The organism is Enterocloster sp. HCN-30185 (assembly GCF_037890305.1).
Classification (GTDB): Bacteria; Bacillota; Clostridia; order Lachnospirales; family Lachnospiraceae; genus Enterocloster.
In genome coordinates, this window is sequence record NZ_JBBKBT010000005.1 from 57,672 (window position 1) to 115,342 (window position 57,671).

58 protein-coding genes and 1 pseudogene (2 of these 59 cut by a window edge) are annotated in these 57,671 nt (G+C 48.4%); 12 read left to right on the plus strand and 47 right to left on the minus strand.

Features of this window, described 5'->3' with window-relative positions; genetic code table 11:
• The 7 genes from WKT10_RS07650 to WKT10_RS07680 all read right to left on the minus strand — a co-directional run.
• Positions 1–94, minus strand: partial view of a D-sedoheptulose-7-phosphate isomerase gene (locus WKT10_RS07650; protein ID WP_337433545.1) — the start only. It extends 557 nt beyond the left edge of the window; the window shows 94 of its 651 coding nt (coding positions 1–94); the start codon lies at positions 92–94; its stop codon lies off the left edge, out of view.
• A 43-nt stretch (positions 95–137) separates the two neighbouring features.
• Complete coding sequence (gene gmhB, locus WKT10_RS07655) at positions 138–713, minus strand: D-glycero-beta-D-manno-heptose 1,7-bisphosphate 7-phosphatase (protein ID WP_337433544.1); 576 nt, start codon at positions 711–713, stop codon at positions 138–140.
• 13 nt (positions 714–726) lie between these two features.
• A complete protein-coding gene (locus WKT10_RS07660; protein ID WP_066545950.1) occupies positions 727–1,797 on the minus strand; it encodes a GHMP family kinase ATP-binding protein in 1,071 nt (356 codons plus the stop codon).
• Between the two features lie 23 nt (positions 1,798–1,820).
• The gene (locus WKT10_RS07665) at positions 1,821–2,528 is read right to left on the minus strand and encodes a nucleotidyltransferase family protein (protein ID WP_066545948.1); all 708 of its coding nucleotides are present in this window, start codon (positions 2,526–2,528) and stop codon (positions 1,821–1,823) included.
• A gap of 123 nt (positions 2,529–2,651) precedes the next feature.
• Positions 2,652–6,674: a glycosyltransferase gene (locus tag WKT10_RS07670; protein WP_340276492.1), complete on the minus strand. Its 4,023-nt coding sequence runs from the start codon at positions 6,672–6,674 to the stop codon at positions 2,652–2,654.
• A complete protein-coding gene (locus WKT10_RS07675; protein ID WP_340276494.1) occupies positions 6,667–8,091 on the minus strand; it encodes an ABC transporter ATP-binding protein in 1,425 nt (474 codons plus the stop codon). Before WKT10_RS07675 ends, WKT10_RS07670 begins: the two co-directional genes overlap by 8 nt.
• Before the next feature lie 100 nt (positions 8,092–8,191).
• Entirely contained in the window at positions 8,192–9,073 is an 882-nt protein-coding gene (locus tag WKT10_RS07680; protein ID WP_066545936.1) for a LysR family transcriptional regulator, read from the minus strand.
• Positions 9,074–9,242: 169 nt separating this feature from the next.
• Between WKT10_RS07680 and WKT10_RS07685 the strand changes: the two genes are divergently transcribed.
• The 3 genes from WKT10_RS07685 to trxA are packed head-to-tail and all read left to right on the plus strand — an operon-like array spanning position 9,243 to position 10,837.
• A complete protein-coding gene (locus tag WKT10_RS07685; RefSeq protein ID WP_066545933.1) occupies positions 9,243–9,836 on the plus strand; it encodes a chromate transporter in 594 nt (197 codons plus the stop codon).
• Complete coding sequence (locus WKT10_RS07690) at positions 9,833–10,417, plus strand: chromate transporter (RefSeq protein ID WP_066545930.1); 585 nt, start codon at positions 9,833–9,835, stop codon at positions 10,415–10,417. Before WKT10_RS07685 ends, WKT10_RS07690 begins: the two co-directional genes overlap by 4 nt.
• Before the next feature lie 60 nt (positions 10,418–10,477).
• A complete protein-coding gene (gene trxA / locus WKT10_RS07695; protein WP_407408207.1) occupies positions 10,478–10,837 on the plus strand; it encodes a thioredoxin in 360 nt (119 codons plus the stop codon).
• Positions 10,838–10,935: 98 nt separating this feature from the next.
• On the opposite strand, the gene WKT10_RS07700 is transcribed toward trxA, so the two are convergent.
• The 10 genes from WKT10_RS07700 to WKT10_RS07745 all read right to left on the minus strand — a co-directional run bounded on the left by WKT10_RS07700 (position 10,936) and on the right by WKT10_RS07745 (position 20,146).
• Positions 10,936–11,535 carry a M48 family metallopeptidase gene (locus WKT10_RS07700; protein WP_066545917.1) on the minus strand — a complete coding sequence of 200 codons (600 nt, stop codon included), beginning with the start codon at positions 11,533–11,535 and terminating at the stop codon, positions 10,936–10,938.
• 6 nt (positions 11,536–11,541) lie between these two features.
• Positions 11,542–12,354 (minus strand): ABC transporter permease, encoded by an 813-nt coding sequence (locus WKT10_RS07705; protein ID WP_066545914.1) that lies wholly within the window; start codon positions 12,352–12,354, stop codon positions 11,542–11,544.
• 18 nt (positions 12,355–12,372) lie between these two features.
• Entirely contained in the window at positions 12,373–12,927 is a 555-nt protein-coding gene (gene rfbC / locus WKT10_RS07710; RefSeq protein ID WP_066545911.1) for a dTDP-4-dehydrorhamnose 3,5-epimerase, read from the minus strand.
• Between the two features lie 122 nt (positions 12,928–13,049).
• Positions 13,050–14,708 (minus strand): DUF2142 domain-containing protein, encoded by a 1,659-nt coding sequence (locus WKT10_RS07715; RefSeq protein ID WP_340276500.1) that lies wholly within the window; start codon positions 14,706–14,708, stop codon positions 13,050–13,052.
• A gap of 1 nt (position 14,709) precedes the next feature.
• Positions 14,710–15,114 carry a DUF2304 domain-containing protein gene (locus tag WKT10_RS07720; protein ID WP_066545905.1) on the minus strand — a complete coding sequence of 135 codons (405 nt, stop codon included), beginning with the start codon at positions 15,112–15,114 and terminating at the stop codon, positions 14,710–14,712.
• 37 nt (positions 15,115–15,151) lie between these two features.
• Positions 15,152–16,108, minus strand: coding sequence for a glycosyltransferase family A protein (locus tag WKT10_RS07725; protein ID WP_066545902.1), 957 nt, complete (start codon positions 16,106–16,108; stop codon positions 15,152–15,154).
• Positions 16,109–16,128: 20 nt separating this feature from the next.
• A complete protein-coding gene (locus WKT10_RS07730; protein WP_066545899.1) occupies positions 16,129–17,424 on the minus strand; it encodes a lipopolysaccharide biosynthesis protein in 1,296 nt (431 codons plus the stop codon).
• Positions 17,425–17,430: 6 nt separating this feature from the next.
• Positions 17,431–18,141 (minus strand): glycosyltransferase family 2 protein, encoded by a 711-nt coding sequence (locus tag WKT10_RS07735; RefSeq protein WP_066545896.1) that lies wholly within the window; start codon positions 18,139–18,141, stop codon positions 17,431–17,433.
• Positions 18,142–18,168: 27 nt separating this feature from the next.
• Positions 18,169–19,128: a glycosyltransferase gene (locus WKT10_RS07740; protein ID WP_066545893.1), complete on the minus strand. Its 960-nt coding sequence runs from the start codon at positions 19,126–19,128 to the stop codon at positions 18,169–18,171.
• Between the two features lie 7 nt (positions 19,129–19,135).
• Entirely contained in the window at positions 19,136–20,146 is a 1,011-nt protein-coding gene (locus WKT10_RS07745; protein WP_340276506.1) for a glycosyltransferase family 8 protein, read from the minus strand.
• A gap of 145 nt (positions 20,147–20,291) precedes the next feature.
• Between WKT10_RS07745 and WKT10_RS07750 the strand changes: the two genes are divergently transcribed.
• Complete coding sequence (locus WKT10_RS07750; RefSeq protein ID WP_340276508.1) at positions 20,292–21,803, plus strand: L,D-transpeptidase; 1,512 nt, start codon at positions 20,292–20,294, stop codon at positions 21,801–21,803.
• A gap of 81 nt (positions 21,804–21,884) precedes the next feature.
• Here the strand turns inward: WKT10_RS07750 and WKT10_RS07755 are convergent, their stop codons facing one another.
• Both WKT10_RS07755 and WKT10_RS07760 read right to left on the minus strand, forming a co-directional pair.
• Positions 21,885–22,781 (minus strand): LicD family protein, encoded by an 897-nt coding sequence (locus tag WKT10_RS07755; RefSeq protein ID WP_296035648.1) that lies wholly within the window; start codon positions 22,779–22,781, stop codon positions 21,885–21,887.
• Position 22,782: 1 nt separating this feature from the next.
• Complete coding sequence (locus WKT10_RS07760; protein ID WP_340276511.1) at positions 22,783–24,267, minus strand: oligosaccharide flippase family protein; 1,485 nt, start codon at positions 24,265–24,267, stop codon at positions 22,783–22,785.
• Between the two features lie 211 nt (positions 24,268–24,478).
• On the opposite strand from WKT10_RS07760, the gene WKT10_RS07765 reads away from it, so the two are divergent.
• The gene (locus tag WKT10_RS07765; RefSeq protein WP_337932238.1) at positions 24,479–25,435 is read left to right on the plus strand and encodes a glycosyltransferase; all 957 of its coding nucleotides are present in this window, start codon (positions 24,479–24,481) and stop codon (positions 25,433–25,435) included.
• An 18-nt stretch (positions 25,436–25,453) separates the two neighbouring features.
• Positions 25,454–27,268 carry an aminotransferase class I/II-fold pyridoxal phosphate-dependent enzyme gene (locus WKT10_RS07770; RefSeq protein WP_340276516.1) on the plus strand — a complete coding sequence of 605 codons (1,815 nt, stop codon included), beginning with the start codon at positions 25,454–25,456 and terminating at the stop codon, positions 27,266–27,268.
• Positions 27,269–27,280: 12 nt separating this feature from the next.
• On the opposite strand, the pseudogene WKT10_RS16020 reads toward WKT10_RS07770, so the two are convergent.
• The 15 genes and pseudogenes from WKT10_RS16020 to WKT10_RS07840 form a co-directional block, all read right to left on the minus strand.
• Positions 27,281–27,377, minus strand: a pseudogene (locus WKT10_RS16020) (transposase); the annotation flags it as partial.
• A 200-nt stretch (positions 27,378–27,577) separates the two neighbouring features.
• On the minus strand, positions 27,578–27,796 hold the full coding sequence (locus tag WKT10_RS07775; RefSeq protein ID WP_340276518.1) for a DUF3791 domain-containing protein: 219 nt from the start codon (positions 27,794–27,796) through the stop codon (positions 27,578–27,580).
• The gene (locus WKT10_RS07780; protein ID WP_066545867.1) at positions 27,797–28,360 is read right to left on the minus strand and encodes an NUDIX hydrolase; all 564 of its coding nucleotides are present in this window, start codon (positions 28,358–28,360) and stop codon (positions 27,797–27,799) included.
• Between the two features lie 17 nt (positions 28,361–28,377).
• Positions 28,378–29,475 (minus strand): UDP-galactopyranose mutase, encoded by a 1,098-nt coding sequence (gene glf / locus WKT10_RS07785; protein WP_337433394.1) that lies wholly within the window; start codon positions 29,473–29,475, stop codon positions 28,378–28,380.
• An 86-nt stretch (positions 29,476–29,561) separates the two neighbouring features.
• The gene (locus WKT10_RS07790) at positions 29,562–30,374 is read right to left on the minus strand and encodes a TraX family protein (RefSeq protein WP_340276522.1); all 813 of its coding nucleotides are present in this window, start codon (positions 30,372–30,374) and stop codon (positions 29,562–29,564) included.
• 13 nt (positions 30,375–30,387) lie between these two features.
• On the minus strand, positions 30,388–30,978 hold the full coding sequence (locus WKT10_RS07795; protein WP_337433392.1) for a biotin transporter BioY: 591 nt from the start codon (positions 30,976–30,978) through the stop codon (positions 30,388–30,390).
• Between the two features lie 178 nt (positions 30,979–31,156).
• Positions 31,157–32,824 carry a 2-isopropylmalate synthase gene (gene leuA, locus WKT10_RS07800; protein ID WP_340276524.1) on the minus strand — a complete coding sequence of 556 codons (1,668 nt, stop codon included), beginning with the start codon at positions 32,822–32,824 and terminating at the stop codon, positions 31,157–31,159.
• 160 nt (positions 32,825–32,984) lie between these two features.
• Complete coding sequence (gene glmM, locus WKT10_RS07805) at positions 32,985–34,337, minus strand: phosphoglucosamine mutase (protein ID WP_066545846.1); 1,353 nt, start codon at positions 34,335–34,337, stop codon at positions 32,985–32,987.
• 61 nt (positions 34,338–34,398) lie between these two features.
• Positions 34,399–35,259, minus strand: a complete 861-nt coding sequence (rfbD, locus tag WKT10_RS07810) for a dTDP-4-dehydrorhamnose reductase (RefSeq protein WP_066545836.1) — start codon at positions 35,257–35,259, stop codon at positions 34,399–34,401.
• 114 nt (positions 35,260–35,373) lie between these two features.
• On the minus strand, positions 35,374–36,396 hold the full coding sequence (gene rfbB, locus WKT10_RS07815) for a dTDP-glucose 4,6-dehydratase (protein WP_066545829.1): 1,023 nt from the start codon (positions 36,394–36,396) through the stop codon (positions 35,374–35,376).
• A gap of 5 nt (positions 36,397–36,401) precedes the next feature.
• On the minus strand, positions 36,402–37,310 hold the full coding sequence (gene rfbA, locus WKT10_RS07820) for a glucose-1-phosphate thymidylyltransferase RfbA (RefSeq protein WP_066545827.1): 909 nt from the start codon (positions 37,308–37,310) through the stop codon (positions 36,402–36,404).
• Positions 37,311–37,431: 121 nt separating this feature from the next.
• Positions 37,432–38,295: a YitT family protein gene (locus WKT10_RS07825; protein WP_418493850.1), complete on the minus strand. Its 864-nt coding sequence runs from the start codon at positions 38,293–38,295 to the stop codon at positions 37,432–37,434.
• Complete coding sequence (locus tag WKT10_RS07830) at positions 38,295–39,026, minus strand: copper homeostasis protein CutC (protein ID WP_296035620.1); 732 nt, start codon at positions 39,024–39,026, stop codon at positions 38,295–38,297. Before WKT10_RS07830 ends, WKT10_RS07825 begins: the two co-directional genes overlap by 1 nt.
• Positions 39,027–39,028: 2 nt before the next feature.
• Positions 39,029–39,490 carry a threonine/serine exporter family protein gene (locus WKT10_RS07835; protein ID WP_340276529.1) on the minus strand — a complete coding sequence of 154 codons (462 nt, stop codon included), beginning with the start codon at positions 39,488–39,490 and terminating at the stop codon, positions 39,029–39,031.
• The gene (locus tag WKT10_RS07840; protein WP_337433387.1) at positions 39,487–40,311 is read right to left on the minus strand and encodes a threonine/serine exporter family protein; all 825 of its coding nucleotides are present in this window, start codon (positions 40,309–40,311) and stop codon (positions 39,487–39,489) included. Before WKT10_RS07840 ends, WKT10_RS07835 begins: the two co-directional genes overlap by 4 nt.
• 157 nt (positions 40,312–40,468) lie before the next feature.
• Between WKT10_RS07840 and WKT10_RS07845 the strand changes: the two genes are divergently transcribed.
• From WKT10_RS07845 to WKT10_RS07855, 3 genes are read left to right on the plus strand one after another with little or no spacing between them, the layout of a single operon-like run.
• On the plus strand, positions 40,469–41,500 hold the full coding sequence (locus WKT10_RS07845; protein WP_337433386.1) for a TRAP transporter substrate-binding protein: 1,032 nt from the start codon (positions 40,469–40,471) through the stop codon (positions 41,498–41,500).
• Between the two features lie 15 nt (positions 41,501–41,515).
• The gene (locus WKT10_RS07850; RefSeq protein ID WP_337433385.1) at positions 41,516–42,013 is read left to right on the plus strand and encodes a TRAP transporter small permease; all 498 of its coding nucleotides are present in this window, start codon (positions 41,516–41,518) and stop codon (positions 42,011–42,013) included.
• A gap of 4 nt (positions 42,014–42,017) precedes the next feature.
• Positions 42,018–43,319, plus strand: a complete 1,302-nt coding sequence (locus WKT10_RS07855) for a TRAP transporter large permease (protein ID WP_337433384.1) — start codon at positions 42,018–42,020, stop codon at positions 43,317–43,319.
• A gap of 204 nt (positions 43,320–43,523) precedes the next feature.
• Here the strand turns inward: WKT10_RS07855 and prfA are convergent, their stop codons facing one another.
• The 5 genes from prfA to WKT10_RS07880 form a co-directional block, all read right to left on the minus strand.
• The gene (prfA, locus tag WKT10_RS07860; protein ID WP_066545785.1) at positions 43,524–44,597 is read right to left on the minus strand and encodes a peptide chain release factor 1; all 1,074 of its coding nucleotides are present in this window, start codon (positions 44,595–44,597) and stop codon (positions 43,524–43,526) included.
• 19 nt (positions 44,598–44,616) lie between these two features.
• Positions 44,617–45,534 (minus strand): peptide chain release factor N(5)-glutamine methyltransferase, encoded by a 918-nt coding sequence (gene prmC, locus WKT10_RS07865; RefSeq protein ID WP_340276533.1) that lies wholly within the window; start codon positions 45,532–45,534, stop codon positions 44,617–44,619.
• On the minus strand, positions 45,531–46,478 hold the full coding sequence (locus tag WKT10_RS07870; RefSeq protein WP_296035594.1) for a DUF1385 domain-containing protein: 948 nt from the start codon (positions 46,476–46,478) through the stop codon (positions 45,531–45,533). Before WKT10_RS07870 ends, prmC begins: the two co-directional genes overlap by 4 nt.
• Before the next feature lie 111 nt (positions 46,479–46,589).
• Positions 46,590–46,796, minus strand: coding sequence for a 50S ribosomal protein L31 (gene rpmE / locus WKT10_RS07875; protein WP_176254104.1), 207 nt, complete (start codon positions 46,794–46,796; stop codon positions 46,590–46,592).
• Between the two features lie 287 nt (positions 46,797–47,083).
• Positions 47,084–48,142: a spore coat protein CotS gene (locus tag WKT10_RS07880; protein ID WP_066545774.1), complete on the minus strand. Its 1,059-nt coding sequence runs from the start codon at positions 48,140–48,142 to the stop codon at positions 47,084–47,086.
• Positions 48,143–48,340: 198 nt separating this feature from the next.
• Here WKT10_RS07880 and WKT10_RS07885 point away from each other — a divergent pair, with 198 nt between their 5' ends.
• From WKT10_RS07885 to WKT10_RS07895, 3 genes are read left to right on the plus strand one after another with little or no spacing between them, the layout of a single operon-like run.
• Complete coding sequence (locus WKT10_RS07885; RefSeq protein WP_340276537.1) at positions 48,341–49,669, plus strand: 6-phospho-alpha-glucosidase; 1,329 nt, start codon at positions 48,341–48,343, stop codon at positions 49,667–49,669.
• Positions 49,670–49,683: 14 nt separating this feature from the next.
• Positions 49,684–50,004, plus strand: coding sequence for a PTS lactose/cellobiose transporter subunit IIA (locus WKT10_RS07890; protein WP_340276539.1), 321 nt, complete (start codon positions 49,684–49,686; stop codon positions 50,002–50,004).
• Positions 50,005–50,006: 2 nt separating this feature from the next.
• On the plus strand, positions 50,007–50,624 hold the full coding sequence (locus tag WKT10_RS07895; RefSeq protein ID WP_337433380.1) for a hypothetical protein: 618 nt from the start codon (positions 50,007–50,009) through the stop codon (positions 50,622–50,624).
• A 90-nt stretch (positions 50,625–50,714) separates the two neighbouring features.
• On the opposite strand, the gene deoD is transcribed toward WKT10_RS07895, so the two are convergent.
• The 8 genes from deoD to WKT10_RS07935 form a co-directional block, all read right to left on the minus strand.
• Entirely contained in the window at positions 50,715–51,452 is a 738-nt protein-coding gene (gene deoD, locus WKT10_RS07900) for a purine-nucleoside phosphorylase (RefSeq protein WP_340276541.1), read from the minus strand.
• Positions 51,453–51,467: 15 nt separating this feature from the next.
• Entirely contained in the window at positions 51,468–51,764 is a 297-nt protein-coding gene (locus WKT10_RS07905) for a PTS sugar transporter subunit IIB (RefSeq protein ID WP_340276542.1), read from the minus strand.
• Positions 51,765–51,804: 40 nt separating this feature from the next.
• Positions 51,805–53,724, minus strand: coding sequence for an HTH domain-containing protein (locus WKT10_RS07910; protein WP_340276544.1), 1,920 nt, complete (start codon positions 53,722–53,724; stop codon positions 51,805–51,807).
• 85 nt (positions 53,725–53,809) lie between these two features.
• Complete coding sequence (locus tag WKT10_RS07915) at positions 53,810–55,069, minus strand: PTS sugar transporter subunit IIC (RefSeq protein WP_340276546.1); 1,260 nt, start codon at positions 55,067–55,069, stop codon at positions 53,810–53,812.
• 108 nt (positions 55,070–55,177) lie between these two features.
• Positions 55,178–55,687, minus strand: a complete 510-nt coding sequence (locus WKT10_RS07920; protein WP_337433375.1) for a tRNA (cytidine(34)-2'-O)-methyltransferase — start codon at positions 55,685–55,687, stop codon at positions 55,178–55,180.
• 5 nt (positions 55,688–55,692) lie between these two features.
• Complete coding sequence (locus WKT10_RS07925; RefSeq protein ID WP_066545768.1) at positions 55,693–56,862, minus strand: aminotransferase class I/II-fold pyridoxal phosphate-dependent enzyme; 1,170 nt, start codon at positions 56,860–56,862, stop codon at positions 55,693–55,695.
• Positions 56,859–57,341: an Lrp/AsnC family transcriptional regulator gene (locus WKT10_RS07930; protein ID WP_066545765.1), complete on the minus strand. Its 483-nt coding sequence runs from the start codon at positions 57,339–57,341 to the stop codon at positions 56,859–56,861. The genes WKT10_RS07925 and WKT10_RS07930 overlap by 4 nt, the downstream gene beginning before the upstream one ends.
• Positions 57,342–57,384: 43 nt before the next feature.
• On the minus strand, positions 57,385–57,671 hold the 3' end of the coding sequence (locus WKT10_RS07935) for an AIR synthase-related protein (protein WP_066545762.1). Its footprint extends 307 nt past the window's final position; the window shows 287 of its 594 coding nt (coding positions 308–594); the start codon falls outside the window, past its right edge; its stop codon occupies positions 57,385–57,387.

Sequence of the window (57,671 nt, forward strand, 5' to 3'; positions counted from 1 at the left end):
CATATGTCTTAAAAATGTCCTCTTTTACAGGCATCAGTACCGGATAGCGCTCCATCAACTCCTTAAGAATCAAATCTACCTTACTGCCGTTCATCCTGTTACCTCTCTTTTTTCCTGAAATATATCACGTCTCTGCTTTACTGCCGCCTTAAAATCCAGTCCGCAGCCTGGGGCAGATTCTCTGCATAATAATCATATGAGGGCGCTTCATCCTTCTTCGCCCGACTGGCTTCATAAAGCTCCTTCCCATATCCCGTTCCTACCAGAATGGAGGTCACACCGTAGTTCTTCCCCGCCTGCGTGTCTAAAAGCTTATCTCCAATCATATAGGAATGGGACTTATCTGCTGTAAACCGCTCTTCTGCCTGCAAAAACATACCGATTCCCGGTTTCCGGCAGCTGCACTCCTTTTTATAGCTCCCGATTCCGTGAACCGGATGGTGGGGACAGTAATAAAAGCCGTCTATTTCGGCCCCCTCTGCCGCCAGCAGCTCATTCATATACCGATGAAGGACTTTTACATCCTCTTCCGTATAATATCCTCTGGCTACTCCGGCCTGATTGGTGACCACCACCAGCTTAAATCCGGCCTCCTTAAGCCTTCTCAAAGCTTCCGGCACCCCGGCTAGCAGATGCATATCCTCCGGACGGTGCAGATAATTTACCTCTTCATTCAGCGTGCCGTCCCGATCCAAAAATACAATTTTTTCCATATCTCATTCCTGCTTACAGATCAAAGGTATAGATCTTATTTGGCATATGGACCTTTACCTGATCGTACTTCCAGCGCTCCTCGTCTGCCACCCAGCTCTGGGCTCCGCGCAGTTCAAAATTCCAGTCTGCCAGCTGGCCTCCTGCCTGCTCCATACGGGCCGCTACCTTGTGGCGCACATTGTATGGGCAGTACATGAGAAGATAACCGCCGCCGCCGGCTCCAAGGAGCTTTCCTCCCAGGGCTCCGGCCTTGATCGCCTCGTCATAAAGCATATCAATCTGAGGATTGGTGATCTTGCTGCTCATGCGCTTTTTGCTTTTCCATCCATAGTCAAGGAGTTTTCCGAAGCTGTGGAGGTTTCCCTTTAACAGCTCGTCCTTCATGGCATAAGCCAGGGCCTTTACCTCACACATGGCCTCAAAGGCATCCTTTTTCTCGTAATTCTGTACCTGATCCCTGATAATGTTGGCAGATACATGGATATTTCCCGTATAGCACAGTAAAAGGTTGTACTGCAGCTCATGGATAATGTCCTTTTTGATTCTCAAGGGATTTACAACTACGTTGTTTCTGCCGTGGAACTCAATAAAATTAAAGCCGCCGAAGGCCGCCGCATACTGATCCTGATAGCCGCCGTCAATCTTTAAATCCAGCCGCTCCACCTGATAGGCCAGATCCGCCATGGCATAGGCGTCCATCATGATCCCCTTCCATCTTGCCATAGCCGTAAGCATGGCTACCATCACAGTAGAGGAGGTTCCAAGGCCGGAGCCTGGAGGCGCGTCGCACTGTAAATATACCTCGCAGCCCTGGCTGATCTCCATCGCCTTAAGAGCCGCTGTTACCAGATCCAGACGGCCGTCATAGACGTAGTTTTCCTTTGTATTGTACTTTACTGTCATATCGAAATCCAGAGAATGGACAATGATCTGATCGTCCTCTCTGGGTACGATAGAGCAGTAGGCATATTTATTGATGGTGCTCCCAATAATTGCGCCGCCCTGCTCCTCGCAGAAAGGGGCTACATCCGTGCCGCCTCCGCCGAAGCTGACCCGCAGGGGCGCTCTGCCTCTGATTACCATATTTTTCTCCTTCCGTTTCTTACCTACCGGACAACGCCTGTTTCTACATCCCTCTGGAACTGGAAATAAGCCTCCGGAATACCGATATCAATGAAATAACCGTCATTTACAAAGCCGCCCAGCCGCTTTCCCTCTGACAGCCAGCAGGGAATCCTGTCATTTTCCAGAGATACCTTTCCCTCCGGAATCTCGTCTAAAAGGCTTTTTTTCATAAGGTAAATACCGCCGTTTATGGTGCCGGATTCTGCCTCCTGTGTCTTTTCATTAAAGCCTGTAAGGATGCCCTTTTCATCTAAAACAGCCTGACCATAGCGGGATACGTCCGGCACTCTGCGCAGCACCAGCGCCATGTCCAGCTGCTGCTCATCCTGCTGCCTTACCAGTCTTGTATAGTCAATCTGGTAAAAGGTATCTGCATTGAGAACGAAAAAACGATCCTCTGTAATGAATTTTCCGGCATTTTTAATGGCCCCTGCGGTGCCTAGGAGAGTTTCCTCATAGGCGTAAGCTGCATGAAAGCCAAAATCGCTGCCGTCTTTAAAATATTCTTCCACCATGGAGCCCTTATAGCCTACGGCAAAAATAATATCCCTGACGCCGTTTCGCACCAGTTCTCTGGTAACGTACTCCATAAATGGTTTTTCCTGTATGAGAGCCATTGGCTTGGGACGGTCGCTTACTACGCTGCGTAAACGGGTGCCCAGACCTCCGGCGAGAAGTATTGCCTGCATTTTGTTCTCCTTAAATGTATACTTAAATTCCTCAGTGCTGACCTCGAAAACGCTGCGCGTTTCCTCGGTCGCGAGCGTTCGCCCTATAGCCATGCAGCTTTCCCCGTCGAAAAGTAAGCGAGCTTACTTTTCAACGTGAAATTCTGCATGGCTGCACTGCTCACTGCTGTCGCGAAAGTCCTCCTCTATCACCTTCCATGCGCCTTCGAGACTGAAGTGTCTGCGGATATAGTCCTGAGTGGCGTGACACATACTCCGGCAGCGGGCAGGATCGTTGTAGAGAGATACACATTTTTCTGCAAATGCAGCCGGATCGTCCTCGATTTCCAGTATGGTTTCTACCTCCGGGATTCCTTCGGCTCCGGTGCCGGTTGTGACAATAGGCGCTCCGTTGTAGATGGCTTCTACCACCTTGCCCTTTACGCCGGCCCCGTACCGCAGGGGAACGACTACGATGCGGCAGGAGGCATACAGCTCAGCCAGCTCTTCTTCACTTACAAAGCCCTTTATGATAATTCCGTTTCCAGGCTGCTCAAGGGCCTTTATCTCATCCGTAACCTTGGAGCCTACCACATAGAAGTTTATCTCCGGAAGTTTTTCCCGGATCAGCGGGAAGATCTCCTGTGCGAACCACAGCACTGCATCCGCATTGGGCGGATGAGCAAATCCGCCTACAAAGAGCAGTCCTTCTCTCTTTGCGAAGTCCTCCTGGATATTGGAAAGAAATTCATCGTATACATAGGCTGTAATGGCCTTTACCGGGATTTCCGGGTCAATCTTGTGGATGGCATCTACCTCCACATAGGACGGATAATAGGAAATGGCCGCCTTCCGCATCATGGACAGCTCAATGGCTTTCCAGTAATCAGCCTCACGCTTGATTGAAATATCGCCTGTAAGAGCATACTCCCGTCCCAGACGCAGGAAATGAAGGTCATGGCCGTAATAAATCACTTTGATATTCGTATTTTCCTTAATAAAGTCCACATATTTTGTGGCAATATGGGGCCGGTTTAAATAGGCAAAATCAATTTCATCCTTATTCCGTTTCAGCCAGTCCCAGATACCGGAAGCCCAGTCATCCCCGTAGAGGATCTCAATTCCCATCTGCTGGAGAGCCGTGGAATAGGGTTCCTCATGGAGGAAGTTGTCTCCCAGGAATTTTACCACATAGCCCTTTTTCAGGAACATTTTCAGATACTGATAGGTGGTCTTGGAGCCTGCGTCCTTATCAAAGGTAGGCACATAGTGATCCACTACCAGGATCACCTTTTTACCCTGGCTTCTCTCCCTTGCCCTGAATGGATTGGGATTTCCGTCATTGACAGACTGACGCTTAAACTCATCCGCCCATTTTTCCCGAAGCTTTTTGCTGTTTTCCACCTGATACCGCTTCAGGCCCGTACCGTTTACATCCGTACCGTTGGACACCCCTTCAAAATGAATGACTTTGGATAGAGGCTGATATACCACCCGGTATCCGGCTTTTCTCACCTCAAAGGCCAGATCAGAATCTTCACAGTAGGCAGGAGCAAACCGCTCGTCAAAGCCGCCGATCTGCTTCCAGAGCTGAACGGATAAAAGGATGGCGGCGCCGGAAATGTAGTCCACGTCCTTTACATAGTTGTACTCTGCCTTATCCGGGTCATCCAGCCGCCCATAGTTCCAGCCGGAGCCGTCGCTCCACAGAATGCCTCCGGCCTCCTGAAGACGTCCGTCCGGATACACCAGCTTGGAGCCTACCATACCTATAGACGGGTCGGATTCGATCAGCTTCACCAGAGAAGATAGCCACCCTTCCGTCACCTTGGTATCATTATTTAAAAACATGATATATTTGCCCCTGGCTGCCTTTGCCGCCTGGTTGCAGTTTCTTAAAAAGCCCTGATTGGTCTGATTGCGGCAGATCACCAGCCCGTCCACAAAACGGCTGATTTCCGCCGTTGCATCTGTTGACACATCATCTGCAATGATGACCTCATAGGTCACGTCCTTCGTATATTCCAGAATGGACTGAAGACAGGCATAGGTGTAGTGGATCTGATTATAACAGGGGATCACAATGGAGACTAAGGGCCCTTCCCAGCCATTTTTCCCTTCTTTTCCCTCGCCCGGATACTGCGGGAAGGAGAGATGGCCTCCGGTGAGATAGCCCTCGCCAATCTTAAAATCGCCCTCAATCAGGTTGCGGCCCTCTTTGGTGGCATACATCTTCATGTATTTTGCAGGGTGGCGCACCGTATGGAAGCAGTAGTTCAATACCTTGCGCTTTCTGGTTCCCTTTGGGAATGCCTTATTGACCTGAACACCCAGCTTTCTGCGAAGCTTGTATACGGCCGCTTCATGACCATTCAAATAGGTGGCAAGCTTACCCAGCTCGTCAATCTCATGGCGCAGATCCTTAATCATGATTTCCAGGTTCTTTACATGATTATTGGTAAGGCGCAGAATCTCCTGATCCTTTTTCACCTGAATATTGCGCTCCTCCACCTCTTCCTGAAGCTGGTTGATCCGCTCTCTGGCCTGATCCAGTTCCTTTTCCTGGGCCTTTAATTCCTCTAAGGTCACCAGACGCTGTTTATAATTACCCATATACCCCTGAGTGCCGTCTCCGTGTACCCAGGACTGGAAGGATTCCTCCATGGCAGCATACAGCCCGGACAGTTCTTCCCCGATTCCGAATTCCTTCAGGAAATCAGCTGCATTTTCATAGTCCATCAGGCCTTCATATTTATAATAGAAATAAACCAGATTCCTATAGCGGACAAAACCTGCCGGAACAGGGAAATCAAAGACCCATTCATAATCCAGGCAGTACAGCTTGCCGCCGCTTACCATCAGATTTTCAAACAGGCCGTCAATATTGCTGACTGCGTAGGAAGCATCCGACAGGGCAGACAGCTGCTGTTCCAGTTCTCCCGGAGCGCTGTCCTGTGAATCTTCTGCCGGATTCCTTCCAAACACCTCCAGAAATTCCGGTGTCACATAAAAGGACTCCGGGCGCAGGGCTGCCTTTGAGAAGACCTGTTCCATCGCTGCCTGAATTGCCTCAACCGGAGCCTTCTTTCCCCGGATCTGCCCGCCAAGCTCCTCTGCCAGCGTCTTTCCTGTAAGAAACTCAAACCGTACCGCCTGTTTATCCTCAGAAAAATGCGGTTCCAGCACATGAACTTCAGGATTTACCTTGGAGAGCTTCTCATGCTTTTCCTCCATAGAACCAATATGTGCTCCGGATGCCTCTGTAAGAGCAGCCTTTTCCACATATCGCTTTCCATTTTCTTCTAAAATGCGGGTGCGGATCTGAAACTGAGGTTTTCTGGTCCGGTTATATTTTGCAAAAATCGTATCAAAGGGCTCCTGCTCCTTAGAGGCCACTGCCAGATAGGCATTGGCGAAAAGTCCAAAGGCCTTTTCCTGAACCAGCTTATCGGAAATCTCATCCTCATGGATGCAGGCCCAGCGCTGGCGGTCATAGACTGCGGTCACATGGGGAATATCGCCCTTTCCGGGAAGATACCGGTCGGAATACACCGTCTGAGCCCGCTTATACTCCGGCATGGGATAATAAAATTCTACGGTTTCAAGGCCTGCCTCACGAAAAGCCGCCTCCAGTTCTCCCTTGGTAAATGCACTCTCATCCTCATCATGGACAGCACCAGATAAAAAGCACAGTCCCAGGGCATTTTCACAGGAAAACACCAGACGGCCTCCCTGTTTTACATACTGAGAAGCCTCCTTTACAACGGCCTTTAAGTCCATGTCCGGGCGGGAAGATTCTAAAACCACAAGATCGTAAGCTTCTCTGTGGTCTTCCTTCTTCCAATCGTTTTCTTTTATATAGGAAATATTGTCCGCACTGCTGTTTCTCTGCTCATTCACCACCAGATTTTCATCCCTGCGGTCCGTTACAGTCACATGGGCGCAGCGCTCTGCAAACAATCCGGTGAGAACCCCATAGCCGGAATCCAGCTGCAGTACATTTTCACATTTTTCCAGCTCCATCCAGTCGAAAAGATTTTTCCGGACATCGGAAAGAGCATACAACACCTCCGGACGGCTGTCATTTTCAAGGATTTTCTGAATCCCCTCCGGATCGGAGCCGTATTTTTTAAAGAGATCCAGAATCTCATAGCTTATATCATTCATCTGCTTTCCTCTTTTCCGCTTTCACCTGGGATTCCATATCGTAAACGCCCACGGTGTTTTTATTGGAAATAACAGTAATATTTGTCACATCATACAAACGGTGATATACCGTATGCTCTCCGGCCTCGAAGCCGGTACAGCTCATGCTTAACAGGTACTCACCGCCCTGAAGGGTCATCTTCTGGGTAAATTCCACCACATATTCCTCGCCCTTTTTCACCGGTTGAATATCCGCTCCCTCAAACATGGTGTTGGTGCCTGTAAGCTCGGTTCCCTTTTTATCTTTAATGGTATAGGTAAAAATAGGCGACTGAATATCCGCATGGAAACGGATGCATTCACGGATAGTAAACATCTCTCCTTTTAACAGGAGATTTGTAATATTACCTCTGGCGTCTAAAAGACCCAGGTCATAGATTTCTGCTCGTCCGTCGCCATATTCCGTACGGTCTGAATTGATCGTCATCTGGTCGCGCATCAGCCCCTTGGGATGCTGATTTGTAGTTCCGGCGCTCTCATGGCTGTCAAGAAATGTTCTTTTTGCCAGCTGTGCATCAACAAGGCCGTCTACGTCCATACCGCCTGAGAAATCTGAAAGGTCATCCTCTGTGCCGGACTGCTGATCCGTTTTATGGACTCCTGCCGCCAGCTCCGCCTTCAGCTCCTCCAGCTTTCCGGCCAGAATCTTCTTATACATATCCACCACTTTGCCCGCAGGCCCTTCAGCGATAAATTCGCCCTTATGAAGCAGAACCACCCGGTCACAGTATTTGATAATGCTTCCCATATCGTGTGTAACCATCAGGATGGTCGTGCCCTTTTTGCGGATCTCCTCCATCCGGCGGTAGCATTTGGACTGGAAGAATACATCTCCTACCGACAGAGCCTCATCTACGATCAGGATTTCAGGATCTACGTTGATCGCAAGAGCAAAGGCCAGACGGACAAACATACCGCTGGAATAGGTCTTTACCGGCTGATAGACAAAATCTCCGATTTCAGCAAAATCCAGAATATCCTGAAGCTTTGCATCCATCTCCTTTTTCGTATAGCCCATCATGGTGCCGTTCATGTAGATATTTTCAATTCCCGTATAATCCATATTAAAACCGGCTCCCAGCTCCAAAAGGGCGGAAATCTTGCCGTTTACATCCACCTGCCCGGTGGTTGGCGTCAGCACTCCGGTGATAATCTTTAAAATGGTAGACTTTCCGGAACCATTTGTACCGATGATCCCTACGGTTTCCCCCTTCTTTACCTGAAAGGAAAGTCCGCTTAAAGCATAAAAGTCCCTGTGATAATTTTTATGGGAAATGCTCATCGATTCCTTTAAACGGTCAATGGGCTTGTCATACAGCCGGTAGACCTTGGTCACGTCCCGGACGCTGATGGCATTTTCCTGTTCTCTTACTTCCATATCGTTCTCCATATCTAGTTGCATAACTGCATAATTCTCCACTTTAGGGATAAGTATATCATACAATGGCAAATTTTTATACTGGTAAAAAGAATAAAAACTACCCTTCTTCCTCCCCCGCCGCCAGCCCGATCAACGTTCTGGCCTCTTTTGTCAAAAATTTGTTCTTATGGTAAATAACGGAAAACTTCCGTGACAATGCAAGTCCTCTTATAAAGAACTCCTTAACCTGCCCCTTCTCAAGGCTGTCCCGAACCAGATAATAAGGAAGAAGCGACAAGCCCAGACCGGCTTTTACCCCTTCCAGCACCGCCTCATTGCTGACGCTCTCCCATAAGGGCTTCACAGAAATTTCCCCTGCTGCCAGAATCCCGTCCAGAACCTCTCGCCCCGCGCTGCCCCGCTCCCGCAGGATCAGATCCTGTCCTGCCAGCTCTTCAGCCGATTTTAAGGTATGCCCTGCAAACGGATGGGCCGGAGGGCAGATAAATACCAGCCGATCGCCGGGAAAGGTCCTACAGTGGATATAGGGACTGTGAACCATTCCCTCAATGATACCGATATCGATCTGATTTTCAAGCAGCTTCTGCTCAATGGCCTCTGAATTTCCCACCGCCGCCTGTACGGTCAGCGACGGAAAACGTTCCTTCAGCTCCCTGATATATCCGGGAAGCAGGCAGGAGCCGATGGTAATGCTGGTACCGATCCGCAATTCTTTCGCCGCCTGGCCGTCTCCCACCCCCTGCTCCATCTCGTCAAAAAGCGCGATAATATGTCTGGCATATTCCAGAGCCTGCCGCCCGCTGTCTGTGAGATACAAACGGCGTGAAATACGGTCAAAGAGCCGAACTTTGTAATGCTCCTCCATCTCTGAAACAGCCAGACTGATAGCGGGCTGGGCAATATAGAGTATCTGGGCTGCCGCAGTCATGCTTCCCGTCTCGCAGACCGTGACAAAAATCCTTAAATGACGCAGCGTCATGATCCTTCTCCTTTCTTTCACTGATTCGTATATTCATAATATTTTCATTATATATATTATAATATTATAGTATTTTACATATGTATCTGCAAGGCGTATAGTAGGAATGCCGGATGGATTTTCCGGCAAAATAACCGGGAATACTTCCCGTTTTAAAAGGAGTTCACCCATGGAAGCTGTATCCCATCATGAAAAGCGGTCTGTCATCTTAAAAAAGCTTTTTATTTCTACCTTTTATCTCAGCGCCTTTACCTTTGGCGGCGGCTATGTAATTGTAACACTGATGAAAAAAACCTTTGTGGACCAGTACCACTGGATCGATGAGGAAGAGATGCTGGATCTGGTAGCCATTGCCCAGTCCTGCCCCGGCGCCATCGCAGTCAACGGGGCTATCGTGGTAGGCTACAAGCTGGCAGGCCTTCCCGGAGTCATGACCTCCGTTCTTGCAACGGTCATCCCTCCCTTTGCCATCCTTTCTCTGATTTCACTCTGCTATGCCGCCTTCCGCTCCAATCAGTATGTGGGCTGGATGTTAAACGGAATGCAGGCCGGAGTAGGAGCCGTAATCATGGAGGTAGTCTGGGAAATGTCCTCTGGCATTATAAAAGAAAAGCAGACAGTTCCCCTTCTTGTCATGGCCGCAGCCTTTATTGCCAACTACTTCTTCGGCGTCAGCGCCATTATCATTATCCTGCTGTGCATCGGCCTTGGTATCGTCACAACCTTAAGCCGTGAAAAACAGAAGAAAGGCGGTTCCTTATGATCTATTTACAGCTCTTTTTAAGCTTTCTGCAGATTGGCGCCTTCAGCTTCGGCGGCGGCTATGCGGCAATGCCTCTGATCCAGAATCAGGTAGTACAGCTTCATCCCTGGCTTTCCCAGTCCGAATTTACGGATCTGATCACCATTTCCCAGATGACCCCCGGCCCGATCGCAGTCAATTCCGCAACCTTTGTAGGCACCCGCATTGCCGGAGTTCCCGGAGCGCTGGCAGCTACCATCGGCTGTGTGCTCCCTTCCTGCATTCTTGTAACGATTCTGGCAAAAATTTACTTAAAATACCGAAGTTTAAGCCTTCTTCAAGGCATTTTAAAATCCCTCCGTCCTGCCGTAATCGCCATGATCGCAGCTGCCGGAGTCAGCATTCTGGTTACCGCATTCTGGGGAAATGACATTTCCTCCCTCCATCTGGATGCCATTCTCTCCAGTACAAATATAAGAGCTGTGGGAATCTTTCTGCTTTCCCTGATTCTTCTTGCAAGATTCAAAATGGATCCCATCCATGTGATGCTTCTTTCCGGAGGGGCGGAAGTTGTCATGCAGCTCATTATGAAGCTTCTGTAAATATTTTTTCTGTTTCGTGACTTTTATCACATAAAAAGAGGGGCGGCTGTGGTATCCTATATACAACAGAAAACGAATTCACATTTACAGGAGGTAATATATATGGCACTTTCACATCTCACATCCGCTGATTTCGACCAGGCAGTAAATGCCGGTGACGACGTAGTAGTCGTTGATTTCTTTGCAACCTGGTGCGGTCCCTGCAAAATGCTGGCTCCCGCAGTAGAACGCATGGCAGAGGTTCATCCGGAGGTACATTTCTACAAGGTAGACATTGATGAAGAAATGGATCTGGCATCCCGTTTCGGAGTCATGAGCGTTCCCACCCTTCTCTACTTCAAGAGAGGAGAGATCGTAAATAAAACCGTAGGACTCATTTCTCCTGCTGATCTGGAAAATGCCATTGCCAAATCCAAATAAACCATAAACACATAAGAGGATTGAACCCTTCGCTGCGATATCTGTCAAACGAAGCATTCAATCCTCTTTTATTGTCCCGCAGCCGGAAATCAGGGTACCTACACGTATCCTCCAAATTCTTTCAGCCACTTTCTTCTCTTCTCATAATCGGGAAGCACATTCTTTACTTCTGCCCAAAACTTCCGGGAATGGTTCATCTCCTTTCGGTGAGCCAGCTCATGGACCACCACATAATCCAGAACCTCCGGCGGCATCAGCACCAGCTTCCAGTGGAAATTTAAATTTCCCTCACTGCTGCAGCTTCCCCAGCGTGTTTTGGCGCTGCGGATGGAAATCCGCCCATAGGTTACTCCCATCAAAGCCGCAAAATACGCAATCCTCTGCCCAATCCGCTCCCGTGCCTTCCTGCGGTAAGCCGCCTCAAGCTTTGGATCTTCCTCATAGTCATGTGGAAATACCTGAGCCAGATTTCGTCTCTTTGTTTCCGAATCGAACCATTTCTTCAGAATCCATTCCTGCCGGGTTCGTACAAACTCCATCAGCACTCCTTCCGAAATGCCCTCCGGCGCACGGATGATCACCTGACCATCCGTCTTTATCTCCAGTGCCAGACTGTGGCGTCGGGAATAGACCACCTGTGCCTCGATCGTTCCTTCCCGCTCTCCCTGTCTCCAGCCAATCCCTATCTTTCCTATCATATCCGCTTACAGAACATCGGAAAAATGAGGCCTGAGTTTTTTAAACATCTTAAGTCCGCAAAGAAGTACGATCAGGGTGAAGGCCCAGTAATACAGCGTCAGCTTCGGCCGCTCCCAGAACCAGTTGCCTGTAATCATGCTGTCCTTGTATCCGGTGACGATATAGTAAAAAGGATTCAGTTTAAAAATCGGTTCCATCCAGGGCATACGGTCTGTAAACATAGATTCATGATACATAATGGGGCTGAGCCAGATGCCAAACTGCAGGCAGATTCCCACGATCTGAGCCATATCCTTAAAAAATACATTGACAGAAGCTGTAAAATATCCCAGTCCCAGCACCAGCACAGAGGCTGCAAAGGTATAATAGAGAACCTGGATCCAGGTAACGCGCACCGGCATCCCGGCGATCAGGTACATTCCCGCCATGATCAGCACGAAAAAGGCATGGACCAGCAGACAGGAAATCAGCTTGATGATCGGCAGGATCTCTACTTTGAAAACCACCTTTTTGACCAGATAGCTGTATTCCTGAAGACAGCCCGTTCCTGTGTTTAACGCCTCGCTGAAAAAGAACCAGGGTACAATGCCCGGAACCAGCCATGCCACATAGCTGACTCCAGGAACAGGCGGCGGAGACTTAAAACCGATTCCGAAAATCACCGCATAAATGACTACGGTCACAATGGGCTGAATAAACATCCATACAATACCGAAGTAAGAACCCACGAACCGTTTTCTGAAATCAGCCTTTCCAAGATCCCATATGAGCTTTCGCTTTGTAATAATCTCCTTTAACAGAGAAACTGCATAATTCATAATCCGTATCCTTCACTGTCAGAATTTAAAGGTATCCTTAAGACCGCTCCATTTCTTATCCTTCTCGGAAATGATCAGCTCCATTCCCGGCTCGATAGGCCACTCTACGCCGATCTCAGGGTCGCTCCAGAGAAGGCCGCCCTCATCGCCCGGATGATAGAAGTCTGTGCACTTGTAGGCAAACTCCGCCTCATCAGAGAGAACCAGAAAACCGTGTGCAAAGCCCTCCGGAATGTAAAACTGCTTCTTGTTTTCAGCAGATAAGGTCACGCCGAACCACTTTCCATAGGTTTTGGAATCGGAACGCAGGTCTACGGCAACGTCAAAGACCGTTCCCCTTACCGCACGTACCAGCTTGCCCTGAGGATACTGCTTCTGGAAATGAAGGCCCCTTAAAACGCCTTTTACGGACATGGACTGATTGTCCTGTACAAAGGTCATATTAAGGCCTGCTTCCTTAAAGTCATTCTGGTTATAGGTTTCCATAAAATAGCCTCTCTCATCCTTAAAAACCGTAGGCTCAATTACATAAAGTCCTTCAATTTCACATGTTGTCACTTTGATCTTTCCCATGATTCTTTCTCCTTCTTTCATCCATCCTGAGTCATTCAGCAGCCCGAAAGCCGCTTTTCCACATCTATCAGGAAATTTTACCACGTTATCCACAAGGGTGCAACTGTTTATGCTGCTTCTCTCTACAGCCGCAGGCACACCACCGCAAAAATCCGCACTGCCACATACAGATCCATCATCATCACCGCATAAAGCAGCCCTCTGTCGTCGCTTCCCGTCCGTACCACCCGGCTGCTGCGGAATGTAAGCAGAACCGCCGGAAGGAAGGGCAGCAGATATCTTCCCTGAACGCCTTCAATCATGGACGCGCTTCTGGGAGTCCAGGCTAACAGCATGGAAAACATCAGCGCCCCTAAAAGCAGCAGCGCCAGAAACCAGATCCACAGCCTGTTTCCTGTGGAAAACATCACTTCTTCTCCCGGCTTTTTTAACGCCAGCACCACTAAAATGGTACACAGAGCCAATATGATCACGGTCGGTGTATTTAAAACAGGATCCTGATTTCCCAGAGAGCCGCCGATCATTCCTTCAAACAGCTGCGTTCCCTTCCACGCCAGCGTGTCATAACACATTTTCAGCACATGAAGAGGACGGTGGAGCAGCTCCGTAAAGGTATATCCCGTCTCTCCGGCCCAGGCAATATAGCTGTCCTCTGCCTGAGTATACATGGAAACGGTTCCCAGATTAACTGCAGCCATGGCTGCCGCAAAGGCTCCCAGCACCCCTGCCGCAGAAGCCGTCCACCGGCCCCAGCCCCCAAACTTTTTCACCGGGATCAGAAGGCACAGCCCCGCGATCACTCCGTATACCATCTTGCAGGGTCCCATGACTGCCAGTAAAAATGCCAGAAGAACCACATCTTTCCATTTTACCCTATCCGCCTTATAGGCTAAATCCATGCAGACTGCCGTAAAATACCCGCAGAAGGCCGTAATCAGCACATCATACGATAAAGAAGACACCAGATGGAGGTTCATGGGCAGCAGATATACGGCAAATACGGCTGTCTTTCCAAAGGGAAGCCGCCTTAAGGTCAAAAAGCCGGCGGCTACAAAAAAGAGCAGATTAAACAGACGTCCCAGATACAAAAGGCCCAGGCTTCCAAGTCCCAGAAGCCTTGCAAGGACAAAACCAAAAGCCTGAGGCCCATAGGCCAGCGGAGTGGTCCGCACAGAAAACTGATAAGAGCTTGCCATCTGACCCGCGCCCTGAGAAGAAGAACTTTGAACGTTCTCCCGATGAACAGCTTCGTTTTCACCGGAACGTTCTTCATGGATCCGCCTGTAGGTTTCTTCTGTCAGGCTCTGTCCTAAAATCACGGGCTTTTCATCCCCGCCCTCAGCACTTCCGTCATCTGCCAGCACATCCGCCACATCTTCAAGCCAGGCGTCCTCCGGCCGGATCTGGATCAGCCCCTTTTCATTGACCGAAGGAAGCCCCATCAGACGATTGGAACACTCATAGGCGCTGATATAGTGGCTTACCTCATCGGGCGCAGAAAGAGGCGGGAGCACTAGGGAATAAATCCCGCCCAGACACAGCACCGAAACCGCAAACAAGGCTTCCAGCGTCATTTTCCTGCGGATAAACAGCTCATACCCCAGAAAAACCGCCGCTGCAAGCACCAAAGCCCCAAGCCCTGCATACCAGCCAAACAGCCAGGTATTTCCTGTTTCTGTCACAGAGGCTTTCAGATCCAGGCTGTGCCACAGCAGGAAAAACAGCAGCGCCAAAGGCCCGGCCGCCCACTTATGCCCCAAAATATTTCCTTTTTTTTCCATATTACTGCACCTGCTCCGAAACAGTCCCGGCCGTCCGCCTTTCATCTCCGTCCTTCATTTCCTCTTCCTCCTCTTTGAACCGCTTTTCAAGAGCCATCTTCTGTATCAGCTCCCTCTGGCGGCTTTCCAGCTGGGAAATATGGACCGTCATACTGAAAAGCTTTACGATCAGCAGAAAGATCATAAACAGAAACAGAAAATTCGTTGTGGCATAGATTCCCAAAAGTCTGGCGCAGAAATCTGCCACAGAGGGAAAAACGGCGAAAACCACCAGCATAAGAGCCATGATCACCCAGAAAAGGGCAGCTTCAATCTCCATTTTTGCCTGCCGTATCTTCCTCATCATAAATGTCATGGTAAATACTGATACAAAAATCAATGCAACACGAAGCATAACTGTCATCATCAAAAACCCCGCTTTCCAGGCCTGTCCTCACGCCCTTTTACGCTCTGTCACAGGCCTTTTTCCAGTATTCCCGGTTCATGGTAAGCTTTAAGATCAGCCACTTTGGCAGCAGCCGGTAACATTTTCCTGCCCGGTAACCCAGAAATTTAAAACCGCTCTTTACCACCAGTCCCGGCACCAGCCAGGGCTTTCCCCGGTGGATCAGAAAATGGGCTGTGGATTTCACCAGACGGATTCCCTCGCTTTCCGACCGCACGCAGCCAAAGAGCTCCGGATGGTCTGCCTGAGACACCGCCAGATCGAAATTGCGTTTAAACTGCTGCCTGCAGTTATAGTTGTGGGAATGGATCACACGGGCGCTGGCAGCATAAGCCACTGCGTAGTCATCCTGCAAAAGGGCCTTTCCCGCAAAAATCATATCCTCATTAAAAATCGTCCTGCGGATAAAACCGCCCTGAAACCAGAATTTCTCCCGGTCATAAGCGCAGCACACATTAGAGGCAAAAAAGGTCTTGATTCCCATTTGCTCCAGATCTGCCCTTGTCTTTACACAGCTTTCCTCCGGGTAATTAAAGCTCCTTGTATACCGCTCTGCCAAAGGGCAGTCCTTATCCGGGAGCTGTCTCGCATAAGCCATGATCACAGCCTCTCCCTCAGGTCCTCTCTGTTCAAAGGCCTTCACCAGCGCCTCGATCAGGTGTTCATCTGCAGGGACCGCATCATCTGTCATAAATACCACAATGTCTGCCCGGCTGAAGCGCATTCCTCTGTTTCTGGTCTCTCCGTGGTCAAATTCCTCTTTTGTCAGATGGTGAACCTCCAGGTTTTTAATTCCCTCAAACCCGTGTTCATTCCAAAATGATTTCTCCGTATTCATCACGATGATCTTCCCCACAGGCCAAGTCTGGCGCTGCAGCATTTTCAAAAGCCTTGAAAATTTCTTTCCCGGTTTATAAGTGGGGATCACCACATCCACCTTTTTTCTATCTTCCATAGGCCCTCCTTATTAAACACTCACTTTTTCAGCCCGATTGCCGTACAGATGCCAAAGCCTGCGCAAAGGCCCGCCATAAGAAGCAGATAGCACAGCGCGCCTCCGCCGATCCCAAAGGCTCCTACCAGAGCGCCTGATAAGACCGCTGCTGCCAGAGCGCCTGCGCCGTATACGAAAAATACGGTTTTCTGCCTGCGCATAATCACCAGAGCATAGTACATCAGATTGGCAAAGGCATAAAAACCGCCTCCCAGCACGATTCCTGTAAATGCCCAGAAATGTGCCGTCAGCACGCCCGGATCCCCTCCCATGATCTGCTCCATCACAGAAAGAACCCATTTTCCCAGACATAAGGTTCCTCCCACTGCCAGCACCGTAAGACCGGCAATCACCGCGCTGATCCTTTTAAGGGTATTAAAAAAAGCCCTCCTGTCATCCTTCCCCCAAAATTCTGTCAGGACGGTCAGATAGGGGCGGATCACAAAATTCGCTACCATATAGATAACAGAGGTAGGCATAAAAATCAAGTTAAAATACCCGGAAGCCGCATTGTTCATCCTGGCGTCAATGGCATATTTGGCAGAGGAAAAGATATAAAAATCAAGAAATACAGACACAAAGAGAAAGCCTGTGCTTAAAAACAGCTTTCTGCACTGTCCCTTTTTTGCCTCCCATTTCACAGCGGAAAGAGCATGGATCACATCCAGATTAAAAAGGATGACTCCTCCGATCTGAGCCGCTACTGCTGCCAGACAGGCCAAAAGCAGGTTTTCAAAGGCAGCCAGTATGACCGTAAAGACAGATACGGAAAGAATGGTTCGGAAAAAATTGGATTTTCCCGTCAGATACAGGCTTCCCTGGCGCTGAAACTCCGATTCATACACGTCCGCGTATCCGTCAATCACCTTATAGACCACCAAAAGGAGTAGAATGGTGCATTTTTCTCCATTATAATCACCGACTCCCCGAAGATACGCCCCGTGACGGATCATCATAAACACAGCTCCGGCAGCCAGAGCGATCAGGCAGGTTATATTTCTGTGCTCTCTGTAATCTCCAAAGGTATATTCGCCAGCTCCGTCTGTAATGTGGAAGGGGCGGATGCCAAAATAAGCCACTAAAAACAGCTGCTGGCCCAGAGTCGAAAAGCCGAAGGAAAAAATTCCTCCCTGTTCTTCTCCTGCCAGCCGGATTACAAGAAAGGATAAAACCATGCTTGCAAATGCATAGACAAAGCTTCCTGCAATATTCCATACCACATTTGCCCGGTTTATATGATCCCCCTTATATAACAGAGTCTGCGTCATCCGTTTCATTCTCATTTATCCTTTCGTTTTTGCATCCTGCTGCCGTTTCCTGAAATTCTGGATCACCAGAATGGATAAGAGCATACGAACCATATATTTTACAGCCGTAACCGGCTTAAGATAGCTTTCCCCGGCAGTCCGGTCATCAATCGTCACCTGAACCTCAGCCACTCTGGCCCCCTGGTGGATCAGGAAGGAGATGGTATCCGGCTCAGGCCCGTAGTTCAGATTGAGGGCAAATTCCCCGATCATTTTCCGGTTAAACAAACGCATGCCGGAGGTCGGATCCTTTATGTGTGCCCCCGTAGTCAGCCGGATTGCCGCGCCGATGATACGGCTGCCCAGCATGCGAAAAGACCAGTCTTTTTTCTCTGTCACAAACCGGGAACCGATCACAATATCGTAGCCCTCGTCCATCTTCTCCCTCATGGTTTTAATAAATTCCGGACGGTGCTGCCCGTCTCCGTCAAACTGGATCGCATAGCGGTAGCCCTTTTCCCAGGCGTATTTCATCCCGGCCTGAAAACAGCCGGCCAGTCCCAGATTGACCGGAAGATCCAAAAGACGGTAGCCCCGTTTTCTGCAGATCTCTGCAGTCCGATCCTTAGAGCCGTCATTGACTACGATATAGTCAAGCTCCGGAAAACTTTCTGTAAGCTGATCTACCACCCGCTCTATATTCTTTTCCTCATTATATGCCGGTATTACAAGCAGCACCTTATCCATCTGTGTCATCCTCTTTTTCTCAAATCCCTATCTTCCGGCCTTAATCCTTAGAAGGCCGGTCAAAACACTTACCTCTGCCAGTACAAGTCCCAGAAACATCCCGGCGGCTGTCAGGGAAGTCGGGCCTTTATGAAGATAATGTTTATAATAATACAGCTTGCTCTCATGGAGCAGCCTTTGACGGTCAGCCGCCTTTTTATAGCATTTATCAATGGTTACTGAATGGGCATGGACATATCTGGCATCCACTGCCAGAAGTGCCTTTAAACCCAGGTTTTTCAGCTTCTGCCCTAAAATCTTTTCCTCATAGTAAAGGAACACATTTCTGTCAAACAGCTCCTCTAAATCACCCGGTGTAAAGCAGCCTGTCTTTATCATAAAAAAAGACCCGGGCAGTGCGCCCACGATCCGCGTATTGCCGTCCCCGCCTTCAGGCAGTTCCAAAAGAGGCGTTTTTAATACAGGCGCAAACATCCGTCTGGCTAACGGAGCCGTATCCAGAAGATCCTTCCACATAGGCTGCAGGTCCCAGTAGGAAAACAATTCCCGGCCCTCAGGATCTGTCACCATGGCTGATGCTATGGCTCCATCCTCTCTGGCCTCAAGAACCTCTTTCAGCCGTTTTACACAGTCATCGGAAAAATGAACGTCCGGATTGGCAATTATAATATAATCCGGTTCCAGATACTCCATGGCATAATCAATCCCTGCCTGGTTTCCGCTGCCATAGCCGCCGTTTTCATCCGTCCGTATCAGCCACAGGCTGGGAAGAATATCCTCTTTATCTTCCTTTTCCTCTTTTTTCCATCCAAGCTCCAGCTTCTTAAACTTCTCCCATGAATCATCGGTGGAGCAGTTATCCACCAGAAGGATATCGTCAATCAGACGGCTCTCCTTTAACTCCTCTGCCAGTCCTGCTGCAGTTTCTGCATCATTATAGTTTAAAATAATACAGCAGATCTTATCCCTGTCCGTGTCACTATCCATTGTAAACTTACTTTCTTTCCTTTCCTGTCTTTCTTGCATCGATCACCCGCATTCCAAGCCGTCTGCTTATGGCAAGACGAAGGGCGGGGCACAGCCGCGTCATCTGGTTAAAGCACCACCACAGCTGCATATAGAGGAATTTTCCCTCTGTGAGAGGCATATCCTTCCAGGGCGTCCTGATAAGATACTTTTTATAATATTTTTTATAATGATTATGGTTTCCCCTGATCCAGGGCCTCTCATCCCCCAGATAATGGATCACCACCGGAGCACGCTTCGCCTCATAAAACGCCTGCTCTCCCACCTCTTCATAAGCGGCGCAGAGCTTTTTAAGAGTCTGATAGCGAAAATAGCGGTAATTGGTGAAAAAATTGTATTTGGGCGGCAGGGAACAGATTCTCCCCCTTAACGCGCCGTTTATGGTATCCTGATCGCAGGCAAAGAGGCTCCCTGCATGGGCGCCGTAAAAATCAAGGAGCTTTTTTAAAACATCCTCAGCTCTCCATCTGGCCAGATCCATCAGGATCACCCCGGAATTAAAGTATGCATCCTCCGGCTTCATCCCTATGGTCTCTTTCATTTCCTGATATACCGTCGGCTCCATCACCATTCCTGTCAGGCATTCCCCCAGCTCTGTCTCATAGAGAGGCTCAATCGAACCGCACACAATGGTATCACAGTCCAGATACAACGCCCGCTCAACGCTTTCAGGCAGAACCTTGGGTGCAAACAGACGGCCCATGGCGCTGATATCAAAGCCTCTTGTATCTATTTTATAAGGAAAACGCTCCTTTAAATTTCCCAGCTCCACTACGCTCAGGCTCCGCCCAAAGGAAGCTGCCAGGCTTTTAAGGCGGTTCTGATACTCTGTGCACATCCCTACAGACAAAACATAAATGTCGATGTGCTCTGCCCTGCGGTTATGGTCTAACAGAGAGCAGAGAGAAGCCGCCAGATGGCCTGCGTATCCGTCATTGGAAGCATATATGATATTGATGCGTGAGTCTGTTTCTGCCATACGATCACCTGTTTCTTACATTCTCCGGTCATTTTATTTACGATTTTACAATAAGAGCTTAAAAAAGTAAATCATCTATGGCATTTTTCCTTTAAATATGTTAAATTAGGTTACAGTACATCATCCATTCAGGAGGTTTTTTATCATGCGAAGATCCCTTCGATATATGGCTTTGGGAGTTCTTACCGCTTCCCTGCTGTCAGGAAATGCCCTTACAGCTCTGGCGGATCAGGACGTCAACCATGGCCCCGGCGTTTCACAGGCTCCCGAGGTTTCACAGGAGGCTCCCGGCGTTTCCGGCGACACCACCCAGAACGGCCCCGGCATCATCGTAGAGCCGGGAAGCGGAACCGGCGGGCAGGAATCATCCCAGTCTGAAACTGCCTCTCCGGAAACGGAAACCCCAGCTCCAGAAGCAGGAACAGAGGGACAGGCCTCAGGCGAAACAGCCGGACAGGCTCAGGAAGTCCCCCCGGAGGAAAGCACCCAGGTTCCTTCCAATCAGGCCTTTTTACAGGTGCAGCTTCTCCGTCCGGATATGACCTGGACCGATCCCATCCGTGACGATACCACCATTTATCCCGGTGAAGGCGGCTTTATTAGTATGTCCATTTACGCCAATAATCTTCCCGGCGACGTACTTTACCGCACCTACAGCGCTCCCCGCGGCTGGAGTAACTGGGCCATGAACGGCGGCCACACATCCTGGGCTGCAGACTGCCCCATTGAAGCGATCCAGATCCGTTTAAACGGCGTATTCGGAAACAGCTTTGACGTATACTACTGCGCAACCCTGTCGGATGGAACGGTCTGCGACTGGTCAAAAAACGGCGGAACGAACGGAGCCATGGCCTGCGGACGCTACATTACCGGCCTGCGTTTTTCCCTCTGGGGCAAAGGCACGGAAGGCGCTGTCTATAAAATGGACGCTCCCCTTGTATCTGCCGCACCGGACGGCATCCAGTTTGTAAACGGCACCCCCGTATTCAGCAACGGTACCGGAGATCTGTTCACCGGCTGGGTATGGAATGACAGAGACCGCTACTATGTGGTAGACAACGCGATCGTTACCGGCTGGCAGTACATTGACGGATACAAGTATTATTTTGAAGCAGACGGAAAGCTGGTACAGGACCTGGAGCCTTATCTGAACGCTCAGGGGCCTTTTATGCTTAAGATCAACAAGCAGATGAACTGTACCACGGTTTACATACAGGACGGTACAAACGGCTTTATCATCCCCTACAAGACATTCCTTTGTTCAACCGGCGACGACACGCCTCTGGGCGATCACAAGACGCCTGAGAAATACCGCTGGAGACTGATGAACACGGATGAATACTGCCAGTACTGCACCCGTCTGGATCAGGGAATTCCGATCCTGCTCCACTCTGTTATCTATGAGAGACCGGATCCCTATACCTTAAAGCCTGTAACCTACAACTACCTGGGCGCGACTCCCTCTCATGGCTGTATCCGCTATACCACAGAGGATGCCAAGTGGATTTATGACCACTGCGCTCTGGGGACAACTGTAAATGTATACAATTCAGATATACCGGGGCCCTTTGACCGTCCGGCCATCCAGAAGATGATCCCTGAAACACAGACCTATGATCCTACCGATGTAAATGTTCCGGAAAATGGGCTAAGATAACACAAAATACCGGAGGCTGTCCGCGCCGATGCAGGACAGATCTCCGGTATTTTTATGCCCATTTTCAATGAGACGACAGCTTCACTCTTCTGCACCTCTCCAGTTGTTTTTTTGATACTCCTCATAGGAAACATCCGGGTTCAGAAACAGGCTTCCATGCATGGTTGGGGCTTTCGCAGGCTTCATATAATCCCCATATTCCTGTTTCAGCCGTCCATCATAGCCTGCCGGGGCAGGAATCCGGCGGTTTTCAAAGGGAAGATACACCATTTCATCAAACCACTGGCGCTTCCAGGTATTTTTTTCCAGATGGCGGATAAATACCGTATCGCAGACCCTTGTGGCATTCGTACCATTAAACCTCCTGCAGACTGCTTCATAAAAGGAAACAGCCCGTTCCATAGGAATCGAAAGGAAGGCTCCAAGCCTGTTTAAAATCCTCCCAAATACCGTGGCATTTTCATAATAGTCAAACCGATACCAGGTGTAAAGCACCGTCCACAATGTCTGGATGGAAAAAGCCCAGATCCTGGAGAGAACACGGCCTTCAGGCATGGCATCCAGGGGGAAAATATCAATGAAAATCCCACAGTTATATCCTGCTTTCCTGTCCTCCCTGCTGCAGCCTGTGGTACGGCTGTTTCGCAGCTGGGCATGGGCCCGCAGATAATTTTTCTCCCTGTAAGGCGTCTGTAGCACCAGATGCTCCTTTAATTCTCCCGGAGCCACCTTAAGAAATGTTTCATAGTCCTCCCGGAGCATTGCCAGATCAATATCATCATCCCAGGGAATATATCCCTGATGGCGCACCGCGCCGATAAGCGTACCGCTGTCTGCAAAATATTTCAAACCGTATTTTTTGCAGATCCGCTCCACCTCGTCCAGCATTTCCAGCTGGACAGCCCAGATCCTCTTTGTCTTTTCATCCACTCTCCAGCCGCAGCGGATTTCTTCTTTATAAAATTCTGCTGTTTCCATTTTAAACATACTCCTGTTTTTTTATAATGCGCTCCACCTGCTTCCATATAAAGGGATCTCTAAGCACCAGGAGAATCATGCCATACACCACGGCGCCGGCTCCAATCTGCAAGAAGGTCACTGCCGGACTATAGCCCCAAAGCTTTACAAGTGTACGGCCCAGCACAGCTACGCTTATAAACATGCAAACGCCCGCAATCAGCCGCCTCCAGATGCATTTCCATAAGAGCGGCAGTGTTACAAAGCCTTTGCCAAGCCGGAGATATAAAAGCGTGATAAAGCACTCCGCTGCCACTGAAGCCGCAGCGGCTCCATAGGACTGAAATTTAGGAATAAGGATTAAATTCAGGATAAAATTCACCACAGCCCCTCCTACGATCGCACGGCCGCTCTGAGCCCTTAACCCTGCCGGTGTCAAAATCTGGCTTCCCAGACAGTCGCTTAGACCCACCACTAAAACCAGAGGCGCACAGACATACATCAGAGGGATCACCGGAAGGTAAGCATCACCTAAAAACCAGGGTACAAAGCCTGCGGCAATCCCTGAAAGTCCCAGTGTGATCGGAATGGCTAAAAGAAGCACAAAATCCAGAGAACCGCGAAGACGCTCTCTCACCTCATCCAGTTTCCCTGCGCCAAACAGATAGGACATCCGTGCAGACATAACCGCATTAAAGGACATGATCAAAATCTTTGACATATTCACAAACCCTGTGGCGTATTCGTAGTAGCCATTCTGGGACTTGTCCCCATCTGTGAACCATCCCAGCATGGTTTTATCCAGGATCGTATAGACAGAGGTGGCTATGGTGGGGATAAAATACACCAGCGTTTCCTTTAGATGGCGCAGAGGCTTAAGCTGGCGGATATCCGGTTTTCCCACAAAGGGTTTTAAATAGCCCCACATGGAAATATTTCCCAAAAGTCCGGTTGCTGCCGTTAAAGCCACATATAAGAGAAGATCATTTTTAGTGCGGATAAAAAGGAACAGAAGGACAATGCCCACACATTTTACAGCCATATTCCGAAGAACGATCAGCCCGTATTCCTCCAGACCTCCGAAAAACCATGAAATATCAAAGGCCACTGCGATCAGCGTCATGGACAATGCAGCGTAATAGGGCGCATACTCCTTTGAACATCCGATCACGCCCAGCCAGAACACCAGACAGACTGCCGTCATCCCTGCGCAGAGAAGCTCAATCTCCCAGAACAGACGGTTCAGCGCTTCCCTATCATCCCGGTGCATGGCAATCTCCCTCTGCCCGTAGGAGGCTGTTCCAAGAGCCGCCGCAATGGCAAAATACTGCACCACGGAATTGGTATAGCTCTGGATTCCCGTTCCGTCCGGCCCTAAAACCCTTGAAAGGTATGGAGTGGTAATAAAGGGGGTCAAAAGCGTCATAACCTGATAAATCAGATTATAGGTATAATTTTTACGGATACTGGGCATCCTGTGTGTCCTGCCGGACTTGTTTTTATTCATATGGATCCTGCTCCAATCTCTCCATTTATTTGCCTTCTGAAATTGTAGCATATTCGCAGGCAGGGTGCAATCCGATTTGGAGCTCATCCGCTTTTGCAATGTGCTGTACCCCTTGCGGAAGCTGCCGCCTGCAATCCCGTTTGACATACCCCCTTAAATGACTTATAATCAGAACCATAATCGGATCGGCAGATCATGGAAGGAGGAGCCCTTGAAATTCGGAGTTATCATTGTAACCTATAACCGCCTTGCGCTCTTAAAGGAATGCGTAAGCTGCGTTCTGTCCCAGACCGAACCATTTTCCAATATATGTATTGTAGACAACCACAGCAGTGACGGGACAGCAGGCTGGCTGAAAAACCTGCCGGCCTCATTTCGGGCTGAAACCGACTCCTGTACCGGGCCTTTTTTTGATATCTGCCGTCTTAAGGAAAATCTGGGAGGCGCAGGAGGCTTTGCTTATGGAATGAAACGTCTGTCTGCCACGGACTGCGACTGGATTTTAATTATTGACGATGACGCCATGATCGCACCTGACTATATAGCCGAGCTTAAAAAGGCCATCCTGAGTCACGAATACTTGGCCTACTCCGGCACCGTCACCACAAAGGGAGCCATTGATACCAGCCACCGGCGCTTTTTAAAATGCCCCACGTTTATGTTCTATGAACCGGTTCCTGAAGCATCCTATGGAACACCTTCCTTTGAATACGATATCAGTACCTTCTGCGGCCTCCTTGTAAAGGCTTCTCTGGTTCGGGAAATCGGCCTTCCAAAAACGGAATATTTTATCTGGTTTGACGATACGGAGTACTGCATGCGCTTTCACAGCCGGTCCCGTATCCTGAATGTAAATACCGCGGTTTTAAACCACCGTACCGCTCCACCTGGGGATGCTCCCACGGTCAGCTGGAAAAATTACTACGGCTTCCGCAACGCCATTGACATCGGGAAAACCTATTCCCGGCATCCCTTCCTCTATATGGCCTATATTATTTTAAATCATCTGGCTCATATTGTGCTGGACTCCCTTTTGGCCCTTTTGGGAAATCAGCCTGCCATGCGGCGGTACCGGGCCGGAATCTATAAAGCGGTATTAAAGGGCCTGCGCCAAACGCCCAATGGGATCTGTAAAGACTATCTGCCCGGAAGCGGCAAACGAATATAACGAAGGAGAACAAACACTATGCAGGCAATGATTCTTGCTGCAGGTATGGGAAAACGCCTGAAGCAGCTGACACAAAATAACACAAAATGCATGGTAAAGGTAAACGGGGTTCCCATGATCAACCGCACCTTAAGCCAGCTGGAGCGCTGCTCCCTTTCCCGGATCGTGATCGTGGTGGGATATGAAGGCCAGAAACTCATAGAGCATATCCGCACTCTTGATATCAAAACTCCTGTGGTCTTTGTAGACAACCCCATTTATAATAAGACCAACAATATCTATTCCCTGTTTCTGGCAAAGGACTATCTTCTGGAGGAGGATACCCTTCTTCTGGAATCGGATGTGATCTTTGAGGATTCTGTCCTGGACTGTCTGGTAAATGATTCCAGAGACAGTCTGGCTCTGGTGGCAAAATACGAATCCTGGATGGACGGAACCTGCGTGCGCCTGTCTGAGCAGGATGACATCGTAGATATGATCTCCAAAAAGCAGTTCCGTTTCTCAGAGATCGAGGATTATTATAAAACGGTAAATCTTTATAAATTCAGCCGTGAATTTTCCCGTACCCACTACGTTCCTTTCCTGGAAGCATACACAAAGGCTCTGGGAAACAACGAATACTATGAGCAGGTATTAAAGGTGCTGGTGGCTCTGGATGATCCCGGCATCAAGGCCAAACGTCTGAGCCCTGACCAGAAATGGTACGAAATTGACGATATTCAGGATCTGGATATTGCAGAATCCATGTTTGCCTCTGAAAAAGAGCGCACCGCCTTAATCAGCCGCCGGTTCGGAGGCTACTGGCGCTATCCCGGCATGCTGGATTTCTGTTATCTGGTAAACAGCTACTATCCGCCCAAAAAGATGCTGGATGAAATCCGATCCAATTTTGATGTACTGGTCCGCCAGTATCCTTCCGGAATGTATGTAAATTCCCTTCTGGCTGCCAGAAACTTCTCTCTCCGCCAGGATCAGATTCTGGTGGGAAATGGAGCCGCCGAGCTGATCAAGGCTCTCATCGGTCATACAACTGGAAAACTTGGCGTGATCCGTCCGACCTTTGAAGAATATGCCAACCGGTATGAGTCAGACAAAGTTGTTCCATATTATCCGAATAACGATAACTTTTCCTATACGGCTGACGATCTGATAAACTTTTTTGAGGATAAGGATATCAGCTGTCTGACCGTGGTCAATCCTGACAATCCCTCCGGAAACTACATTCCCAGAGAGGATATGCTGCGGCTGATCCGATGGACGGGCGAGCGAAACATTCATATGATTGCAGATGAGTCTTTTGTTGACTTTGCAGATGAGGAAAATGCCACCCTTTTACAGGAAGAGCTTTTAGATGAGTATCCCCATCTTACGGTTATAAAGAGCATTTCCAAATCCTACGGTATCCCCGGACTGCGCTTAGGGATTGCTGCCAGCGGCAATAAAGACCGCATCTGCCTGCTGAAAAAAGAGGTAGCGATCTGGAATATCAACTCCTTAGGGGAGTTCTATATGCAGATTGAAGAAAAGTACAGAAACGATTATGCCGCGGCTCTGGTAAAGGTAAAGGCAGAACGGGAACGCTTCGCGAAAGCCCTGGGCGAAATCCCCGGAATCCGTGTAATCCCCTCCCAGGCAGATTATCTGATGATCGAGCTTACAGGCGGCCACAGCGCCGGCCAGGTCACAGAACGGCTGTTAAATCAGTACCATTGTCTGGTAAAGGATCTGTCCTCCAAACTCTCTGCTGATAACCGCCAGTTCCTGCGGCTGGCAGTGAGAAACCAGGAAGAGGATGATGTTCTGGTGGATGCGTTGAGAGCGGTTTTGGTGTAAAAAAGAACTCTTTACAGAATCGTCATCAGGTAAATGCAATTTGAAGAAACAGAAGTTAATTTTTTGTTTCCCAATTTCAAAAATCGTTATAATAATTTTGCTTTAGCATAGTTCCATTATAACACGGAACGGAGAGAAAGGTAGTTATCGTTAGCCATCTTTTTCTCTTTTTAAGAGAAAAGTTTCAGGGGGGCATTGTGACTTGTCCAGTCACAATGCCCCCCTGTTTTAGGCTATCTATTTCCCGACCCCCATTCTATACATAGAAAATCCGCCCGAAAAATGGTCTGCCTGTTTTTCGATTCACTTTCACAGCATACCTCCGTTTTTACGGCACAGTATTTCCAGATCTTCCACGATTGTTCCAAAATCTAACGTATGCTCCACTTCATAATTTTCTTTTATAAAAGCAATGCCCTTAAATTGAAAAAGATAGCGAAATGATTCTTGTAAACTGATATTATGCTGCTGGGCAAATTCACTTACACAGGCAACGGTAAAACCTATCTTCTCCTTCTGTTCGCTCATTCAAATCCTCTTCACCTTCTCACCCAACTTAGAATAAATCCGCTCCGCAAACCACGGTTCGCTGCACCGGCTTTCTATCTCATCTGCCGGAATCCAGCCCACACGGCTGTTTTCATCAGGTTTTACAGCCAGAGGCGCCTCTGTATCCCCCTCCAGGAGGAAGGTCACATTCAGATGCAGATGAGAGGATACATACTCACCTCTTTTTTCGTGGCCATCCACGGTGAGGATTTCCAGCGAAAACAGCTCATCCGAAAGGAATTTCACCTCTGTAAGCCCACTTTCCTCCTGTATTTCCTTTTTGATAACCCGTCTTACATCCTCATCTCCGTCCGCATGGCCTCCCAGCCAGGCCCATGAGCGGTAAATATTGTGGTAGGCCATCAGGACCTTTTTACGATCCGGGCTTACCACCCAGCCGGAAACGGTTATGTGGGCATTTTTATTATTTCTCGTCAATATATCCCGTCCGGAATCAATCTGCTCTAATATCAGCTCCCGATCTCTTTCTTCCTGCTCATTATACGGAACATACGCTTCTACCAGCTGCCTTAACTCATCCATCCTGTCTGCCCCCTCTTTTAAAATATCTCTTCCGCCTTCTTCATGGCAGATTCGATCACCTTATCCATATCGTAATACTTATACTCGCCCAGACGGCCTCCAAAGATTACATTCTCCTCTTTCTCTGCCAGCTTTGCATACTTCTGGTATAATGCCTGGTTTTTCTCATCATTCACCGGATAGTAGGGTTCCATTCCCTCCTGCCAGGATACGGGGTACTCTCTGGTAATCACAGTCTTTGGCTGAGTGCCGAACTCAAAGTGCTTGTGCTCAATGATCCTGGTATAAGGAGTTTCCCTGTCTGTGTAATTTACCACAGCCACTCCCTGATGATTTTCTTCCTCCAGCACCTCTGTTTCAAACCGCAGGCTCCTGTATTCCAGCCGTCCGAAGCAGTAATCATAAAAGCCGTCAATGGTTCCCGTATAGACCACCGTGCCGCCCAGGCTGTTGTAATACTCCCTGTTTTCCAGATAGTCCACTCCGGTTTCAATCTCGCATCCCTCGAACAGCTTATGGATCATCACATTGTATCCGCCGATGGGGATTCCCTGATAGAGATCGTTGAAATAATTATTGTCATAAGTATAACGCACCGGCAGACGGCGGATGATAAAGGAAGGAAGCTCCTTGCAGTCTCTGCCCCACTGCTTCTCCGTATAGCCCTTTACCAGTTTTTCATAAATTTCCCGGCCTACCAGACTGATAGCCTGCTCCTCCAGGTTCTTCGGCTCTCCCTGGATTTCTTTTTTCTGTTCCTCAATGATCGCCTTCGCCTGGGCAGGAGTGGAAATGTTCCACATCTTGCTGAAGGTGTTCATATTAAAGGGCATATTATACATCTCGCCCTTATAATTTGCCACCGGACTGTTGGTATACCGGTTAAACTCTGCCAGGGAATTGACAAACTCCCACACCTTTTTATTGCTTGTATGGAAAATGTGGGCTCCATACTTATGTACATGGATATCCTCCACATCCTCGCAGTAAATATTTCCCCCTATGTGATCCCGTTTTTCCAGAACCAGACAGGTTTTCCCCTGTTTTTTTGCATACCAGGCAAATACGCCTGCATAAAGACCGCTTCCTACCAGAATATAATCGTATTTTTTCATATGATTGCCGCTCCTTTTCCCATCCGTGATCGAACCATTGATCCTATACCCGCATTATATCAGTTATCTTCCTGGCTGTCACGCTCCTACGCCAGAGGAATCCCCAGAAAATACCATCTGATCAAAAAAAGTACAAAAAGGTGAAGGGGATAAAACCAGTAAAACAAAAACTTTGCCTGCTGCTTTCCCCGTTTTCCGTTATAAAACCATATGGGCACCGCTGCCAGCGCCCCTGCTCCCAGAGTAGGGAACAGCGTCTCTATAAAACCCAGCACTCCTGCTGCCACAGTCTGCTTCCTCCGGCTGTTCCTGAAACGGTATAAAAATACAATAATCAGTATGCCGACGGCATTATAATCCGCTCCTGCAAGAACCGCAGCTCCGCAGCCGATAAAGGTGTACAGACAGACCAGATCCATTTCCTTTGGTCCATATGTCCTCTTCTCCGCCCGTTCTATCCAGCAAAGGATTAAAAAGCCGATAAAAAGCTCAAAAAACACATTTTGATACATGGGATCGAACACCCTGTTTGCCACTGCCAGATTAAACGGGATCTCCGATATCAGACCAAACAGAAGAAGGTTTCTGCCGTATTTCTTCCTGTCCCTTGTATGTACAAAGCCTTCCACAAGAAGAAAACAGTAAATCAAAAAGGCCGGGCGGCCGAGAATCCTCAGAAGCAGCGACAGCGGATATAAAAATACTCCCCATGACTGTTCCAGAAGGAAATCCATCCGTTCTGCTCCGCCCTGATAATACAGTCCATACTCCAGGACCACAGCCCCTATATGGTCAATGAACATGGAGCACATGGCAATCCATTTAAGGGCCGCTCCGTTAAGCCCTCTCTCCGGCCATACTCGTTCCGTCCAGGTAACATGCGTGATTTTATTTTTCATAAATATCCATTTTCTATCGATACTGCCCTAGTGCAAAAGGCATCAGCCGTCTGGCAACCACAGCCGCCATCACACACAGGATAAAGTCCTCTGCCGCCGTAATCAGAAAACAGTTAATTACCACCAGTTTCCAGCTTACCGGCATATGGATCACATAATTACTGATCACATAAAAATATACCATTCCGCACAGATAGTACGCCATCATGCCCCAAAAGGCAGAAAAAAGCCGCCAGGCCACCCCTCCCCCCGGACGCTTCCAGCACAGCTTTCCTGTAATCCAGGCCGCAGCCACAAAGCCGATCAAAAAACCAAAGGTAGGACGGATCAGATACGCCGGCCCTCCGCCTGCTGCAAATACGGGAATCCCCGCCAATCCCACTGCCAGGTAAACGCACACACAGGCAGCTCCCCGTCTGGCCCCCAGCACATAGCCTGCCAGAAGCACAAAAAAGAACTGCAGCGTAAAATGCATGGGAAATGGCTGAACCGGAATATCGATCCTCATATAGGCTCCTGCTGCGATCAAAGCCGCAAACAGGCCGGTAAATGCCATTTCCTGGCTTTTTATCCTCTGGCGTCCCTCTAAATGTATTTCCTGCATTATATTTCCTCCAAGTCCGGGCCGGAAAAGCCCCTTTTATTAAGTCTGATTTTCAGTCACCCTCCTATTCTATCAGGAATCAGCTCCTGTGGAAAGAGGATTTTTTTCCATAGAAAACAGCGGCTGGCTTCCTTTGAGTGGAAGCCGCCGCTGCTGCAATCCTGAATATTGCCGGTTATTAATAAAACAGCCGGTTCACCGCACTGAAAATACCGCGGATCGACGCCCGGGTAATATTGGAGCTGATTCCTACGCCGTAGGTTGCCTTTCCTGTGGTCTGGTCTACCAGATGGATATAGGAGGCTGCCTGCGCTCCGGAACCGGAGGCCATGGCATGCTCGGTATAATCCAGAACCTTGATATGGATACCGAGAGCATCCTCCAGCCCCCGCTGAACCGCATCGATGGGGCCGTTTCCAATGCCGTCGAAATGCTTTTCCATGCCATGATCCGTATAAACGACCTTTGCAAGAGTAGCAAACTCGCCGTCTGCCGTCTCCGTATCCGTGATCCGGCACTTGCGGAAATGGATCGGCTCCTTGCGCTCTAAGTATTCCTTCTTAAATTCATCCATGATCTGCTCGGGAGCTACCTCACCTTGCTTCTCTGAAATCTTCTGGATCACATCCGCAAACTCCTTATGCATGCCCTTTGGCAGCTTGAAGCCATAGAAGGTATCCATTACAAAGGCTACGCCGCCCTTTCCGGACTGGCTGTTGATGCGGACGATCGGCTCGTATTCCCGCCCGATATCGGAAGGATCAATGGGAAGGTAGGGAACCTCCCAATACTTGCTGTTTCTCTCTCTGAGAGCCTGCATTCCCTTGTTGATGGCATCCTGATGGGAGCCTGAAAAAGCGGTAAATACCAGCTTTCCTGCATAAGGATGTCTGGGAGGAATGTCCATCTTGGTGCACCGCTCACAGATCTCGGCAATCTCACGGATATTTTCAATGTTTAACTCCGGGTTAATACCCTGAGAGAACATATTGTAAGCAACGGTCAGAATATCCACATTTCCGGTACGCTCGCCGTTTCCAAACAGAGTTCCCTCTACACGGTCTGCCCCCGCCAGCATGGCAAGCTCTGTAGAAGCCACGCCTTCGCCTCGGTCATTGTGAGGATGTACGCTTAAGATAATGCTTTCTCTGTTTTTGAAATGAGTATTCATCCATTCAATCTGATCCGCATATACATTGGGAGTTGTCATCTCCACCGTAGAAGGCAGATTAATGATAATGGGATTTTCCTTTGTAGCGCCCCAGGTTTCCTGAACGGCAGTACAGATATCAAGGGCAAACTCCAGTTCCGTGCCCGTAAAGCTCTCCGGCGAATACTCCAGACGGATTTTCGTATCACAGTCTGCCGCATAGCGCTGTACCAGTTTAGTGCCTACAATGGCAATATCCTTGATCTCCTCCATATCCTTGTGGAACACCACATCCCTCTGCAGAGTGGAGGTGGAATTATAAATGTGCACAATGGCCTTTTTAACGCCATCCAATGCCTCAAAGGTCCGGCGGATCAGGTGCTCTCTGCACTGTACCAGAACCTGAACTTCCACATCATCGGGAATCAGCCTGCGCTCTACCAGAGTACGCAGAAAATCGTATTCGATCTGAGACGCCGCAGGAAACCCCACCTCAATCTCCTTAAAGCCCAGCTTCACCAGAAGGTTGAACATCTCCACCTTTTCTTCTACTACCATGGGCTCCACCAGAGCCTGGTTCCCGTCCCGCAGGTCTACGCTGCACCATACCGGCGCTTTCATGATTTCTTTATTGGGCCAGGTGCGCTCCGGAAAATCTACCACCGGCACTCTCTTATATCTCTTATAATTTAACATCTCCCATGTCCTCCCTTCCAGCATTTTCCTCAAGGCTTTTGAATGTTACTTTATTATAGCATAGTGAGCTATAACTTACAAGCAAGGGAAGGCTTTTTACTATTCATAATAGTTATGGTTGATATTCCTGTTTTTTATTGCAGCGATGCTGATTTCCGTCTCAGATGCAGTGCCCCTGAGCCTTCATGACCGAAATCACCTGATCTACATATTTCTCACAGGTTTCCATATCAGCCGCCTCCACCATGACGCGAACCAGGGGTTCTGTGCCGGAGGAACGCAGGAGGATCCGTCCGTCGCTTCCCAGAGCTTCTGTTACCTTCTTCACCTCTGCCTGAACTGCCTCATCCTCCTGAGCCGCAATTTTGTCCTTTACTCTTACATTTTTAAGAACCTGAGGATAGATTTCCACCTCAGAAGCCAGCTTTGCCAGAGACTGCTTCTTTTCCAGCATGACTTCCATTACCTTTAAGGATGTCAGGATACCGTCTCCTGTGGTCGCATGCTTGCTGAAAATAATATGGCCGGACTGTTCGCCTCCCAGGCAGTTTCCCGTAGCCGCCATGTTTTCATACACATACTTATCGCCTACTGCTGTCTTTTCATAGGAAATCCCTTCTCTGTCAAAGGCTTTGTACAGTCCGAAATTAGACATAACGGTCGTAACAACCGTATTGTTAAACAGGCTTCCCTGCTCTTTCATGTATTTTCCGCAAATATACATAATGCGGTCGCCGTCTACTACATTTCCCTCATTGTCCACAGCAATACAGCGGTCCGCATCACCGTCATAGGCAAAACCGGCATCGCAGCCCTGCTCTGCTACAAATTTTTGAAGGTGTTCAATATGGGTAGAGCCGCAGTCTGTGTTGATGTTCAGGCCATTGGGCTCATTGTTTATCACAAAGGTCTGAGCGCCCAGAGCGTCAAATACATTCTTTGCAATGGCAGAAGCGCTTCCGTTGGCACAGTCCAATGCCACCTTCCTGTTTTTAAAGGAACGTGTTGCAATCGAGATCAGATATCCGATATAGCGGTTTCTTCCGGCTGCAAAATCCACAGTACGTCCAATCATATCCCGCTTTGCAAGAGGAAGCTCCTCCATCTTCCCGTCCAGATAGCGCTCAATCTCCGTAATCACTGCTTCTTCCAGCTTCTCTCCCTTTTCATTGATGACCTTAATACCATTGTCATAATAAGGATTGTGACTGGCAGAAATCATGATGCCGCAGTGAAAGCCCTCTGTGCGCACCACATAGGAAACGCTTGGAGTCGTTGTTACATGAAGGAGAAATACGTCTGCTCCGGAAGCTGTAAGACCGGATACCAGAGAGTATTCAAACATATAACTGCTTCTGCGGGTATCTTTTCCGATCACAACCCGGCAGCGCTCTCCCGGATTTTTCTGTCCGTAGTACCAGCCTAAAAAGCGGCCCACCTTATATGCGTGCTCTACTGTAAGATCCACATTGGCTTCGCCTCGAAAGCCATCTGTTCCAAAATATTTTCCCATTTCTTTTATGTCCTCTCTGTCTCAGATTTTCCCTGCATCATGCAGGCTGCCTTCCCCGATACTAAATCTCCTGTCCTTCCTTCTTAAGCTCCTTTAAATATCGTCCCAGAGCATCCTGCCAGGAGGGAAGGCGGTCAAAGCCATTCTCTGTGAGCTTTTCTTTGCTCATACGGCTGTTTGATGGTCTCTTTGCCTTAGCCGGAAAGCTGGAGGAATCCACCGGACTTACCTTTACATCCATACCAGCCTGCTTAAAGATCTCGCAGGCAAATTCATACCAGGAACACAGTCCCTCATTGGTAGCATGGTAGCGGCCGTAACGGTCAGTCTGTATCATTTCCACCAGAAGCTTTGCAAGATCATAGGTATAGGTAGGAGAACCGATCTGGTCGTCCACTACACTCACCGCTCCCCGTTCCTTTCCCAGGCGCAGCATGGTTTTGATGAAATTCTTTCCGTTAATGCCGAATACCCAGGCAATGCGGACAGTAAAGAATTTCTCCACATTCTGCTCTACTGCAATCTCACCCTCATATTTTGTCAGTCCATAGACATTTAAAGGCTCTCTGTGGTCATCCGGCTCCCAGGGCCGTTCTCCCTGTCCGTTAAACACATAATCTGTACTGATGTACATCATCTTGATATCCAGCTCTTTGCAGACCTTTGCAATATTTCTGGTTCCGTCTGCATTGACCTTCCGGCACAGCTCCACATTGTCTTCCGCCGCATCTACTGCAGTATATGCTGCACAGTGGATCACTGCGTCAGGTTTTGCTTCCTTTATCACTCTCTGGCAGGCATCTGCGTCTGTGATATCCATTTCCTCCACATCCACGCCAATGCCTTCGATTCCCTTTGCTGCCAGCTCATCCATCACATCATGGCCTAACTGTCCCTTTACACCTGTCACCAGAACTCTCATATACTTAACTCCTCATTCTTTTAGAATCTCTACTATGGCACAAAGGCTGGCAGCGGCAAATGTACTCTCTTTAAGTGCCTTTGCCGCCGTCAGCCATACGTTTGTTTCTCTTATTTACAGGCGGTTTCCGTACATTTTATCAAAATAGCTGCTGTACTCGCCGCTTAAAATATTTTTCCACCAGTCCTGATTGTCCAGGTACCACTGGATGGTCTGTTCAATGCCTGTGTCAAAGTTATACTTTGGCTTCCAGCCAAGCTCTGTCTCGATCTTGGTGGGGTCAATGGCATAGCGCATATCGTGACCCGGACGGTCTGTAACGAAGCGGATCAGGCTCTCCGGCTTGTCCAGGGCCTTTAAGATGGTCTTCACAACCTCCAGATTGGTGCGCTCGTTGTGTCCGCCGATATTGTAAACCTCGCCCTCGCGGCCCTTGTGGATCACCAGATCAATGGCCTCGCAGTGGTCTGCCACATGGAGCCAGTCACGGACATTTTCACCGGTTCCGTATACGGGAAGCTCCTCATTTGCCAGAGCACGGCTGATGATCAAGGGGATCAGCTTCTCCGGGAAATGATAGGGACCGTAGTTGTTGGAGCAGCGGGATACGGTCACAGGCAGCCCGTAGGTCCTGTGGTAAGCCAGCACGAAAAGGTCTGCGCTTGCCTTGGAGGAAGAATAAGGGCTGGATGTGTGAAGAGGGGTCGTCTCTGTAAAGAAGAGATCCGGACGATCTAATGGCAGATCTCCGTACACCTCATCCGTTGACACCTGATGATAGCGCTTGATACCGTAGGTACGGCAGGCATCCAGCAGTGTAGTAGTTCCCATTACATTGGTACGCACAAAGGCTTCCGGATCAGTAATAGAACGGTCTACATGGCTCTCAGCCGCAAAGTTCACCACCATATCCGGTTTTTCCTTCTCAAACAGATCGAAGATAAATGCTCTGTCTGCAATATCGCCTTTTACGAACTTGTAGTTGGGCTTATTTTCAACCGGCTTTAAATTCTCCAGATTGCCTGCATAGGTCAGAAGATCCAGATTGATGATCTCATAATCCGGGTATTTATTTACCATATGGTGTACAAAGTTACTTCCGATAAATCCGGCTCCGCCGGTAACGATGATCTTCATTGATTCTATTCCTCCAAACTCTGCTGTTCCTTCAGCTTATCCACATATTTGCCGTCCAGAACATCCTTTAAATACTTTCCGTACTGATTTTTCTTAAGCACTTCATAGGTTTCAAGAACCTGCTCCTTCGTGATCCAGCCGTTTAAGTAGGCGATTTCCTCCAGGCAGGCAATCTTTCTGTGCTGGTGGGTTTCTACGGTCTTTACGAAATTGGTAGCTTCAACTAAAGACTCATGGGTTCCCGTATCCAGCCAGGTAAAGCCCTGTCCCAAAAGGATCACATCCAGCTCGCCGTTTTCCAGATAGATGCGGTTTAAGTCTGTGATCTCCAGCTCTCCTCTGGCAGAAGGCTTTAAGTTCTTTGCGTACTCTACCACACGATTGTCGTAAAAATAAAGTCCTGTGACACAGTAGTTTGACTTTGGCTTCTCCGGCTTTTCTTCGATGGAAATAGCCTTTCCCTTTTCATCAAACTCCACAATGCCGAAACGCTCCGGATCGTCCACATAGTAGCCGAACACGGTTGCGCCCTTTTCCCTGGCAGCCGCAGCCTTTAACCGCTTTGTAAGACCCTGTCCATGGAAAATATTATCGCCTAAAACCATGGCAACGGAATCGCCGCCGATAAATTCCTCCCCGATGATAAAGGCCTGAGCCAGTCCGTCGGGGCTTGGCTGAACCGCATAGCTTAAATTGATGCCAAAGGGATGTCCGTCTCCCAAAAGCGCTTTAAACCGGGGCGTGTCCTCCGGTGTGGAAATGATCAGTATATCCCGGATTCCTGCATTCATCAGCACAGACAGCGGGTAATAGATCATGGGTTTATCGTAAATAGGCAGAAGCTGCTTGGATGTAACCTTTGTCAGCGGATACAGTCTGGTTCCGCTTCCTCCGGCAAGTATGATTCCCTTCATATATTTCCTCCTTGCAGATCCGCCGCGCAGCGGATCCGACCATTATTTCTTTCCCCACTATACCATACAATCCCCTGATTTTCAAATACTGGAAGCAATATTTTGGGAATATTAAGGATTTTTATTCAATGGGTTTCTGATAAAAGCCGCCGAAAAATGTTTCTGTGGGCAGAACATTTACAATTACATGGGGATCCACCTGGCGCATCAGGTGGACAATATCCTGAACCTCATACGCGGAGACAACGGTGTGGAGCAGGCTCATCTTCTTTCCGCTGTAGCCTCCGTGGCCGTCCAGGACAGAGATTCCGTGACGGTACTGACCTACATACGCCTTTACCACCGCTTCCGGCTCCTCCGTTGTCACCTGAAGCGTTACCCTCTTATACCGATGATAAAAGCTGTCAATGGTCTTTGTGGAAATGAACTGAAACATAATGGAATAGCCCGCGTATTTCCAGCCAAAGAGATAACCGAACACACAAAGCATTCCTGCGTTAAAGGCAAATACATACTGCCAGATGGCCTTTCCCAGACGGTTTGACACATAAAGGGCGATAAAGTCCGTCCCTGCGGTAGAAGCGTTTCCTTTTAATGCAACCACAATAGCCAGACCGTAGATAAAGCCTCCAAAGCAGATATTTAAAAGCGCATCCTCAAACAAAGGCTCAAACAGGGAGAGTTTCAAAAGGAAGCTGGCCAAAAAAACCTGGATCATAGAGAAAATCACAAATTTCTTTCCAATGTGGCGGTAACAGAAAATGGCAACCGGCACATTTAAAGCGATCATTCCCAGGGAAGTAGAAAAATGAATCCCCAACAGGCCTGTAATCTGCTCCGTCAGACGGGCCACTCCCGTAAAGCCGCTGGGAAGAATCCCCGTAGGCGTTAAAAAAACATTCATAGCAAAGGCCTGCAAAAGAGCGGAAAGAGTTACGGCCGCCGCTGTCATCAGATACCTCAGCGTTTTACTGTTCTTTTTCATCATACACTCCCTTTCAGCTTTCTTACCAGCGTTTCATTTACTGCATCGTAATCATTTTCATGAGGCACCGGAGCAAAGCAGTAATTCACCCAAGGGCCTGTGGTAGTTTCATCCCGCTTCCAGTCCCTGCAGGAGGAATGAACCTGGGTAAGGCCGGTTTCCTCCAACAGCGCTTTTGCATTATCTGCGTTGATGCCGCTTCCTGCCAGAAGCTGGATCTGGTTTCCATAGTTTTCCTGAAGCTCCTTTAAAAGACCGGCTCCGGCAGCTGCCTTTTCCTTAAGCCCGCTGGTGAGAATACGGTCTGTTCCCAGGCGGATCAGCTCCTCAATGGCTTCATATGGATCCTCCACACAGTCAAAAGCCCTGTGGAATACGGCTTCCCCATGAAATTCATGGATCAGGCGGATCATACGGCCTGTCCTTTCACTGTCAATTTTTCCCTCAGATGTCAAAAAGCCAAAAGCAAGCCCGTCGCTTCCATTTTCCATCAAAATACGGGCGTCTGCAAACATCTGCTCTGTTTCCGCTTCTGTGTAGCTAAATCCCGCTCCTCTGGGCCGTACCATGGAAATCACCTTCAATCCCGTATTTTCCTTTACCAGCCGCAGACTGCCGATGGAAGGCGTCAGGCCTCCCAGATACAACGCACTGTTTAATTCGATCCGCTCTGCGCCTCCCTTCCAGGCGGCCAGGGCATCCTCATAGCTTCCGCAGCATATTTCTATCATAACTACTCCTTTCTCTTTGCAATCCTCCCAAAAAACCTCTGGGGGATTTCAAATACAAATATAATTCCCAGCACAATGGCTGCCGCTGCCTTCACGGCCTCAAATCCCGTGCGGCTTGCCAGCGCCAGCTGGTCGGTGACAATGTAGTGGGCAGTCCAGTAGATGCCGGCTCCGGGAACAATAGGGAAAATACCTGGAATCATAAACAGGGTAGCCGGACAGCGCTCCCAGACCGCAAAGAGCCTGGACAGAAAGATTACGGCAGCTGCGGAAACGAACGTAGACTCTGCGGGCGAAAGTCCGTCCCAGTGAAAACAGAAATACACCAGCCAGCCGATGGCACCACAGGCAGCACAAAGCCCGTAATATTTTTTCGGCACAGAAAAGAGGACTGAAAAAGCAGCCGTTCCTACTGCGGCGGCAGCCATTTCCCCTGCCAGTTCTCCCCATGGAAACGCATTCATAAAAGATTTCCTCCTGTCAATCTATAGTACATGGTAAGTACAAATCCCATTCCCAGGGCAATGCTTAAAACCACCAGCCCTGCATCCATCATCCGCACAGAACCGGCAATGTAGTCTCCATCCGTAATATCGCGGATCCCGTTTGTAAACGCCACTCCCGGAATCATGGGGATCACAGAACCGATGATCATGGAGCTGATGTGATGGCCCAGCCCCAGATGGTAAAGCACCACGCAGCAGAAGGTCACCAGAGCTCCTCCCAGAATATTCTGCACCAGTTTTGACAGATTTTTCCCTATATATAAAATATAGACATACAGCACAAGGCCGGACAGAAAAGCAGCTGCGCTGTCTGCCAGATCGCCGCCCAGCAGATAGCAGAACGCCCCGCTTCCCACCGCCGAAGCCCCGATCTGAACGCCCTTTCTCTTTCCGGGCATCTGTTCAATATCATCCAGGCATCTCCCAAGCTCCTCTACCGTATGCTTTCCCTCTTCAATCTCCCTGGAAAGCTGATTTACAGCCGCCACACGGTTTAAGTGCGCCCCGCTGACAGGAATGTGCTGTACCCTGGCAAAAAAGCTTTCCCTTTCGTTCCCCATGGTAGAAAAAATACCGTTGCTCAGTACAAAGGAATTGGCGGATTCAATCCCGTAATGACGGCAGATCCGGTCAATAGTTTCCTCCACCCGTGAGATCTCCGCCCCATTTTCCAAAAGGATATGCCCGGCACGCATGGCGATTTCCATGATTTTTTCTTTCTGTTCTTCATATATTTCCTGTTTTTCAGCGCTGCATTCCGGCTTTCTGCATTCGTTCATCCTGTATATTCTCCCGCTTCATTACTGTAAGCTATTTTATCAAATCTGTATTGTTTTTACTACATTTTCCCAGTATTTTTCTGGAAGCCCCTGTCCATAATTGATATAATAGGAGTGATGAAGATTCTCAAAATACAATACAGAAAGGAAGATTTTTATGAGGAAGAGATTTTGCGCAGCAGCGCTGGCACTGACAGCCGCGCTATCTGCCGGACTGCTTACCGGCTGCAGCAGTGCCTCCGGCGGCGAAACAATAATCGTCCGGATCGGTCACAACCAGTCCACGAACCATCCCACCCACATAGCATTGGCTGCTTTTGAAGAATTTATCGAAAGCAGGCTGGGAGACAAATATGATGTGGAAGTATTTCCAAGCGAGCTTTTAGGTTCTCAGAACGAAATGGTTCAGCTGACGCAGACAGGCGCCATCAATTTCTGCGTGGCTTCCAACTCTCTTCTGGAAACCTTCAGCCAGAACTACACTCTGTTTAATCTTCCCTATCTGTTTTCTTCCAGCGAAGCCTACCATGCGTCCATGGATGATACTTCCATCACGGAACCCATCTTTGAATCAACCAGACAAGCTGGTTTTGAGGCTGTTACCTGGCTGGATGCAGGCACCCGGAATTTCTATACGGTAAATAAGCCCATCCATTCTCCTGCTGATTTAAAGGGACTTAAGATCCGCGTCCAGCAGTCCCCTACCAACGTACAGATGATGAACCTTTTAGGAGGCTCTGCCACTCCCATGGGCTTTGGAGATGTGTACACGGCCCTCCAGTCCAAGATCATCGACGGAGCAGAAAATAATGAACTGGCTCTGACGGACAACGGTCATGGAGATGTATGCAAATACTATTCCTACGATATGCACCAAATGATCCCTGATATCCTGATCGGAAATATTGCTTTTCTGGACAGTCTGTCCCCGGAAGAACGAGCCATTTTTGATGAGGGCTTTGACCTCGTGAATCAGATCCAGAGAGAGGAATGGACCATCGCAGTGGATGCGGCTAAAAAACGGGCTTCCGGAGACCAGAAGGTGAATTTCCTCTACCCGGATACAGCCCCATTTAAGGAAGCGGTTATTCCCATGCATGAATCCATGCTGAACCAGCACCCGGATTTTGTTCCCATCTATGATGCGATACAGGCTTACAACCAGAAGTATCCGTCAGCTGAATCCTAAAAGGAGGTGACCGGCATGAAAAAGCTGAGAAATGTACTTACATCCCTTTTAAATATACTGGCAGGCGCCAGCCTGATCGCTATGGTTGCGCTCACCTGCTGGCAGGTATTTACCCGATACATCTTACAGAATCCGTCCCCCTGGTCTGAGGAGCTTGTGGCTTACCTCTTTGCATGGGCCAGCCTTTTAGGCGCTTCCATCATCACAGGAGAACGGGGACATATGAATATTCCCATTGTCACAGACCATTTCACTCCCGGCATCCAGAAGCTCCTCGCAATCTTTGGAGAGCTTATCGCATTTGCCTTTTCCCTGATCATCCTGGTATACGGCGGCATCAAGATCACAAGCCTCGCCATGGGACAGATGACCTCTGCCCTGGGCGTTACTGTAGGTGTGTTTTATGTGGTAATGCCTTTATGCGGTATTTTAAACATGATCTATACAGTTCTCAACATCGTTGATATCTCAAAAAACGGCGTCATTACGGCGCAGGAAGAAAAGGAGGCATAGACTTATGGCAATGGAATCTCTGCTTATCATAATTGTTGTTCTGGCCGTGCTCCTGATCGTCGGCGTACCGATTTCCTATTCCATCGGCATTTCCGCCCTGATCGCCATCCTGCGGACCGTGCCTTTGGAAGTATCGGTGGTAACCGGCGCTCAGCGTATCTTTGTGGGCATGAGCAAATTCAGCCTGACGGCCATTCCCTTTTTTATCCTGGCAGGAAACCTGATGAACCAGGGCGGCATCGCCAAACGGCTGGTTGATTTTGTGATGGCAATCCTTGGCAAGCTGCCCGGTGCCCTTTTAGTGACAAACGTAGGGGCAAACGCCCTTTTCGGCGCTATTTCCGGTTCGGCCTCTGCCGCAGCAGCAGCCGTAGGAAGTATGGTGGAAAAGGGCGAAGAGGAACAGGGCTATGACAAGGCGCTCTGTGCTGCCACCAATGGGGCTTCTGCTCCCTCAGGCCTCCTAATCCCGCCCTCCAATGCCCTGATCACCTATTCTCTGGCAGCCGGAGGCACCTCTGTGGCAGCACTCTTTATGGCCGGTTATATTCCGGGCATCATCTGGGCGGTGGCCTGTATGGCAGTTGCTGTGATCATTTCAAAGAAAAAAGGCTATAAGGGAATCCCTGGAAAATACGACTGGAAAAACCTGTGGGGCTGCACCCTCAGAGCCCTGCCCTCCCTTTCCCTGATCGTAGTGGTAATCGGCGGCATCATCGGCGGTGTGTTTACAGCCACAGAAGGCTCTGCCATTGCGGTAATCTACGCCCTGATCCTCGGCATCCTCTACCGCAACATTACTTTAAAATCCTTCTGGAAAATCGCAGTAGACAGCGCCAAGATGAGCGGTATGGTTGTATTCCTGATCGGCGTTTCCAATATCCTTGGCTGGGTCATGGCCTTTACCCAGATCCCTCAGGCCATCTCCGACGCCCTCTTAGGCCTTACAAGCAATCCCATTATCATCCTGCTGATCATGAATGTCATCCTTTTAATCGCAGGAACCTTTATGGACGTAACTCCGGCTATCCTGATCTTCACTCCCCTGTTTCTTCCGGTGGTTAAGACCTTTGGCATGGATCCGGTTCAGTTCGGCCTGATCCTGGTATACAACCTCTGTATCGGAAATATTACTCCGCCGGTGGGAAATACCCTGTTTGTAGCCATCAAGGTCGGGCGAAGTTCCCTTTCCCGCGTCATGCCCTATATGCTCTGGTACTATGTGGCAATTCTTGTAGGGCTTCTCATGGTGACCTATATCCCTGCGGTGAGCCTGGGACTCCCTGCAATGGCCGGACTGATCTGACCGATATTTTTTCTTCCATAACATAAAAGACGGCTGGCGCAGCTTTGTGGTGATCTCCACACAGCTCTGCGCCAACCCTTTCGTATTCGTTCGTTCCGTATTCTTTATTTAGTTGTAACTATTCAGTTCTCACATCGGAGGAATCTCCGATGCTTCTTGTTCGGCTTTGCCGGACAAGAAGATGCCCGTTCTGAATAGTTACATTTAGTTCTCATTCATCTTAGCCAGCTTTGCTGCCTGATCTGCGGCAATGCAGGCATCCAGGATCTCCTGGATATCTCCGTTTAAAATCTTATCCAGCTTATAAAGGGTCAGATTGATCCGGTGATCCGTCACACGGCCCTGTGGGAAATTGTAGGTACGGATTTTCTCCGAACGGTCGCCGGTACCGATCTGGCTGCGGCGCTCTGCTGCCTCTGCATTCTGCTTTTTCTCAAGCTCAATATCATAGAGCTTGGAGCGCAGGAGGCGGAAGGCCTTTTCCTTATTCTGAAGCTGGGATTTCTCCGTCTGGCTGTAGATTACGATTCCTGTGGGAATATGGGTAAGACGCACGGCAGAGTCTGTGGTATTTACACACTGCCCGCCGTTTCCAGAGGCACGCATTACGTCGATGCGGCAGTCATTCATATCGATCTGTACGTCTACATCCTCAGCCTCAGGCATCACGGCTACCGTCGCTGTGGAAGTATGGATTCGTCCGCCGGACTCTGTCTCAGGCACACGCTGTACCCTGTGCACGCCGCTCTCGTATTTCAGCTTGGAGTATGCGCCCTTTCCCGTAACCATGGCTACCACTTCCTTAAAGCCGCCGATCCCGTTTTCATTTAAGCTTACGATCTCCACCTTCCAGCGCTGGCTGTCCGCATAATTGGAATACATCCGGTACAACTCGGCAGCAAACAAGGCTGCCTCGTCTCCGCCTGCACCTGCACGGATCTCCAGAATGATGTTCTTTTCATCATTTGGATCCTTGGGAAGAAGGAGGATCTTCAATTCATGCTCCAGCTCCTCGATGCGCTTCTTTGCGTCAGACAGTTCTTCCTTCGCCATTTCCCGAAGATCTTCATCACTCTCCTCTTCCAGCATTGCAAGGCTGTCTTCCACATCCTGTTTCGCCTGCTTATACTGCTTATATGCCTCTACGATGGGAGCCAGATCCGCCTGCTCCTTCATCAGTCTGGTAAAACGCTTTGTATCCTGAGTCACATCAGGATCCCCCAGCATCAGCATCAGTTCTTCGTAATGGATCAGTATATCATCCAGTTTATCAAACATAATCTTCTCTCTCCTATCATCACGGCCTTTTAGCCTGCACCACCCGGTTCAGCCCGGCCATATCCTTTATCACCTTAAGGCCCTCAAAACCGGCCTGTTCAAAAAGCTCTGAAACGTCCTTCCCCTGGTCAAAGCCTATCTCCATATAGATCTTCCCTCCGGGCTTTAAATATGCCATGGAACGTTCTGCCAGAATCCGGTAAAATTTCAGCCCGTCCGCTTCCCCGTCCAGAGCCAGCCGCGGCTCATGATCCCGCACCTCAGGTTCCAGTCCTTCTATGACCTCTGAGGGGATATAGGGCGGATTGGACACAATAACGTCAAACTGCGCTTTGGGTTCCAGCCCTTCAAACATATCGCTTTTTATCAGCTGGAGCCGCTCCTTTTCTTCTCCCAGGATCCTTTCCCTGTTAGCCTCTGCCACCTTGAGCGCTTCCTTAGAGATATCAAGAGCGGTCACTGAGCGGTATTCCCCCATTTTTACAAGGCTTATAGCAATACAGCCGGAGCCGGTGCACACATCCAGTATGGCGCTGTTTTTATCTCTGTTTTCCTCCAAAACACGCTCCACCAGTGTTTCCGTATCCTGTCTGGGAATAAGCACCCATTCATTTACCTTAAATTCCAGTCCCATAAAGCACTGGCAGCCAGTCAAATGTTGCAGGGGAATCCTCTCTGCTCTTGCAAGAACCACCTGTTCATACTGTTCTGCCGCCTGTTTTAGCCTGTAAATTTCCTCTTCTCCACCAATGGCCTGTTTAAAAAGAGGCTGGTCTCTTCTGGTGAGAAAAGAGGCAAAATTCAGATCAAACGCCTCCAGCAGCAAAAGTCTGGCATCCAGCGCAGCGTCCGGCACTCCGGACTCTTCCAGTTTTTTCCTCCCGGACTCATAAAGCTGTCCTAAGGTCGTCTCTTCCCATACTCTCTCCGCACTCATTCTGTTTCCTTCCAGCCTGGGAAGTTTTCATCCAGGTACGCTTTCCAGTCAAAAACCTCTTCCACTGCCGCGATCGCCACTTCGATCATGGAGTCATCCGGCTCTGTGGTGGTCAGACCCTGCATCCACATGCCGGGACGGCTCAAAAGGTTTACAAGCTTACTGTCATGGCGGCCTGCAAATCGGAGAAACTCATAGGACACGCCTGCGATCACCGGTATCAGCACGATCCGGCTTAAAAAGCGCAGCCAGACTGTATCCGTACGAATCACCATAAAAAACAGGATACTTATGATCATTACAATCATGATAAAACTGGTTCCGCAGCGCTTGTGCTCCTTGGAGCTGCCCCGGACATTGGCTACATTTAAAGCCAGTCCATGCTCAAGACAGTTGATGCATTTATGCTCCGAACCGTGGTACATAAAGGTACGGCGGATATCCTCCATACGGGATACCAGTTTAATATAGATAATAAAAATCACAATGCGGATCACGCCCTCAAGAACCGCCATCGCCGTTTCCGAAGGGATAAAAGGCTTACAGATACGGGCGATCCCAAGGGGAAGCAGCATGAAAATGCCGATTGCCATAATAAAAGAAAAAATCATGACAACCGTCATAAGAATACTTTCCAGCTTTTCACCGAATACCCGGTCCAGCCACTGCTCAAACTTTCCCGGCTGAGCATCCTCATCATCCTCAAAAAAGCTGCAGGACCAGGTTAAAGCACGCATCCCCACCACCATAGAGTCTGCAAATTTGAAAACGCCGCGGATAAAAGGAAGGCCCAGGATGGGGTATTTCTCCGTAAGACTCACATACCGATCTCTTTTTACCTCAATCTCTCCGTCAGGCTTTCGGACTGCAATGGCGTAATCGTCACCGTTCTGCATCATGATGCCCTCGATCACCGCCTGACCGCCGATTCCAGAATATTTCATTGTATCATTTCCTCTCCCTGCCGCAGCAAGCTGCGGCTGTGTTTTGCCAAAAGAACACAAAAGGGCTGAGCCTGATCTCTCAGGCTCAACCCCTTGATTTTTTCTCGCTTATTACTGGGCGTTAATGCCATACTTACGATTGAACTTGTCAATACGTCCACGGGCAGCAGCAGCCTTCTGCTGGCCAGTATAGAAAGAATGGCACTTGGAGCAAACCTCAACGTGGATGTCCTGCTTTGTGGAGCCTGTTACGAACTCGTTGCCACAGTTGCAAACTACCTTTGCCTGGTAGTAATTTGGATGGATTCCTTCTCTCATTTTCATTCACCTCTCTGATTATTTGCGGTTTCCGACCGCGGCCTTGTATGCCAATCTGCCTCTGTACACTGCAGGCAGCCGGCCGGGGCCGTCACCAGAACGCACAGATATCAGCATCTTTTAAGTTATACACGCCCTTACCGCAAGTTCCTGACTCACGCAGGCGCTAAAACTGCTCTCCATATTCAGGACAGCTTAATCAGTATAGCATAGAATTTTTTGTATTGCAAGAGGGAATGTGGCTGAGTTTTTGCATTTTTCCCGGCTTTCCACACCATTTTCAGGACTTACCCGCACTCTGCCATCAGTCGGCGGATAAACCGGCGGCGGGCCGGCTCCTGATCCTCCAGGCTTTTGAGCTTATCCGTGCTTTTAGCCGGAATCCAGGCCTTGTTTGTATTATAATAGAAATTCAGCTGCTTCCAGTATTTTTCCGGAAAGAGGAACATACAGGCCAGACTCTTTCGCTCCCTCCGGTCCATAGGGCGCACCCGCTGGTAGGAATCCAGCATGGACAGGCCAAGCTCTGTATCCCAGCCATGCTTTTCCAGAGCTTTTCTCATCAGGCGGTAAAGATCCGACGCCTGGATTCCCAGATGCATCCGGTTATACTCCACAATGGCCGTATATCCCCGCCCCATGAGCACATGATGCTGGTCTAAGTCCCCATGGCAGAGAGAAAGGCCTGAAACAGACTCTGCGGACAGCTCTGCTGCCATCAACTGTCCATCCTCCTCTGTTATATGCTGTCCGGCAGCCGCTCCGTTTCTTTCCCAGAGCCTCATCATCTCATCCGCCGCTTCTTTTGCCTGCTCATAAAAGCCGTCATAATTTCCAATGACGCAAAGCTCAAATTCCGTCTTTCCCCGTTTTCTGCGGATAAAGCTTCTGGCCTTCTGCATTTCCCTGATATGGCGGTTCATCTCCGGACCTGCCTGTTCCCTGCAGACCGAACCCATGCGCCATTCCTCCTGAAAGGGAATCCGGGCCAGCTGGGCATGGAGCATGGCAAGGCGGGCAATGGACTGACGGACCTCATAGCTGTCTCTTATATTACATTCCCGGTCGGAAAACCACTCCTTTAATATGTAGCGTGTTCCGTCTCCCGCCATAGTCACTAGCCCGCCTTCCCGGTTTCTCTCGTACCGGTCTGTCCGCAGGCTTGTACGGGTATCTATCATTCCCAGAATCTGGTCTTCTATTTCCAGTCTTCTCACAGTCCCCCTGTATTCCCGTAAAAGCTTAAGCCCCTGATCCGTCTCGCAGATCCAGGCCCCCCTTCCCTTTCTCACAGATATGATTTCCATTTCATATTGTTCCAGCGCTTCCAAATATCTGTCGATCATCCTACCCCTCCATCTGTGAAGTCTGCCCCCTGGCAGACGCTATTCTAAGCTTCAAACACATTCTAACGTATGTAATGCCAGATGGGATTATTACATATTTAAAATCTTCTTCCTAATAAAGAGGAAAAAATGGATTTGTCGAAAAAATCCAAACACGCTATACTGACTTCAGATGTTACGAGAAAGGAGCATTCAGCAATGAAAAAATTTTCAGTAGTAATCGCCGGAGGAGGAAGCACCTATACGCCTGAGATTATCCTTATGCTTTTGGATAATCTGGACAAGCTTCCCCTTCGCTCAATCAAGCTTTATGACAATGATGAAGAACGCCAGAATCGTCTGGCAAAAGCCTGTGAAATCATTGTAAAAGAGAAGGATCCGGAAATTGAATTTCTGGCCACTTCTGACCCGGAAGCCGCCTATACAGATGTAGACTTCTGTCTGGCCCATATCCGTGTAGGACAGCTTCCAATGAGGGAAAAGGACGAACAGATCGCTTTAAAATACGGCGTCGTAGGCCAGGAAACCTGTGGCCCTGGCGGTATTGCCTATGGTATGCGTTCCATCGGAGGCGTTATTGAGAATATTGACTATATGGAGAAGTACTCTCCTAACTGCTGGATGCTCAATTACTCTAACCCCGCCGCCATTGTAGCGGAAGCATGCAGACGGCTTCGTCCCCACTCCAGAGTCATCAATATCTGCGATATGCCTATCGGCATTGAAAACAGCATTGCAAAGATTCTTGGCTTTGAAAGCCGTAAGGATATGACAATCCGGTATTATGGGCTGAACCATTTCGGCTGGTACACTTCCATTAAGGATAAGGATGGAAATGAATATATCGACAAGCTTCTGGAGCATGAATTAAAGTACGGAAATGTGGCGGCAAGTGAAAATGCCTCAGATTTTACGGATAACAGCTGGCTTGAAACAGCGCGCAAGGTCAAGGACATTGTAACTCTCGATCCAACCCATTCTCCCAATTCCTATCTTCAGTACTATCTCTTTCCAGATGATATGATAGCACATACAGATCCGGAATACACAAGAGCCCGTCAGGTAATTGATACACGTGAAAAAAGCGTATTTGGAGAATGCGCCCGCATTGCTCAGACAGGAACCTCCGAAGGAACCAGCCTGCAAATTGGCATCCATGCCAGCTTTATCGTAGATCTGGCTACTGCTCTGGCCTATAATACCGGAGAACGTATGCTTCTGATTGTAGAAAACAACGGCGCTATTGAAAATTTTTCACCTGACGCCATGGTGGAAATCCCCTGTATCGTGGGCAAAGACGGATATGAGCCTTTAACCGTCGGAAAAATCCCTACTTTCCAGAAGGGGCTGATGGAAGAGCAGGTTGCTGTGGAAAAGCTGACGGTAGATGCCTGGATCGAGGGAAGCTATCATAAGCTCTGGCAGGCTCTTACCCTTTCTAAAACCGTTCCCAGCGCTAATGTGGCGAAGAAGCTGCTGGATGAATACATCGAGGCAAACAAAGGATACTGGCCTGACTTAAAATAAACGGAGGTACTGAAATGGTAAACATTGAAAAAATGGCTGAAACTGCCATGTACATCGTGACCTATGCAGGCGCGGCTAAATCCTGCTATATGAATGGACTTTCCGAAGCTAAAAAGGGGAATTTTGAAAAAGCCCGCGAACTGCTGAAGGAAGGAGATAACAATATGGCACAGGCACACCAGTCCCATATTGGGGTTCTGGAAGAAGAAGTGACATCTCTTACTCCCCAGATTTCTCTTCTGATGTGCCACGCCGAGGATCAGATCATGGGAGCCGAAACTTTAAAAACCGTTATTATTGAACTCATTGAATTATATCAGAAAAAGGAGAATTAATTATGGAAATTCAACCACAAGATTATAATATCTGGGCCGGATCACAAACGAGAAACGGCTTTGCCGCAGATGAAATTATATCCAGTCTTCAGAAAGCCATACGCAGAGCCATGGAAGAACAGGCTTGCCAGTATGCTTATGAACTGTATGTATCTGGCCCTATTTTCCTTGAAAAGCTCTGGCGCAGACTTCTTACAATCTCTGTTGAAGACATTGGCTTTGGAAATCTGAACGCGGCTGTCTATGTAAACACTATGAATGAAATGCGCAAAAATTTCCCTTATGATGATGGCGATCAGCCTATGTACTTCATTCATGCAATCCGCATCCTGTGTTCCAGCAATAAAGACCGTTCCAGCGACTTCTTAAAGAACATTATCATCAAAGAGGCTGCTATGGGCAAAAAGCCTGAAATTATGGATCTGGCTCTTGACAAACATACGGTAAGAGGCAAAGCTATGGGTCGTGGTTCCAAACATTTCTTTGAAGAAGCCTGCAAGGTATTCCCACAAATCCCTGTAGACAACGACTATAGAGAACGCTACGGCAAAATTTTGGAGGAATATGATCCGTCAAAAAATGTTCCCGGCGCTTTCAAATATAATCCTGCTCAGGCATAAAACAGCCTGAGCAACAGAAAGTACCTACATAAAACCCGGCAGTCCCGGCTATTGAGACGGACTGTCGGATTTTTGTATGGGAATTTTATTTTACAAACGCTTTTCCATCTCTTCCAACCTAAGCACAGCCCCCAAAAGCGCTGTTTCAATCATAGAGCGGAAGGAATTCTGCCGTTCCTCTGCAGATATCTGCTTTCTGGTAAGGGCATGATCGCTGACTGTAAGCAATGCAGCAGCCTTTTTTCCGCTTACCTCTGCCACATGAAATAAAGCAAAACTCTCCATCTCTTCCGCCACACAGCCCCACTGATCCCTGATTTTAAAATTGGCTTCTTTATTCTTTTTGTAAAAGCTGTCTGCAGTATGTACCTTTACCTGCTTTAAAGACTGCCCCAATGTTTCTGCTGCCTGGGATAAAAGTCCGTTTAAATCTTCGGAAGGAAAGGCTGTATCTCCTTCAAAACCACTGTAGGCTCTGGCAAACGATGATTCACTCCATGAGGAGCGGATCAAAAGCAGATCCCTCATGGCAACCTCTTCTGAAAAAGCCCCGCATGATCCTACCCGTATAATCGAATCTACGTTGTATTTACAAAAAAGTTCATGGGCATAGATACCAGTTGAGGGGCAGCCCATGCCGCCCCCCATAACAGATATCCTATGGCCCTTATACCAACCTGTATAACCGAGCATATTTCTCACCTGATTAAACAGTATGCAATTCTCCAGATATTCCTCTGCAATCAGCTTGGCCCTAAGCGGATCACCCGGCATTAAAACCACCGACGCAATCTGTTCCGGTTCAGCTTCATTATGAATTGTCGCCATAGATTTATCCTCCTGTTATTTTTCCAAAAGCGCCTTAGCCTGCTTCAGAGCACCTTCTCCGTCAGCCATTGCGTAAGTACGCATATCCACCGCCTCTGTAGGAACTTCTACTGCTTCTGCAATTTCGTCTACAGCATGCATCAGCTGAGGGCCTACCAGACATACATCCCATTCGCCGGCTTCATCCTCTGCCGCCGCACTGCTGACTGCCTTGATCATCAGTTCTTCTCCCTGAGAAGCGGCATAATCCTTCATTTTTTTTACCAAAATCGAACTTGACATTCCTAGATTGCATACAACTAAAACCCTCATTTTCTTTTTCCTCCTGCTAAATTTTTATTTTATATTTCATTTAATCCTGAACAGATGATCTTATTCTTTCCAGTACATCAGAGGCCGTTTTTTCTTTCTGAAGCGTTTCTGCCAGAAACTGTTCTTTCCAAAACCTTCTGAAAAAACCATACAAAGCTTCCTGCTTTCCATAGTTTCCCGGAGTAAAAGCCGCTGCCATCATAACCCGGATATCAGACCGTCTGTTTCTGGCTATCACGAGACTGATTCCATCCTTAAGATCCTTTTTTTCGCGGGGATATAAAAAGCAAAAGCCATTTGCCACAGGACTTTTACTCCATGCTTCTTTTTCCGAAAATTCTCTTAAATGCTCCTTCCACGCTCGGACACACCCCGTATTTTCCAGATTTCTACATCCGGCGCCAGCCATTTCCTCCCAGGAGGGATTGCCCTCCAAAAACACCACTCGATCATGGTTAAAAAAACTTTCCAGAACAAACTCTGTCTGTTTCTTCAGAGAAAGATCCTCTATAAATCTCCAAAGCCTGTTACCCTCCTCCACCGAAAATGGAATTGTAAGGGTAATCTGCGGAATCGATGACTGTATATTAAGCGGCGTTACAGCCATTAAAATATCCGGTTCATTTTTCTCTATGGAAGATTCCAAAAGATATCCCGGACAAACTCCACAGATGCGAACATTCTCTGAAAAATTATTTCTGATCCAACGTGATACACTATAATAAAAGCTGCTGTCAGATCCTGTTACCATCTGAATGCTTACCCTGAGATGTTCACTGGGGCATCCAGCTTCTATATAACCGGATAAACGCCTCAATTCTGCCGGTGTAACATCCACGCCATATTTTTCTCTGATCAAAACACCCATAAGGAGCATTGCTCCAAAAGCCTCTCTCAGCGTATCCTGCTCTGCCTTTGAAGTAAACTCAAACAATTGCGCTTCCAGATGAATCCTGAGAATCAAACCTTTCAGATCTCCCACAAATGATCGATACAGATCTGCAGTCTCTTCCCGTTCTGAAAGCTTAATCTGATTCTGCTTCCACAGTTTCTCCTGAAAGCAGGCTGCCAGTTCTTCTGCCTCCTGATCCTCCATCCCTCCCTCTGCCGGAAAGCCTATCGCTTTCAAATAATCGTAGAGAAAGGCAAAGTCACATGAATCCAGTTCCAAAAACAGACTTTTATCCATATACTGCAAAAAACCGGAAAGTTCATCTTCCGGAAGACTTCTGTCTTCCTTTTCCAAAAAATGTGCTTCCTCCCGTCTCATATTTACATAAAATATAAGCCAGGACGAAATATACAGTACAGGATCCGGAATTATCAGCTTTTTCTCTCGGCAGTATTGAACTGTATATCCATAAAATGTATATATCTCACCCAAATTGACAATCCCCTGCATCCAATGCATGAGAAGAGAATCCATCATCTGACCACTGCTCATAATACAGCTGGAGATCAGGCGAAAGATCAGTCTTAAAATATCATACTCCTCCGCCTGAACATACAGACAATGACTCTTCATCACAAACTGGTTAAAGCCGCAGGTTTCACTCAAGGTATTTTTAAGATGTATAAAATCCTTGTATAGCGTCTGCTCCGAAACGCAAAAGCGATCTGCAATCTGATCCAGCCTGATTCCGGGGCGCCCCAGAACTCTGCCCATAATTGCAAGACGCCGTTCCTGAGGCGTGTGTATCTCCCATTTTATATCAGGATCCGCCTGATTTTCCAAAACGCTCATCATGTGATTCCGATATGCCTCTGGTATATAATACCCTTCCTTCTGCGAAGCACAGATGCGTATTTCATACTCCTTCATCCAACGGTTTATATCTGAAATGTCATTGCGTATGGTTTTTCCGCTGACACGCAGAAGTTCTGACAACTGATGACCTGCTACACCGCCCGGATGGCCCAAAATATAACGTACGATTGTTTTCTGACGTATTGACAGCAAGTGAATCCCTCCCTTTGCTGTCAATTATATCATATCTTTTCAGGACACACTACTAAATCTGAGTCTGTCTGAAAAGCTGTTTCTGTCACTTTCCTGCCATTTCCTTCTTCAGCTCATCTGCCTCCATCATTTTAAAGAATGGATAATAAATAACCGTCATAACGACTACGTTCAGCACAGACATAACGGCCGCTTTCCAGTCCAGCGTAAGTAAAAAAGCCTGAAAACCAGGAGGAAGAAATCCGGGGGCCTCCCACAGAGGCAGTCCCACCAAACCTGTAGACATTGCCAGATAATTCACTGCCGCAATCAGTACAGGACCAAGTACAAACGGTATCATCAGAAATGGGTTCATGATGATTGGCGTTCCAAAAATAATCGGTTCGTTGATTCCAAACAGAGAAGGAATAATTCCTACCCGCCCAATGGTTTTTAAGGACTTCGCCTTAGAAAACATCATAAGAAGTACCAGTCCCAGAGTAATTCCAGAGCCACTTACCTGTAAAAATCCGTAATAAAAACCAAAGGTAAATACATGTGTCGGATCCTGTCCGGCAGCTACTGCTGCTGCATTGGCTGTAGCATTGGCGATTGCAAAAGGCGCCCACACGCTGGATGTGATCGCAGGACCGTGAAGTCCGAACATCCATAAAAGCTGTGTAAGGAACACCACCAGCATCACCATTGGAAGGCTGTCCATGGACGCAATGGCAGGAGCCAGCACTTTCATAATCACCTGCGGAAATACCATTCCTGCTATATTCTGGCACAAAGCTGCCACACCTGTAGCGACAAGAACCTCAATAATCAGTGGAACCAGAATAGAAAAGCTGTCTGCTACCATAGGAGGTACACTCTCGGGCATTTTGATCGTCAGGTGATTCTTATCACAGAATCGAGTAATCTCTACAGCAAAAATCGCAGAAATAATAGCAGTAAATAAGCCCTCTGCCGCCAAATATGTCACCATCCATGTTCCATCCTCTGTAACAGTTACAGATAACAGCAGATGAACCAGAATTGCAGAAGCACCAATCAGCGAATTCTTCAGCTTATAACGCTTTGCAAGAGAATTGGCAATGTAAAGCGCCGCATACAAAGACATTATGTTCGTTGTAAAATATGTGGGAAATGTAAGAATGTTGTTGTGGGCATTTACCCATTCCATCAGTCCTCCCCCTACCAGGTTGCCAATACCTGTAGGAACCAGGCAGAAGGAGCCGATGATAATGATTGGCACAATACCTACTATACCATCTTTCACGGCCTGAAGATGTTTTTGTTTCTCCAGAACACGTGCTATAGGCATCAGCCATTTTTCAAGCCACTTTTGAAGTCCACTCATAATGGAATCCCTCCTCAGATGTGTATTTTATCTAAGAGCGATTATAAAATAGGAGGGATTTTATCACAAATAATTAAATTCCTAACATAAAAGGTAAATTTATAAATATTAGATCTGGCTATTCCAGGAAAGATGATGCAGCTCTCCCGCCAGCTCCATCTTTTCAAATCCATTCTGGCGCAGGGCCTCATAAAGCACAATGGCGGCAGAATTGGAGAGGTTTAAGGAGCGGATATCGCCCCACATGGGGATGCGGATGCAATGCTCCTCATTTTCCACCAGGATTTCCTCAGGAATACCGGCGCTTTCTTTGCCGAACATCAGATAACAGTCCGGGCTGTAGCTTACGTCAGAATAAACCTTATGGGCCTTGGTTGTGGCAAAATACATATTGCCTGCAGCCTGTGGATTTTTTTCAAGAAAATCCTGGTAATCGCTGTATACGCTTACATCCAGCTTATCCCAGTAATCCAGTCCGGCCCGTTTTAAGGCCTTTTCATTGAGCTTAAAGCCCAAAGGCTCGATCAGATGGAGCCTTGTATTGGTTGCAACGCAGGTGCGGCCGATGTTGCCTGTATTAGAAGGCATTTCCGGTTCTAAAAGTACAATATTCATCATAGCTGTCACGCCTTTCCGTCATGGTTCTTTACAAAGCGCTCAATGCGGCCTAAGGCCTCTTTTAAGCTCTTAAGGGAGTACGCATAGGAAATACGCACAAACCCTTCTCCGCACGCTCCAAAGGCCGTTCCCGGCACCACAGCTACCTTTTCCTCTTTTAACAGCGCTGTGGCAAATTCCTCAGAGGTCATACCAAATCGGCTGATATTGGGGAAGGTGTAAAAGGCGCCCAACGGCTCAAAACAGTCGATCCCCATTTCCTTAAATGCATTTAAGAGGTACCGGCGGCGCTGGTTATAAGATTCACGCATCATTTCCACATCATTATCCCCGTCCCGAAGGGCAGCGACCGCCGCATACTGGCTGGTAGTGGGAGCACACATGATGGCATACTGATGGATCTTTAACATCTGCTTTAAAATAATCTCCGGAGCCGCCGCATATCCCAGACGCCAGCCTGTCATGGCATAGGATTTGGAAAAGCCGTTGATCAATACCGTTCTTTCCTTCATTCCGGGGAAGGAAGCGATGGTAACGTGATTATCTGTATATGTAAGCTCGGAATAGATTTCGTCTGAAATTACAAAAATATCCTTTTCCACCACAATCTTAGCAATCTCTTCCAGCTCATGACGCTCCATGATCGCTCCAGTGGGATTATTTGGAAATGGAAGAACCAGGATTTTCGTTTTATCGGTAATCTTTTCCAGAAGTTTCTCAGGGGTCAGTTTAAAATGATCCTTTTCCTCCAGTTCAATCACCACCGGCACACCGTCCGCCAGCACGGCACAGGGCACATAGGAAACATAGCTGGGCTGGGGAATCAGGACTTCATCCCCGGGATTCAACATGGCACGCATGGCTGCATCAATGGCTTCGCTGCCGCCTACCGTAACCATGATCTCTTTGTCTGAATCATAGCTTACATCAAAACGGCGGCTTAAATAACGGCTGATCTCGTCCTTTAAGGACTTAAGGCCTGCATTAGAGGTATAAAAAGTACGTCCTTTCTCCAGAGAATAGATGCCCTCCTCCCTGATATGCCAGGGTGTGTCAAAATCAGGCTCGCCTACGCCCAGAGAAATGGCTCCCTCCATCTCGTTTACAATATCAAAGAATTTCCGGATTCCAGACGGAGGGATACTTACGATCTTATCTGATAAGGGATTTCTCATGGGGTAATCAGCATCCTTTCATCCTGGACCGGCTCGCTGATAATAGTGCCGTGATCCTTATATTTTTTCAGTACAAAATGTGTAGCTGTGCTTAAAACAGCCTCCATGGGAGCCAGCTTGTCGGAAACGAACTGTGCTACCTGGCGCATGGTCTTTCCTTCGATAAATACGGTAAAATCAAAGGAACCGCTCATCAGGTACACAGCGTTTACCTCGCTGTACTGGTAAATGCGCTCTGCGATCTTGTCAAAGCCCATGCCCCGCTGAGGCGTTACCTTTACCTCTATCAGCGCAACTACCTTTTCCTCACTGGTATTATCCCAGTTGATCAGGGTATGATAACCGCAGATAATATGCTCTTTTTCCATATCTGCAATCTCATTTGCCACTGCAATCTCACTTTCGCCCAGTAAAACCGCCAGATCCTTTATATCGATCCTGCTGTTTTTTTCAATCACCGCAAGAATTTTTTCTCTCATAACCATCCTCCATTCTGCTAAAAAAATCCCCTGAGGGCATATATTACAGTCCCAGCTTTAAAAGCTCATCCGGCTGGGGACGCTCCAGATATCCGGCTGCTTCCTCACCGTGGCGGAGCTTTCTTGCAATGCCTTTTTCCGCCCATCCGATCACTGCCGCCGGAATCCCCGCCTTCTTTAATTCCCGCACCAGGCGGCTGCCGCTGTCTGCCGCAAGGAGCACACAGTTTTCACTGTAAAGCCGGTAGGGATTTAATTCAAACAGCTCACAGATTTCGATTGCCGCCTGATGGACAGGGAAAAGGCGCAGATCCACGTCCAGTCCTGTGC

Coding starts and splice junctions, on each gene's coding strand:
- WKT10_RS07795 (WP_337433392.1), bottom strand. CDS start 30,978: ATGCAGGAAATACATTTAGAGGGACGCCAGAGGATAAAAAGCCAGGAA.
- WKT10_RS07670 (WP_340276492.1), bottom strand. CDS start 6,674: ATGAATGATATAAGCTATGAGATTCTGGATCTCTTTAAAAAATACGGC.
- WKT10_RS07780 (WP_066545867.1), bottom strand. CDS start 28,360: ATGGATGAGTTAAGGCAGCTGGTAGAAGCGTATGTTCCGTATAATGAG.
- WKT10_RS07745 (WP_340276506.1), bottom strand. CDS start 20,146: ATGGCAGAAACAGACTCACGCATCAATATCATATATGCTTCCAATGAC.
- WKT10_RS07690 (WP_066545930.1), top strand. CDS start 9,833: ATGATCTATTTACAGCTCTTTTTAAGCTTTCTGCAGATTGGCGCCTTC.
- rpmE (WP_176254104.1), bottom strand. CDS start 46,796: ATGAGAGAAGGAATCCATCCAAATTACTACCAGGCAAAGGTAGTTTGC.
- WKT10_RS07870 (WP_296035594.1), bottom strand. CDS start 46,478: ATGAAATATTCTGGAATCGGCGGTCAGGCGGTGATCGAGGGCATCATG.
- WKT10_RS07930 (WP_066545765.1), bottom strand. CDS start 57,341: ATGAGAGAAAAAATTCTTGCGGTGATTGAAAAAAACAGCAGGATCGAT.
- WKT10_RS07675 (WP_340276494.1), bottom strand. CDS start 8,091: ATGGAAGTAAGAGAACAGGAAAATGCCATCAGCGTCCGGGACGTGACC.
- WKT10_RS07825 (WP_418493850.1), bottom strand. CDS start 38,295: ATGAAAAAGAACAGTAAAACGCTGAGGTATCTGATGACAGCGGCGGCC.
- rfbC (WP_066545911.1), bottom strand. CDS start 12,927: ATGGGAAAGATCAAAGTGACAACATGTGAAATTGAAGGACTTTATGTA.
- WKT10_RS07750 (WP_340276508.1), top strand. CDS start 20,292: ATGCGAAGATCCCTTCGATATATGGCTTTGGGAGTTCTTACCGCTTCC.
- prfA (WP_066545785.1), bottom strand. CDS start 44,597: ATGTTTGATAAACTGGATGATATACTGATCCATTACGAAGAACTGATG.
- WKT10_RS07895 (WP_337433380.1), top strand. CDS start 50,007: ATGGAAATTCAACCACAAGATTATAATATCTGGGCCGGATCACAAACG.
- WKT10_RS07855 (WP_337433384.1), top strand. CDS start 42,018: ATGGCAATGGAATCTCTGCTTATCATAATTGTTGTTCTGGCCGTGCTC.
- WKT10_RS07850 (WP_337433385.1), top strand. CDS start 41,516: ATGAAAAAGCTGAGAAATGTACTTACATCCCTTTTAAATATACTGGCA.
- WKT10_RS07775 (WP_340276518.1), bottom strand. CDS start 27,796: ATGAGCGAACAGAAGGAGAAGATAGGTTTTACCGTTGCCTGTGTAAGT.
- WKT10_RS07680 (WP_066545936.1), bottom strand. CDS start 9,073: ATGACGCTGCGTCATTTAAGGATTTTTGTCACGGTCTGCGAGACGGGA.
- WKT10_RS07735 (WP_066545896.1), bottom strand. CDS start 18,141: ATGGATAAGGTGCTGCTTGTAATACCGGCATATAATGAGGAAAAGAAT.
- WKT10_RS07770 (WP_340276516.1), top strand. CDS start 25,454: ATGCAGGCAATGATTCTTGCTGCAGGTATGGGAAAACGCCTGAAGCAG.
- WKT10_RS07740 (WP_066545893.1), bottom strand. CDS start 19,128: ATGGATAGTGACACGGACAGGGATAAGATCTGCTGTATTATTTTAAAC.
- WKT10_RS07685 (WP_066545933.1), top strand. CDS start 9,243: ATGGAAGCTGTATCCCATCATGAAAAGCGGTCTGTCATCTTAAAAAAG.
- glf (WP_337433394.1), bottom strand. CDS start 29,475: ATGAAAAAATACGATTATATTCTGGTAGGAAGCGGTCTTTATGCAGGC.
- WKT10_RS07730 (WP_066545899.1), bottom strand. CDS start 17,424: ATGAAACGGATGACGCAGACTCTGTTATATAAGGGGGATCATATAAAC.
- WKT10_RS07830 (WP_296035620.1), bottom strand. CDS start 39,026: ATGATAGAAATATGCTGCGGAAGCTATGAGGATGCCCTGGCCGCCTGG.
- leuA (WP_340276524.1), bottom strand. CDS start 32,824: ATGTTAAATTATAAGAGATATAAGAGAGTGCCGGTGGTAGATTTTCCG.
- WKT10_RS07790 (WP_340276522.1), bottom strand. CDS start 30,374: ATGAAAAATAAAATCACGCATGTTACCTGGACGGAACGAGTATGGCCG.
- WKT10_RS07760 (WP_340276511.1), bottom strand. CDS start 24,267: ATGAATAAAAACAAGTCCGGCAGGACACACAGGATGCCCAGTATCCGT.
- WKT10_RS07715 (WP_340276500.1), bottom strand. CDS start 14,708: ATGGAAAAAAAAGGAAATATTTTGGGGCATAAGTGGGCGGCCGGGCCT.
- WKT10_RS07725 (WP_066545902.1), bottom strand. CDS start 16,108: ATGGAAGATAGAAAAAAGGTGGATGTGGTGATCCCCACTTATAAACCG.
- rfbD (WP_066545836.1), bottom strand. CDS start 35,259: ATGAGAGTTCTGGTGACAGGTGTAAAGGGACAGTTAGGCCATGATGTG.
- WKT10_RS07665 (WP_066545948.1), bottom strand. CDS start 2,528: ATGCAGGCAATACTTCTCGCCGGAGGTCTGGGCACCCGTTTACGCAGC.
- WKT10_RS07890 (WP_340276539.1), top strand. CDS start 49,684: ATGGTAAACATTGAAAAAATGGCTGAAACTGCCATGTACATCGTGACC.
- WKT10_RS07840 (WP_337433387.1), bottom strand. CDS start 40,311: ATGAACGAATGCAGAAAGCCGGAATGCAGCGCTGAAAAACAGGAAATA.
- WKT10_RS07720 (WP_066545905.1), bottom strand. CDS start 15,114: ATGATGACAGTTATGCTTCGTGTTGCATTGATTTTTGTATCAGTATTT.
- WKT10_RS07925 (WP_066545768.1), bottom strand. CDS start 56,862: ATGAGAAATCCCTTATCAGATAAGATCGTAAGTATCCCTCCGTCTGGA.
- deoD (WP_340276541.1), bottom strand. CDS start 51,452: ATGGCGACAATTCATAATGAAGCTGAACCGGAACAGATTGCGTCGGTG.
- WKT10_RS07845 (WP_337433386.1), top strand. CDS start 40,469: ATGAGGAAGAGATTTTGCGCAGCAGCGCTGGCACTGACAGCCGCGCTA.
- WKT10_RS07835 (WP_340276529.1), bottom strand. CDS start 39,490: ATGAATGCGTTTCCATGGGGAGAACTGGCAGGGGAAATGGCTGCCGCC.
- gmhB (WP_337433544.1), bottom strand. CDS start 713: ATGGAAAAAATTGTATTTTTGGATCGGGACGGCACGCTGAATGAAGAG.
- WKT10_RS07880 (WP_066545774.1), bottom strand. CDS start 48,142: ATGATCGACAGATATTTGGAAGCGCTGGAACAATATGAAATGGAAATC.
- WKT10_RS07700 (WP_066545917.1), bottom strand. CDS start 11,535: ATGATAGGAAAGATAGGGATTGGCTGGAGACAGGGAGAGCGGGAAGGA.
- WKT10_RS07915 (WP_340276546.1), bottom strand. CDS start 55,069: ATGAGTGGACTTCAAAAGTGGCTTGAAAAATGGCTGATGCCTATAGCA.
- rfbA (WP_066545827.1), bottom strand. CDS start 37,310: ATGAAGGGAATCATACTTGCCGGAGGAAGCGGAACCAGACTGTATCCG.
- WKT10_RS07885 (WP_340276537.1), top strand. CDS start 48,341: ATGAAAAAATTTTCAGTAGTAATCGCCGGAGGAGGAAGCACCTATACG.
- WKT10_RS07920 (WP_337433375.1), bottom strand. CDS start 55,687: ATGATGAATATTGTACTTTTAGAACCGGAAATGCCTTCTAATACAGGC.
- rfbB (WP_066545829.1), bottom strand. CDS start 36,396: ATGAAGATCATCGTTACCGGCGGAGCCGGATTTATCGGAAGTAACTTT.
- WKT10_RS07660 (WP_066545950.1), bottom strand. CDS start 1,797: ATGGTAATCAGAGGCAGAGCGCCCCTGCGGGTCAGCTTCGGCGGAGGC.
- WKT10_RS07705 (WP_066545914.1), bottom strand. CDS start 12,354: ATGAATTATGCAGTTTCTCTGTTAAAGGAGATTATTACAAAGCGAAAG.
- glmM (WP_066545846.1), bottom strand. CDS start 34,337: ATGGGAAAATATTTTGGAACAGATGGCTTTCGAGGCGAAGCCAATGTG.
- WKT10_RS07755 (WP_296035648.1), bottom strand. CDS start 22,781: ATGGAAACAGCAGAATTTTATAAAGAAGAAATCCGCTGCGGCTGGAGA.
- prmC (WP_340276533.1), bottom strand. CDS start 45,534: ATGAGTGCGGAGAGAGTATGGGAAGAGACGACCTTAGGACAGCTTTAT.
- WKT10_RS07905 (WP_340276542.1), bottom strand. CDS start 51,764: ATGAGGGTTTTAGTTGTATGCAATCTAGGAATGTCAAGTTCGATTTTG.